We start from the raw sequence: 57671 nt of genomic DNA, 5'->3' as shown, positions 1-57671 counted from the left end.
GGTCGTCCTCGACGCGCACCCCGATCCCGCGCAGCTCGGGCGGCAGCGTCTCGTCGTCGGGCTGGAGGTAGAGCCCGGGCTCCACGGTGAGCACCTGCCCCTCCTCCAGGACGCCGTCGAGATAGGCGTCCGCCCGGGCCTGCGCGCAGTCGTGGACGTCCAGGCCGAGCATGTGCCCGCTGCTGCACAGGGTGTAGCGGCGGTGGAAGTCGCCCTCGGCGCCCGGCAGTACGCCCCACTCCGCGAGGCCCTCCGCGATGACCCGCATGCCGGCCCGGTGGAAGTCGCGGAAGCTCGCACCGGGCTTGAGGGCGGCGATGCCCGCCTCCTGGGCGGCGAGGACCAGCTCGTACACCTGGCGCTGGACGGGCGAGAAGCGGCCGGAGAGCGGCAGGGTGCGGGTGATGTCGGCGGTGTAGAGGGTGTCGGTCTCCACGCCCGCGTCCAGCAGGAGCAGTTCGCGGGGGTCCAGGGGGCCGTCGTTGCGTATCCAGTGCAGGACGCAGGCGTGTGCGCCGGAGGCGGCGATCGTCTCGTACCCGGTGCCGTTGCCCTCGGCCCGGGCGCGCAGCCCGAAGACCCCCTCGATCCACCGCTCGCCGCGCGGGTGGGCCAGTGCGCGCGGCAGCGCCCGTACGACGTCCTCGAACCCGGCCGCGGTGTGGTCCACGGCCAGCTGGAGCTGCTCGACCTCCCAGGCGTCCTTGACCAGGCGCAACTCGCTGAGGGCGGAGGCGAGTTCGGGGTCGGTGGCCGCGTTGCGGCCCGGCGGCAGCCGGTCGGGGGCGCCGAGGGAGGTGCAGCGGATGCCGGTTGTGCGCTCGGCCTCGGCCAGGTCGGGGCGGCGGCCTACCCAGAACTCGCCGTAGCGGCGGTCCCGGTAGAACTCCTGGCCCGTGCGCGGCGAGCGGGGGCGCACATGGAGGACCGCCTCGTGGCCGTGCGGGCCGTCCGGCTCCATGACGAGCACATGGCCGACCTGCTCCTCGCCCGTCAGGCCGGTGAGCCAGACGTAGGCGCTGTGCGGGCGGAAGCGGTGGTCGCAGTCGTTGGAGCGGACCTTCAGCTCCCCCGCGGGGACGATCAGCCGCTCGCCGGGGAAGCGCGCGGACAGCCGCGCCCGGCGGGCGGCGGCGAGGTCCGCCACGGGCAGCCGGAGGTCGCCGGGCAGCGGGGTGGCCGCCCAGTCCCCCGCCATGAAGCGCTCGAACTCCGCCGATACGGGCAGGTCGTGACTTACCGTCCGCGGCACGGTGGATGCCGGTTCGTTCATGGGACTCCTCCTCGGACACAGGTGGGTAACGGAGCAGCTGGCACCTTGTCAGTGCAATTTCACATTACTATGTTACGGGTCACATTTCAGCCAGCGTTCGGCTGTTCGACTGTTCACGGAGTGACCACTGATGAACAAGCGCACCCGCACGGCTCTCGCCGCCTCCCTGGCGGCCGCCCTCGCCCTCGGAGCGGCCGGCTGTTCCGGCGGAAAGCAGGCAAGAGGAGGCGGCAGGGACGGCGCCGCGAATCCCGCCGCCGCCAACGCAGGCACCGTCGTCGGCGGAACCCCGCAGAAGGGCGGCACCCTCACCGTCCTGTCCAACCAGGACTTCACCCACCTCGACCCCGCCCGTAACTGGGTGATGAGCGAGATGGACTTCGGGACCCGGCTGCTCTACCGCACCCTGGTGACGTACAAGGCCGCGCCCGGCGACCAGGGAAGCCAGCTGGTCCCCGACCTCGCCACCGACCTCGGCACCCCTTCCAATGGCGCCAGGACGTGGACGTTCCACCTCAGGCAAGGAGTGAGATACGAGGACGGCTCACCCGTCACCGCACAGGACGTCAAGTACAACGTGGAGCGGTCCTTCTCGCCCGACCTGCCCGGCGGCTCCGACTACGCGGCCCGCTATCTCGCCGGTGCCGAGGGATACCAGGGCCCCGCCCAGGGCAAGCACCTCGACTCGGTGAAGACCCCCGACGACCACACCATCGTCTTCGAACTGCGCAAGCCCTTCGCCGAATTCCCCAACGCCACGGTCATGCCCACCTTCGCACCCGTGCCGCAGGCCCGGGACAAGGGCCCGCAGTACGACAACCGGCCGTTCTCCTCCGGGCCCTACAAGATCGACACATACGACCGGGGCAAGAAGCTGGTCCTGGTCCGCAACGACAAGTGGGACCCGGCGACGGACGAGGTCCGCAAGGCCTACCCGGACAAGCTGGTCGTCGTCATGGGGCTCAAGGCCAACCAGGTCGACGACCGGCTGATCGCGAGCCAGGGCCCGGACGCCTCCGCCGTCCCCTGGTACGCCCTGCGGCCCGAGAGCGCCGCCAAGGTGCTGCCCAGCGCCGAGGTCCGCAAGCGGCTGATCGCCGAGTCCCAGAACTGCACCGACATGGTCCAGATGCACACCGGCCGGGCCCCCTTCGACGACGTCAGGGTGCGCCGGGCCGTGCAGTACGCCCTCGACCGGGACGCGGTCCTGACCGCCTCCGGCGGCCCCGCCTTCAACGACCCGTCGACCGCCTACATGCCGGCGACGCTCTTCGGCGGCAAGCAGCCCGACACCCTGAGGATCCCCGCCAGCGGAGACGTCGAGAAGGCCAGGCAGCTGCTGAAGGAGGCCGGCAAACCGGACGGATTCTCCACCAGGCTCACGGTCTCGTCCGGCGACAAGGGCAGGGCCGAGGCGATACAGCAGTCCCTCGGCAAGGCCGGCATCAAGGTCACCATCGAGACCGTGGACCCGTCCGCGTTCTACGCCACCATCGGCGACACCAAGAACCGCACCGACATGGTGTACACCGGCTGGTGCCCCGACTACCCGTCCGGCTCGACCTTCCTGCCCTTCGTCTTCGACGGCCGCTACATCAAGGAGAAGGGCAACTCCGGCAACCACTCGCTCTTCCGCGACGAGGTCACCATGAAGCGGATGGACGAGATCGCCGCCATGACCGACACCCAGCAGGCCAACCGGGCCTGGCAGCAGCTGGACGGCAACATCCTCGCCAAGGCCCCGGCCGTCCCCGTGCTGGTCCGCCGCTGGCCGCTGGTCCTCGGCACCAACATCGCGGGCGCCTACGGGCAGACCTCCTTCGGCGGCCAGCTCGACTACGCGACCGTCGGCCTCAAGGACCCGTCCAAGGCCCGGGACTGAGGGCCCGCACACCATGACCACCACCACGACCCCCGCCCCGGCCGCCCCGCCCGCGGGCAGCGGCCCCTGGCGGCTCGCCCGCGCGGAGCTGCGCCGCCGCACCTCCGTGAAGATCTCCCTCGGCGTCGTCGCGCTCTTCCTCCTCATGGCGGCGGGCGCCCCGCTGCTGAGCGCGCTGTGCGGCTTCTCGCCCGAGGAGTTCGACAAGACCGCCGTCGACCCCTACCTGGGCGGCCGGCCCATCGGCCCGCTCGGCGGCATCTCCGCCGACCACTGGCTCGGCGTCGAGCCCGTCACCGGCCGCGACCTCTTCGCCCGCGTCGTCCACGGCGCCCAGGTCTCGCTGCTCATCGCCCTCACCGCCACCGCGATCGTCGTCGTCGCCGGGACGGCGGTCGGCATCGCGGCGGGCTACTTCGGCGGCCGCACCGACGCCGTGCTCTCCCGCCTGATGGACCTCACCATGTCCTTCCCCTCCCTCATCTTCATGATCGCCATGCTGTCGGTGGCAAAGGACGTCAACCGCATCGTGCTGATGACCGCGGTCATCGGGCTGTTCGGCTGGCCCGGCGTCGCCCGGGTCGTGCGCGGCCAGACCCTCTCACTCAAGCGCCGCGAGTACGTCGACGCGGCCCGCGTCAGCGGCGCCGGGCCCTGGCGGATCCTCACCCGCGCCATCCTGCCCGGCGTCTCGGGACCCGTCATCGCCTGCACCACCCTGATCATCCCCGGCATGATCGCCACCGAGGCGGCGCTGAGCTACCTGGGCGTCGGGGTCCGCCCGCCCACGCCCTCCTGGGGGCAGATGATCGCCGAGAGCGTCGCCTTCTACGACACCGACCCCATGTACTTCGTCATCCCGAGCACCTGCCTGTTCCTGACCGTGCTCGCCTTCACCCTGCTCGGCGACGCGCTGCGCGACGTCCTCGACCCCAGGAGCGCCCGCGCATGATCCTCTACATCGGGCGCCGCCTCCTCGGCGTCATCGGGGTGCTCGTCGCCATCGCCGCGGTCACCTTCACCATCTTCTACGTCCTGCCCTCCGACCCGGCGGCCGCCGCCTGCGGCAAATCGTGCAGCGTGGAACGGCTGGCGGCGATCCGCGCCCACATGGGTCTCGACCAGCCGCTGTGGCGGCAGTTCGCGGACTTCGTCACCGGCATCTTCACCGGCCGCACCCTGGGCACCGGCCAGTACGCCCTGCACTGCACGTTCCCCTGCCTCGGCTACTCCTACGAGAACTCCGAGGCCGTCTGGGACCTGCTGATGGACCGCCTGCCCGTCTCCGCCTCGCTCGCGCTGGGCGCCGCCGTGCTCTGGCTGCTCCTCGGCCTGACCGCCGGGGTCACCGCGGCCCTGCGCAAGGACACCCTCACCGACCGCGTCCTGATGGTCGGGGCCGTCGCCGCCGCCTCGCTGCCGGTCTACTTCACCTCGATGATGCTGATCTACGGGCTGATCCGGACGGCGGACCTGCTGCCGTACCCGCAGTACGTCCCCTTCGGCCAGGACCCCGCCCACTGGGCGTCGAACCTGCTCCTGCCGTGGCTGGCGCTGGCCGTCCTGTACGCCGCCATGTACGCCCGCCAGAGCCGAAGTTCGATGATCGAGGCGATGGCGGAGCCGTACATCCGCACCGCCCGCGCCAAGGGCCTCCCGCGCCGCACCGTCGTCGTCAAGCACGGGCTGCGGGCGGGCATGACCCCGATCCTCACCCTCTTCGGCATGGACCTGGGCGGGCTGCTCGCGGGCGCGGTCATCACCGAGTCCATCTTCGGGCTGCCGGGGATCGGCCGGCTCTTCTACGGCGCGCTGTCCACCGGCGACCAGCCGGTCGTCCTCGGCGTCACGCTGCTGGCCGCCGCCTTCATCGTCGTCGCCAACCTGGCCGTCGACCTGCTCTACGCCGTCGTCGACCCGCGAGTGAGGTACTGATGGCCGACGCCGCCGACACCACGGAGAAACAGCCCCTGCTGTCCGTCACGGACCTGACCGTCACCTTCCCCACCGCAAACGGCCCCGTACGGGCCGTGGACTCCCTCGGCTTCTCGGTGCACCGCGGCCGCACCCTCGGCATCGTCGGCGAGTCCGGCTCCGGCAAGTCCGTCACGTCCCTGGCGGTGCTGGGCCTGCACTCCGCCGCCGAGGTCACCGGCTCCGTCGTCCTCGACGGGCGCGAGCTGGTCGGCCTGCCCGAGCGCGAGCTGAACCGGCTGCGCGGGCGGCGCATGGCGATGGTCTTCCAGGACCCGCTCTCCAGCCTCCACCCCTACTACACCGTCGGCGAGCAGATAGCCGAGCACCACCGCGTCCACTTCGGCTCCGGCCGCGCCGCGGCCCGCCGACGGGCCGTCGAGATGCTCGGCGAGGTCGGCATCCCGGAGCCCGCGCGCCGGGCGCGCGAGTATCCGCACCAGTTCTCCGGCGGGATGCGCCAGCGCGCGATGATCGCGATGGCGCTGGCCTGCGAGCCCGACCTGCTCATCGCCGACGAGCCGACGACCGCGCTGGACGTCACCGTCCAGGCCCAGATCCTGGAGCTGATCGCCCGGCTCCAGCAGGAGCGCGGGCTCGCGGTGGTCCTGATCACCCACGACCTGGGCGTCGTCGCCCGCATCGCCCAGGACGTGCTGGTGATGTACGGGGGCCGGGTGGCCGAACAGGCTCCGGTGGACGCCCTGTTCGCCGCCCCGGCCCATCCGTACACCCGTGGCCTGCTCGACTCCCTCCCCCGCCTCGACGACACCGACGACGCACCCCTGCGGGCGATCCCGGGCAGCCCGCCCTCGCTGCTCGCCCCGCCCCCGGGCTGCCCCTTCGCGCCGCGCTGCCCCGTCGCGGCGGCCGCGACGGGCGCCGAGCGGCGCCGGTGCGAGGAGACCAGGCCCGAGCCGGCGCTGTCCGACGGGCGGCTGGTCGCCTGCCATCTCCCGCTGCGCTCAGGCGCCGACGCCCACGGAGGTGCCCGATGACCGCGCCCGCCCGTCCCCTGCTCTCCGTCCGGGACCTGACGATGACCTTCCCCGGCAGGCGGGGCCGCTCGGCGCCCGTACGGGCCGTCGACGGCGTCTCCTTCGACGTGTCGGCCGGCGAGACCCTGGGCCTGGTCGGGGAGTCCGGCTGCGGCAAGTCCACCACCGGCCGCATGATCGTACGGCTCCTGGAGCCGACCTCCGGGTCGATCGCCTACGACGGCCGGGACATCACCCGCCTGCGGCAGCGCGAGCTGAAGCCGCTGCGCAAGGAGCTGCAGATGGTCTTCCAGGACCCGCACTCCTCTCTCAACCCACGCCAGACGGTCGCCCGGATCATCGCCGACCCGCTGCTGGTGCAGGGCAGTTCGGCGGCGGACGCCCGCAGGCGGGCCGTGGAGCTGATGGAGCTGGTGGGGCTCATCCCCGAGCACATCGACCGCTATCCGCACGAGTTCTCCGGGGGCCAGGCCCAGCGCATCGGCATCGCCCGGGCACTCGCCACCGGCCCCCGGATGATCGTCGCCGACGAGCCGGTCTCGGCCCTCGACGTCTCCGTGCAGGCCCAGATCGTCAACCTCATGGAAGAGCTGCGGCGCGAACTCGGCATCGCCTGCCTCTTCATCGCCCACGACCTGTCCGTGGTGAAGCGGGTGTGCGACCGGGTCGCCGTCATGTACCTGGGGCGGATCGTGGAAGCAGGCGACAAGGAGACGGTGTACGCGGCCCCCGCGCACCCCTACACCCAGGCCCTGCTCTCGGCGGTCCCCCTGCCCGACCCGGCCGCGGAACGGGCCCGCGAGCGGATCGTGCTGCTGGGCGATCCTCCGAGCCCGGCGGCTCCCCCGCCCGGCTGCACGTTCCACCCCCGCTGCCCCAGGGCGCAGGACATCTGCCGGAGCGAGGCCCCGCTGCCGAGGGTGGTGGTGCCGGGCGAGGCGCGGGAGGTGGCCTGCCACTTCCCGGCGGTGGAGACGGTCTGAACGCGGCCCGCACGGGACACGGTTGTGCGTGCGCTCACGTCCTGGTGACGCGCACCGTGTCCCCGCGGGAGCCGGAGGCGAGCACGTCGATGCGCACGCCCGCGGCGGGGTCGGTGAAGGACTGACCCGCCCGGTAGGGGGCGTCGTCCAGCGGACGGCAGCCGCTCGGCGGGGTGGCGCCGGGCCGGGCGTCCATCACGCGGAGGGGTCCCTTGCCGGTCTGCACGGACGAGTCGACCTTGTACACCAGCGCACCGGTCGCGCAGGCGCGCGCGTCCGTCCCGGCCGCCCGCCTCGACTCGACGACGTACGCGGTCGTGGGGCCGGTGCGGACGACGGCCATCTTGGTGCCGCCGCGGTACTCGACGGCGGTCAGGCGGACGGTGTCACTGCCTCTGGACGCCCGGCAGACGACCTGGTCGTCCCGGGTCCAGCCGAGCTTCCAGGACTGCCAGGCGAAGTACTGCGGCGCGGCCCCGCCGATGAGGCCCATCACGTCCCAGCCACCGACGAAGCGGTGGGCGTCGCCGCCCGTGTCGAAGGCGTAGAGGTCGGGCAGGCCGAAGGTGTGGGCCGTCTCGTGGCCCACGATCCTGGGGCCCCAGTGCCAGATGTCCTGGCCGAAGGTCACCGCCCACTTGATCCGGTGGCCGTCGGCCACGACGCCGGGCGTACCGGGCTCGTAGATGTAGGTGGGCGAAAAGGAGATGGCGGAGGCGTTCCGGGTCGGGACGACGTAGACCATGTCGTACCGCGAGAAGTCCACGTGCGGGTCGGCCGCGGTCACGGCGTCCCTGACGTATGCCTCGTGGACCTCGTGGCTGAGGCCGCGGGCGAAGCCGTAGTCCGCGGCGGCGCGGGGCATGCGCACCCAGCGGCGGTACTGGGTGATGGCCGGCCACGCCTTGCCGTAGGAGGCCTTCCGCATCCAGTCCACGCCGGGCGTGATCCCGGCGGCGACGTCGGCCGGGGACCCGGTGGCGGGCGCGTCGGGGAAGTCGACGAAGACCATGGCGACCCGGACGGGCCCGGAGGGGCGTTGGAAGACGGAGTAGTCGGTGTCGTGTCCTTCGTCGGTCCAGCCCGTGGTGCCGGGCAGGGCACAGGCCGTGGGCCTGTCGTGTGCCGCCGTGCCCGCCGAGGCGGGCGGGGTGCACAGGAGGAGCAGGGCGGCCGACGCCGCCGCCGGCAGGAGTGCGGACCGCGCCGGTCCGGTGGCAGGGATTCTTCTCATGGATCGCGAACTCCCCTCGTACGCACGTGTGATGTTCGGCATAAGGGTGCGGGCGGCACAGGTCTGTCGGGAAGCTCACGGCGGTTCATAACATCCGCGGCATGGATCTTGAGTTACGGCACCTGCGGGTGGTGTGCGCGATCGAGGAGGCGGGCAGCCTCACGCGTGCCGCGGCGTCGCTGTGCACGACCCAGCCCGCGCTGAGCGCCCAACTCCGGCGCATCGAGGCCATGCTGGGCGGGGTGCTCTTCGACCGCGGGCGCCGGGGTGTCGTGGCCACTCCGTTCGGGGAGCTGGTCCTGGCCCGGGCCCGGGCGGTCCTGCCGGGCGTCGACGGCCTGCTGGCCGACACGGCCCGGGCCGCGCGCCGCCGGGCGGCTCCGGACCGGGTGCGCGTCGGGTCGGTGGGCGCGCCGCTGCTGGGTCATCTGATCCTCGCGATACGGGCGCTGCTGCCCGGGGCCGAGGTGACGGCACGCTGTCAGTACGCTCCGGCGCCGCTGCTCGGCGACCTGGCCGCCGAGCGCCTGGAGGCGGCCGTCCTCGGCGACAGCCCGGGCCAGGAGCTGTCGCCGCCGGGGGACGTGGAGCTGCGCCCGCTGGTCACCGAGCCCGTCTTCGCGCTGCTGCCCGCCGCTCATCCCCTGGCCGCCCGGGAGGAGGTGTGCCTGGGCCGGCTCGTCGAGGAGGAGTGGGCGGTGCCCCGTCCCGACAGCGACCGGACCCGTGAGTACTGGTCGACCGCACTCTCCCTGACGGGTCGTCAGCCGCGCGCGCCCTATGAGGCGGAGGGGCGGCAGCTGATCGAGATCGTGCGGTCGGGGCTCGCCGTCAGCCTGTGCCAGGCCACCTTCCTGGAGGTGCCGGGCGTGGTGGTGCGCCCGCTGGCCGGCGATCCGCTGTGGTACCGGCATGTGCTGGGCTGGCGTCGGGACGGTCCGCTGGCCGGCTGTGGCGGGGAGATCGTGCGCAGGGTCGGCGAGGGCTATCTGTCGGCCTGTGCGGACAGTCCCGTGTATGCGCGGTGGCGTGAACAGCACCCTCGTTCTGCGCAGTTGACGGACCGATAACGGATTTCGCGTGTGAGGCTCCCGACACATCCGCAGTCGCCAAGGGGCTTGTCAGTGCCATTTCACATTACTACGTTACGCATCACATGACGTCTCGTCAGTCCCCCACGTACCGCCCTTCACAGGTCGGTTGATGCCCGGTGCGACCTGCGCGCCGCCCTGCGTCGCGCGCCGCCGCTCCACCTCCCACACCTCCCACACAGGAGTCATCGGTGTTCCACTCCACAACCGTGCGCAGATCCCTGCTCACCACCGCCATAGCAGTGACCCTCTGCGCCACGGCCGTCCAGGCCGGCCACGCGGACTCCCCCGCCCCCGTGCGGCAGGGCGCCGCCCCCACCGCGGCCGTACGGTCCGATGCCCTCACGCCCAACCCCTTCGACGAGGTCACCCGCCTCGCCAAGGCCCCGAAGCAGGACGTCCAGTCGTCCACCGCGCCGGGCGGCCTCACCGACGGGCGTGTGCCCGGGCCGCAGAAGGGCAAGGACGGCAAGGCCGCCGCCAAGGGCTCGGCGAAGTCCGTCGCCCCGCGCGTCACCGTCGGCGGGACCAGCGTCCCATGCACGCTCGACGGCGTCTCGCGGCTCGGTCCCGAGCAGTTCGCCGACTTCCTCATGGACCCGGCCGTCACCGCCGACGGCTGCCTGCGCGACGTCCTGTGGACCTGGGACCAGCGGCTGGTCCCGGTCTTCTCGCGGGAGAACGTGCGGGCCGTCGCCCTGCGCGCCGAGCGCTACGGCTACTGGCACGACGGGAAGAACACCTCCCACCTGCTGGAGATGTTCACCTACCTCCACGCGGCGGCCTACCACGACTTCTCCCACGACGAGATCGACCTCGCCGACGCGCAGACCGTGGAGGCCGTGCGCCGCGCCGTCTACTACTACGGCATCGGCTCCCACACCTTCGACGCCACGCACACCAACGGCGAGACCCTGCGCGAGGCCCTCTACGCCGCCAGCACGCCGCAGCTCCGCCAGTACCAGCTGCCGCTGATGAAGCGGGTGCTGGCCATGATGGACGGCTCCCACCCCGACACCGCGAAGGACCCGGGCTGGGGCGGTGCCGCACTCGGCGCGCTGTCCGTGAGCTACCTGGGCGTGTACAACAACGATCCGGCCTTCGACGCGGCCGTCGCCGCCGACCCCGCCTACCGCTCCGCCCTCAAGGCCTTCGCCGGGTACACCCACCTGAAGGGCACCGACAACGCCTGGGTCGTGCGCGACGCGCTCAACGAGTACGGCCGGCTCAGCCAGGTCGACGCGGTGAAGAGCGAGATCACCTCCTCCCTGGGCGGGCTGCTGGACACCGTCGTCCGCAACTTCGGCCAGGGCAGCGAGCCGTGGGGCAAGGTGGCCGGCTGGCTCAATACGTTGGGCATGTGCAAGCAGTACGGGGTCTGCAAGGAGGACATCGAGCGCCGCCTCTTCCCGTACACCTACACGTACGACAACGGTGGCATCAAGGTGCGCACCGCCCTGGACCGGGCCACCGTCGACCGGCTCTACTACGCGAGCAAGCAGGTCAAGGCGCAGTTCCACCGGGTGCTGGGCACCGAGGAGCCGCTGGCGGGCGACACCAACTCCACGCTGAACATCGTGCTGTACGCCTCCCGCTCCGACTACGAGATCTACCACCCGATGCTCACGGGCATGGGCACCAACAACGGCGGCATCTACATCGAGAACGGCGCCACCTTCTACACCTACGAGCGCCGCGTCCCGCAGGACTCCACGCTCACGCTGGAGGAGCTGTTCCGCCACGAGTACACCCACTACCTCAACGGCCGCTGGGCGGTGCCCGGCAGCTTCGGCGAGGGCCCGTGGTATCAGAACGACCGCACCACGGCGATGGACGAGGGCACGGCCGAGTTCTTCGACGGCTCGACCCGCAACGACGGCATCCGGGTGCGCAAGTCGCTGGTGCAGGGCATCATCAACGACACCGCGGGCGGCAAGTCGCGCATGACCGTCGACCAGCTGCTGCACGCCGAGTACGAGCGGGACGGCTTCCGCTTCTACAACTATGCCGGCACCTTCTTCGAGTACCTGTGGGCCGAACGGCCGTCGCTGCTGCGGGAGATGTACGGCTACCTGCGGGCCAACGACGTGGCCGGCTTCGATGCCTGGCGCAGCCGCATGGGCGGCGACTGGTCCGTGCAGCGCGACTACAACGCATTCCTGGACAAGCAGATCGCCAAGGTGAACGACCTCTACGTACCGTCCACCGCGTTCACGCCGGTCAACCGGCTGCAGGACGCCTCGGCCTCCGCGGTCCGCTCGTCCTTCGCCGCCGCGACGGGCCAGGCGCCCGGTGACTGCCGGGCCGCCGGTTCCCCCGACCGCCCCCGGTTCGTGTGCACCGGCAGGGTCACCGCGAACCTCAGCGACCCTGGCAACGCCGACCTGGTCTTCAAGGACATGTCCGAGACCGTCGACTACTTCATCCTCGACCGCACCAAGGCAGGTGCCAACAACTTCGCCGACATGAACTGCACCTTCGGCAAGGTCGACATCTGGTCCGACCGCCCCGCGGGAACGGCGGACTACAGCTGCGAGGGCCCGCTGCGGCACTGACCCCCACCGGGCCCCGGGCCTTCCCCTTCGGGGCGGCCCGGGGCCCCATCGCACCGGGTGGGGCGGCGCGCGCGGAAGTTCACTCCTGCTCACCGTGGCGGTGCCGAATGTTCCGGTTCTGCGCGGAAATGCTTGGCCCAATCCCACGGCGACTTCGCCGGCGCCCCGACTCGGATGCGCATGAACGGGGGTCAGCAAGGTGCAGCAGAAGGACAACGACCACCGCCTCTCCCGTGACCCGGTCGCGATCGTCGGACTGGCCGGGATGTTCCCCAAGGCCCGCAGCGTGCGGGAGTTCTGGGACAACATCGTGGCCGGGCGCGATTGCCTCGAGGACGTCCCCGCCGCCTGGTGGGACCTGGACGACTACTACGATCCCGACCCCTTCGCCCCGGACAAGACCTACGGCCGCCGGGGCGGCTTCCTCACCCCCGTGACCTTCGACCCGCTCGAATTCGGCATGCCGCCCAAGACGCTGGACTCCACCGGGCTCGTCCAGCTGCTGAGCCTGACGGTGGCCCGTGACGTGCTGCGCGACGCCGCCCGGGGCCGCGTGGACTGGCACGACCCCGCGCGCACGGGAGTGGTCCTCGGAGTGTGCGGGACGAACACCACGCTGGTGCCGCTCGCCGCCCGGCTGCTGGCGCCGCCCGTGCTCAAGGCCATGCTCGACCGGGGCGTCCCCGAGGCCGAGGCCAGGCGGTTCACCCGCGCGTACCTGGCGGGCCTCCCCCAGTGGACGGAGGACTCCTTTCCCGGCATCCTCGGCAACGTTGTCGCGGGCCGCATCGCCAACCGGCTCGACCTGCGGGCCGCCAACCACACCGTGGACGCCGCGTGCGCCAGCTCGCTCGCGGCCGTGCGGGCCGCGGTCGACGAGCTGACCTGCCGCCGCGCCGACATCATGATCAGTGGTGGCTGCGACGCCGACAACTCGATCGTGTCCTTCATGTGCTTCAGCAAGACCCCCGCCCTCTCCTTCACCGGCCGGGTCCGCCCCTTCGACGCCGAGGCCGACGGCACCCTGATCGGCGAGGGCATCGGGATGCTGGCCCTCAAGCGGCTGGCCGACGCCGAACGGGACGGGGACCGCGTCTACGCCGTCCTGCGCGGGCTCGGCAGCTCGAGCGACGGCATCGGCAAGAGCATCTACGCGCCCTGCGGCCAGGGGCAGCTGACCGCCCTGCGCCGCGCCTACCACGACGCGGGCTGCCCGCCGGAGTCCGTCGAACTCGTCGAGGCCCACGGCACGGGGACCCCGGCCGGCGACGACGTGGAGCTGACCGCCCTCAACGAGCTGCTGGCCGGTTCGGGAGACCATCGGCACGTCGCGGTGGGCAGCATCAAGTCCCAGATCGGGCACACCAAGGCGGCGGCCGGGGCAGCCGGACTGATCAAGGCGGCGCTGGCCCTCCACCACAAGGTCCTCCCGCCCACCATCAACGTCGGCGAGCCCAGCGCCGCGGCCACGCCGGAGGGCGCCGTGTACGTCAACACGGCCGCCCGCCCGTGGGTGCGCGACCCCGGCCGTCCGGCCCGGCGCGCCGGGGTGTCGTCCTTCGGCTTCGGCGGGGTGAACTACCACGCCGTCCTGGAGGAGCACGCCGCGCATCCCGAGGACGGGGAGCGGGCCCTGCACGCGGTGCCGCGGGCCTGTCTGTGGCACGCCCCCGACCCGGAGGCGCTGCTCGCCCGACTGAGGGACGGTGCCGCGCCCGACGAGGGTCCCGTGCCGACCGGGCACGCACGCGTGGGCTTCGTGGCGGCGGACGCGGACCACCGTGCGAGGCTGCTCGCCGCCGCCGTCGAGAAGCTGCGCGACGCCCCCGGCGACTCCGCATGGCGGCTGCCCCCGGGCGTCCACTACCGCCGTGCGGCCCTTCCGCCCGGTGCCGGGGCCGGCGCGCTGTTCACGGGACAGGGCAACCAGTACCCGGACATGGGGCTGCGGGCCCTGCTGGCCGTGCCCCCGGTGCGGGCCGCCTTCGACGCCGCCAACGCCCTCTGGCCGCCCGGGGAGACCCTGGCCCGCGCGGTCTTCCCGCCGCCCCACGGCAAGGCGGACGAAGCCGACGCCGGGCGCCTGGACCGGACCGGCTACGCCCAGCCGGCGATCGGGGCGCTCTCCGCCGGGCAGTACCGCTTCCTGCGTGAGCTGGGCTTCGCTCCGCACGGCGTGCTCGGGCACAGCTTCGGGGAGCTGACGGCCCTGTGGGCGGCCGGAGGCATCGGCGACGAGGCGTTCCTCGCGCTCGCCCGAGCGCGCGGGCAGGCGATGGAGGTGCGGCCGGAGAGCGGTGCCGACCCGGGAGCGATGGCGGCCGTACGGGCGGCGCAGTCGCGCCTGGGGCAACTGCTCGGGGGTTTCCCCGGGCTGGTGGTGTGCAACCGCAACGCCCCCGACGAGCAGGTGGTGGGCGGGCCCACCGGGGAGGTGGAGCGGTTCGTCCGGCACTGCGCCGAGCAGTCGGTGCCGGCCAGGAGGCTGAACGTCGCGGCCGCGTTCCACACGCCGTTCGTGGCACACGCCGTCGAGCCGTTCGCCGCGGCCTGTGCAGGCGTCGACTTCACGGCTCCGGCCGTGCGCGTCCGCGCCGGGGCCCCGGGAGCGGTGTACGGAGCCGATCCGGAGGCCAACCGCCGTACGCTCACCGAGCAGTTGCGGAACCCGGTGGACTTCGCCGCCCGGCTGGCGGAGATGCACGCCGCGGGCATCCGGGTCTTCGTCGAGTTCGGGCCCAGGGACACGCTGTCCCGCCTGGTGGAACGCACCCTCGGAGGAGAGGACGTCGAGGCGATCCCCTGCGACCGCGGCGGCGGGACGGACGGCGCCGCGGCCCTCAAGGAAGCCGCCCTCCGGCTGGCCGTTCTGGGCTTCCCGCTGACGGGCATCAACCGCTATGACGCCCCGCCGCCGCCCGAGCCCCCCGCCCCGTCCACCATGGCCCGTCTGCTGGTGGGACCGAGCTTCGCGGCGCGCGCCCGGCAGGCCGCCGCGGAGCGGGAGGCCGCGGAACAGGGCCTCGCGCTACCGCGACTCGCCGGCGCGGCACCCGCCGTCACGGGCCCGGCTCCCTCGGGCAGCGACCCGCTGTCCCTGGCCGCCGCCGAGCACCTGACCACCCATGTGCGCTATCTGGACGGGCAGTTGAGCACCGCGCGGGAGCTGACCGCGCTGCTGCGGTCGCGTGCGGCGGACGGGCAGGTGGACGACGCCCTTGCCGCCGCCGTGACGGCCATCAGCGAGCACGGCATGGCCATGGGAGAGGCCCACATCCGCGCGAGCGAGGTGGTCGCGCAACTGCTGCACGGCGACGGCCCGGCACAGCCGCGGGACACCCTTCCGGCCGCGCCGGACCGGGACGCCGACGCGGGCTCGGCCGTCGCCGTGGCGCCGGTCGCCGCCGGCCCGCAGCCCGTCACCGCCCCGGCCCCGGCGGTGTTCCCGGCCGTCGAGGAGACGGAGGAGGAGATGCGGCCCGCCCTGGCCGAGCTGTTCGCGAACGACGGACGGCCCCCCGAGGGCGGTGTGCTGGACATCACGCAGGTGGACGCCGCGGAGGCGGAGCGGGTGTGCCGCCGCATCGTGGCCGAGAAGACCGGTTACGACGTCGACGCCATCCAGCCGGACATGTACATCCAGGAGGACCTCGGCATCGACTCCCTCAAGCAGGTGGAGATCGCCGCGGAGGTGTGGCGCCACTACCCCGTGATCAAGCGTGAGGAGCTGTTCCGGTTCAGCGAGGCCCGCACCGTCGGGGATCTGGGCAGGATGCTCCGGGAGGTCTTCAGCGGCCCGCAGTCGGAACTGCGGCACGAGGGCAGCGCGCCCTCCGGCGAGGCCCATGTCACGCTGCGCGTCCTGCCTCCCGTCGACGCCTGCACGGACGCCTTCCGGGACGGTCCGCGCGCCCTCCTGCTGGACGACGGCGGCGGCCTGTGCGCAGCGCTCGCCGAGGGCCTGCGGGCCCGGGGGTGGCGCGTGCACCGTCTGCTGCTCCCGGGCGTCGCGGGCGAGGGGGCCGACTGCCGGTCCCTGGAGGACTGGACGGAGGCGACGCTCTCCGCACGGCTGTCCGAGAGCCTGGCGGACCTGTCCGGGACGGATCTGTGCGTCGTGCCGGTGAGCCGGGAGACGCTCACGGACGCCGACCGGGCCGTCGAACGGCTGGCCCACGCGGTCCTGTTCGCCAAGCACGTCTGCCCGGCGCTGCGGGAGACCGCGGCCGGGGGGTCGCGCGCCGCCTTCACCACGGTGACCCGCATGGACGGCGCCCTGGGCTATGCCGGGGCCGGCCGGGAGCCCGTGGCCTCCCTCGCCGGGGGACTGGGCGGGCTGGCCAAGACCGTCGCCCTCGAGGCGTCCTCGCTCTTCTGCCGGGCGCTGGACTTCGCCCCGGGCCTGGACGGACCGGCCGTGGCCGAGGCATTCCTCCACGAGATCGCGGACATGGCCACCGACGTCGTCGAGGTCGCCCACGACGGGCAGCGGCGCCACACCACGACGCTGTCCGCCGAGCGGCCCGATCCGCTCCTGCCCTGCCCGCCGGACACCGCCGAACTGTCCGACGACGACGTCCTCCTGGTCACCGGAGGCGCGTCGGGGATCACGGCCTGGTGCCTCGCGGCGCTGGCCGAGGACCATCGCTGCGGCTATGTGCTCGTCGGCCGGACCCCGCTGACCGCTCCGGACGACGAGCCGTCGTGGGCGCGGCAGTTGCGGACCGGCGAGGAGCTGAAGCAGGCACTGGCCGAGGCTGCCGGAGACGGCGGTGACCTGCCCGAGGGCGTACCGGCCGGCTCGGACCCGGACCGGTGGGTGGCCGGTCTGCTCCATCAGCGTGAGATCCGGGCCTTCCTGGACGAACTGGGCTCGCGCGGAGTGCGGGCCGAGTACGTGGCCGTGGACGTGTGCGACGCGCGGGCCGTCGCCCGGGCCCTGGCGCCCTTCGCCCCACGGGTCACCGGAGTCGTGCACGCCGCGGGGGTGCTGGGCGACCGGCCGCTGTCGGAGATGACCGCCGACTCGGTCGGCCCGGTGATCGGCACGAAACTCGCCGGGCTGCACCACGTGCTCGAAGCCCTCGGCCCCGGCCGGATCCGCCATCTGACCGTGTTCTCCTCCGTCGTGGGCCTGTGGGGCAATGTGCGGCAGGCCGACTACGCCCTGGCCAACGAGGCGTTGATCCGCTACGCCTGCGCCGTGAAGGCGGCACACCCTTCCTGGCGGGTGGCCCCTCTCGTCTGGGGCCCGTGGGAAGGGGGCATGGCGCGCGCCGTCCACCGGCTGTTCCGTGCCGCCGGAGTCCCCGTGCTGTCCCGCGACACCGGGACTGCCTTCTTCCGCGACCGGATGCGCCGTGAGCGCACGCCGGACGAAGTCACCCTGGTCGGCCCGACGGAACCCTGGCTCCGCCAGGTCACCAGGCTTCCGGCCGGCGGGCTGACCGCCGTACGCGCGCTCGACGGGTTCGAGCGTGAGCCCGTGCTGGCCGATCACCGCGTGGAGGGGCATCCGCTGGTGCCCATGACCGCCCTGCTGGGGGCCGCCCTCCACACCGTCGAGCGCAGCCGCGGCGGGAACCGACCGGTCGTCCGGTGCAGCGACGTCCGCATCGTCCGGGGGCTGTACCTCAACGGCTCCCATCCGAAGGAGATCCACCTGCGTCTGGCACCGGCCGGGCAGCCGGACGCCGCACGGGTCAGCATGCACCATGGCGAAGGGACGGAGACCCAGCCGGTGTTCGAGGGCACGTGCGCGTGGGGCGAGCCCCTCGAAGCCCCCTCCCTGGAGCCTCCGGCACAGGGCCTGTCGCCGGAGCTGCACAGCTGCTACGCGGACGGGCTGCTGTTCCACGGCCCTTCACTGGCCGGACTGCGGACTCCCGTGGAGGAGGACGGCAGGCGGCTGGTCGTCCCCGCGAGGCTCGCCGATCCGGCCTTCGCCCGCGGTGCGTACGCGGGCCTGCTGTACAGCCCCTGCCTGGCCGATCTGCTCCTGCAGTCGGCCGCCCTGATCACCCACCGGCACTACGGCAGCCACTGCGCACCGGTGAGCGTCGACAGCGTGGAGCTGTTCGCACCGCTGCCCGACGACACGACCTTCCTGATCGTCTGTGAGCTGGTGTCCGCGAGTGCGCTCGATGGGCACTGCACCATCACCGCCTGCGACACCGGCGGGCGGGTCCTGCAGAGGTGGACCCGGCTGCGGATGCTCAACATGAGCGAGAAGCAGATGACGCGCACCCTCGCCAACTTCTACTCCTCCGGCCGGGGATCCGGCCCCCGCCACGGGCAGGCCGCGGGGGGTGTGGGCCATGGATGACATGAATGACGTGGATGAACTCGTCTTCGAGGGCACACCGCTGGTCCAGGTCACCGAGCCCGCCGCACCGGCACCGGCACCGGCCGGCCTCCCGGACCTGCCGGCCGAGCCGTCGGCGCTGGCCCGGCGGATGGCCCGGCAAGTGCAGCGCGCACACGCCGGGGTGGTCGACGTCCACCGGGCCATCGCCGCCTGGCAGGTCCGGTGTGCGGCGCGGGCCCGTATGGAGCAGGGCCGTGCGGAGGCGGTCGCCGACGCCGTGCCGAGGGCCGGACTCCCGGCGCTCCCGGCCGCCCCGGCGGTACGGCCGGAACCGGCTGCCGGCCTCCCGGACCGCCGCGACGTCCTGCCCGCGCTGGCCGGCTTGAAGGCGGAGTGGTCGGCCTACGCCGCGGGCTCCCCCAAGGCGGCGCCCGGGCGGCGGCCGGCCGAGTCGACGATCACGCCCTCACCGCGGCAATGGGCGGACACCGGCGGCCCAGTTGTCGTCCTCGGGGCGGCGGCCGCGGCCCTGTCCGGACCGGCCGGACCGCGGAGCTACGAGCTGACCTGGCCGGGCCTGGTACCGGCCGAACCCGTCACGCTCCGTACCCGCGTCTCCTCCGGCGCGGGCGGCCGCCCCGCCTGTCACGTCCACGCCGGGGACCGGCTGGTCCTCGTGCTCGGCGAAGCGGACCCCGACGAGCGGGGCGAGCAGCAGGCCGGCCGGGACCGCCCACCCCGCTTCCCGCCGGAGTTCCGCCCCCTGGCCCGTACATCGGTCGGCAGGCTGTCCGCCGCCGACCTCGACGCGCTGGCCCGGGGAGACATCGCGGGCGTCCTCGGCGACGCCTTCGCCCAAGGCCACCTCCCGCCCGATCGGCTGCCGCAGCCCTGGCCGGACCGGGTTCTGGCGGTAATCGGCCGCATCGAGCCGCGCGGCGGCGCCCACGGGCAGGGGCTGCTCACCGCCACCACCCGCCCGGCAGGCCCGGACGACTCCCCCGCGTGGCCGTCGGCGGTCACCGCCGTGACCGAGGTGCTGCGCGCCTACGCCTTCCACCGCGGCATGCATCTGTGCCTGCCCGGGGCGCATGTCGTCCCCCTGCCCGGATCGACGGCCCGGATCGACATCGTCCGCCCCTGGGAGCTGCGCGCGGGGCCGCTGCGCCTGACCGTCGAGGTGCGTGCCCTGGGCATGATGCCGCGCCCGTTCGTGACCGCCGACTGCGAGGTCGCCGGGCCGTCCGGAGAGATCGCAGGCCGCGTGCTCGGCATCGGCGTCGCCGTGTACGGGGTGCCGGAGGAGGATCCCCTGCTCCACCTGGAGCAACCCAACTGCCGCACGGTGTCGACGGGAGGCCCGGCTCTCTTCAACGAGCTGCACATGGCCCACGCCGCCGAGGGCGACATGAGGGCCGTCACGGTCGATGTGGGAGGTCCCCTGCCCCGGCACGAGGTACGGCCCCGGCTGCCGCGCGGCGACTTCCTCATGATCGACCGCGGTGTCCACGTCGAGAACAGCCCGCGTGAGGACCGGGTCGGCTCGTGGGGCGTCACGGAGTACGACATGCCCGAGGACCCCTGGTACGCCCGCGAGAACGGGTCCGGTGCCGTGCCCCACCTGGCCCTCATGGAGATCGCCCTGCAACCCGCCGGGCTGCTGAGCGGAATCGTCCTCGGCGTGACGCTCCGGTATCCCGACCAGGGTTTCGTGTGCCGCAATCTGGAGGGCCGCGCGCGGCTGCTGCGGGACGTCGACCCGCGCGGGAGGACCGTCGCGCAGCGCATCACGCTGCTGTCGGCGGCGGATCTGCCCGGAGCGGCCATGCACGGCTACGCGTTCGAACTGAGCATCGGGGGCGAGCCGTTCTACGCGGGAGAGGCGGTGCACGGCTACTTCACCCAGGAGGTGCTGGACCTCCAGCAGGGCATGGACAACGGCCGCGCCGTACCGCCGTGGCTCGAACGCCGGGCGAAAGTGCCGGCCGGGGCACGGACGCTGGACGCGCGCGGGGACGCCCGTCTCGGCAGCGGCAGGCTGGCCCTGCTGGAGGAGACGACCCTCGTCCCGGGCGGCGGCGAGCACGGTGCGGGCTACGTCCTGTGCAGCAAACCGGTGCGCCCGGACGACTGGTACTTCGACCACCATTTCTTCAAGGACCCGGTGATGCCCGGATCGGCCGGCGTGCAGATGCTGTTGCAGGCCGTCCAGGCGTTCGCCCTGTACACCGGCCTGACCGACGGCCTGCCGTGCGCGGACCTCCACCTCGTGACCGGCGAGGAGCTGCACTGGTCGTACCGCGCCCAGATCCTGCGCGAGCACCGGCAGGTGCGCGGCGAGGTGCACATCCGGAAGGTCCGCCGCGACCGCGACCGGCTGCTGGTGCGCGCCCACGGCAGCGTGTGGCGCGACGAGTTGCGGATCTACCACGTGGAGAACATCGTCCTCGGCACCCGGCCCCCGGCGCCGGGCGGGGCAGGGTCCTGATGGCGGTCCCGGAGCCGGTGCGCCACGACCCGGACGGCGTCTACGCGGTGCTCTCGGCGCTCGAGCGCCCCTGCTACGTCGTCGGCGCCGGAAGCCGGGTGGGGGTCTCGCACGCCTCCCCCGCACCGCGTGACGGTGTACTCCTCGCCGCGGTGGGCGCGATGCCCCCGGAGCGGCTCGGCTCCCCCGGCTTCCTGCGCCGTCACGGTGTGCGCCGCCCGTACATGGCGGGGGCGATGGCGGGCGGCATCGCCGGGACGCGCCTGGTCACCGCCCTCTCCCGGGCCGGCTGCCTGGCCGCGTTCGGGGCCGCGGGGGTTCCGGCGGCGCGACTCGACGAGGCGCTGGAGACCCTCGGGCGCGAGCTGGGCGACGCCCCGTACGCGTGCAACCTCATCCACACCCCGATGGCCCCGCAGCTCGAGCGCATCTGCGTGGACCTGTGCCTGCGGCACCAGGTGTCGTGCATCGAGGCCTCGGCGTTCGTCCAGCTCACCCCCGATCTGGTGCGGTACCGGCTGACCGGGCTGCGCCGCGACCCCCGCACCGGGGTCGCGGCCGACCACCGGGTCGTCGCCAAGGTCTCCCGTGCGGAGACCGCGGAGATGTTCCTCCGTCCCGCGCCCGAGCCGATGGTGGCCGCCCTGGCGGCCGAGGGGCGCATCTCGGCCGAACAGGCAGCGCTCGCACGCTCGGTGCCCATGGCCGATGCCGTCACCGTCGAGGCGGACTCCGGAGGGCACACCGACCGCCGGCCGCTCGCGGTGCTGGTGCCCGCGATGACGCGGCTGCGCGATCGTGTCATGAGCGAGGGGAACGGCTGCCTGCCCGTCCATGTGGGGGCGGCCGGAGGCCTGGGCTCCCCGCACGCCGTGGCGGCGGCCTTCGCGCTCGGCGCCGACTACGTCGTCACCGGCTCGGTGAACCAGGCCACCGTGGAAGCCGACACCTCACTGCCCGTCAAGCGCCTGCTCGCCCGGGCCGGGATCGCCGACTGCACCATGGCTCCGGCCGCCGACATGTTCGAGCAGGGCATCCAGGTGCAGGTACTGGGCCGGGGAACCATGTTCCCCGCGCATGCCGCCCTGCTGTACCGCCTCTATCGCGATCACGGCGGTCTTGAGGAGCTGTCGGCCGCCGACCGGAAGCGCGTGGAGGAGCGGGTGCTGCGCCGGCCGATTGCGGACGCCTGGCAGGAGACCGCCGCCTACCTGCGGGCACACCATCCGGGGCAGCTCTCCCGTGCCGTACGGGATCCCAAGCACCGGATGGCCATGGTCTTCCGCTGGTACCTCGCCATGGCCTCCCGCTGGGCGACCGCGGGCGACGCGGAGCGCGCCTCGGACTGGCAGGTCTGGTGCGGCCCCGCGATGGGGGCCTTCAACCTCTGGGCGGCCGGCAGCGCACTGGAGGCGCCGGAACACCGCTTTGCGGACCGCGTGGCCGACCACTTGCTGCGGGGTGCGGCGTATGTGACGAGGGTCGGTCATCTGCGGGCGCTGGGGGTGCGCGTTCCCGGCAGTTGTGCCGACTACCGCTTGCCTCACGCCTGATGCACGGATTTCCCGTCCTCGGTTCCGCGCCGCGAAGTTCGTAGATCTGCTTGTCGGATCCGATGAGCCGGCCGGGTGCACTTGCCCGGTGCGGGCGCGGTGACCGGCCGCCGGCTCCGGAGGGGTTCCGGTGTGCGCGGCATACAGTGAAGCGCTCTCGTCCGGTCCGGGCCTGCCTGTCCGCGGGAAGAGGAGACTTCATGGCTGATCGTTCCGTCGCGCCGCCCCTGCCCCCGGACGCCGTCGCCGTCGTGGGTGCCGCCTGCCGCCTGCCCGGCGGCATCCGGGACTTGAGCGGGCTGTGGGAGGCGCTGGCCGAGGGGCGGGACCTCGTCTCCGCTGCTCCGCCGGACGGGCGGTTCGACCCGGCGCGCTTCTTCGATCCGGATCCGGCGCGGCCGGGAAGGAGCTACACCTTCGCCGGCGGCTATCTCGACAACGTGACGGATTTCGACGCGGAGTACTTCGGGATCTCGCCGCGCGAGGCGGAGCGGATGGACCCGCAGCAACGGCTGCTGCTGGAGATGACGGCCGAGGCGTTCGACGACGCCGGCATCGACCCCGCCCGGCTGGCCGGCTCCGACACCGCCGTCTGCATCGGGGTGTCCGACACCTCGTACGCGGTGCTGCAGATGACGGCGTACGAGGACATCGACCCGCACACCATGACCGGCGGGGCGGCGTCGATCGCCGCGAACCGGCTGTCGCACACCTTCGACCTGCGCGGGCCCAGCATGGCCGTCGACACGGCCTGCTCCTCGTCCCTGGTCGCCCTGCACCAGGCGTGCGAGGCCCTGCGCAGCGGCCGCAGCCGGGTTGCGGTGGCGGGCGGGATCAGTCTCCTGCTCGGTCCGCATCCCTACATCGGCTTCTCCCGCGCCGCCATGCTCTCGCCGCGCGGCCGCTGTGCGGCGTTCTCGGCGGAGGCGGACGGGTACGTGCGTTCCGAGGGCGGCGGTGTGGTGCTGCTGAAGCGGCTGGCCGATGCGCTGGCCGACGGGGACCGGGTGCACGCCGTCGTCGCGGCGAGCGGCACGAACACGGCCGGGCGCACCGTGCACCTGGCCGTGCCGAGCGCCGACGTGCAGCGGCAGTTGCTGCACGACGTGCACGCGCGGGCCGGCATCGGCCCCGACGACCTGGTGTATTTCGAGGCGCACGGAACGGGGACCCCGGTCGGGGATCCGCTGGAGTGCCTGGCCGTCGGGCAGGCCGTGGCCGCACGGCGCAGCGGCGGCGCGCTGCCGATCGGGTCGGTGAAGTCCAACCTCGGGCACTCCGAGCCGGCTTCCGGAATGGCCGGTCTGTTCAAGGCCCTGCTGGTCCTGCGGCACGGCCGCATTCCGCCCACCCTGCACTGCCTGCCCGCCAACCCCGCGATCGACTTCCGGGGGCTGAACCTGGAACCGGTCACCGCCGTGCGCCCGGTGGCCCGCCGCGGCGGCTTCGCAGGCGTGAACAGCTTCGGGTTCGGCGGTGCCAACGCGCACGTGGTCCTGGCCGGTGCCCCGCCGCGGACCGTGACGGCGGACGGGTGCCGGGGCCCGCTGCCGGTGGTGATCAGTGCCCGCAGCCGCCCGGCACTCGCGCAGGCGGCCCGTGACATGGCGCAGCGGCTGGACGCCGCCTCCGGCGACGATTTCTACGACCTGTGCTGGACGGCGGGCGGGCGACGGGCCCGGCACCCGTACCGGGCCGCCGTCCTGGCCGACGGCCCGCGGGAAGCGGCCCGGCAGCTGTCGGAACTGGCGCGGGACGAAGGGGAACTGCGCGCGGTCGAAACGGGCGCGGCCCACGAGGGGCGTGTGGCCTTCGTGTTCTCCGGCAACGGCAGCCAGTGGCAGGGCATGGGCGCCGACCTGATGGCCGGGGAGCCCGCGTTCCGGACGGCCGTCGAGGAGGCGGACGGCCATCTGGCGCCGCGGCTGGGCTGGTCGGTGGCCGGGCTGCTGGCGACCGGCGGGCCGCCCGGGGCCATGGCCGATACGCGGTACGCCCAGCCCGCGCTGTTCGCCGTTCAGGTGGGGCTGGTGGCCCTGCTGGCCCGTTACGGGGTGCGTCCGCAGGCGGTGGTGGGGCACAGCGTCGGGGAGGTCGCCGCCGCGTACGCGTGCGGGGCGCTGGACCTGCCGGCCGCCGCGCGGGTCGTCGCCGAGCGCAGCCTCGCCCAGGCGTCCACCGCCGGGAAGGGCGCCATGGCCGTGGTCGCCCTCACGCCATGGGAGGCGGAGCAGGAGATCGCCCCGTACGGGGGTCTGCTGGAGATCGGCGCCGTCAACAGCGGCCGGGACGTGACGATCTCCGGCGAACGGCAGGCGCTCCGGAAGCTTCGGGACGTGCTCGCCGCCCGCCGGGTCCCGTGCCGCGAGCTGGACCTGGACCATGCCTTCCACAGCCCTGCCATGGACGGCATCGAGGAGCCGCTGCGCCACGCCCTCGCGGGGCTGGCCCCGGCCGCGCCCGGCTTGCCGATGTACTCCACCGTCACCGGGGAGCGGGTGCGGGCGGGGCAGCTCGACGCCGGCTACTGGTGGGACAACGTGCGCCGTCCCGTGCTGTTCGACCGGGCCGTGCGCCGTCTGGCCGAGGACGACGGCGGCCTCGGCACGGTCGTCGAGATCGGCCCGCAGCCGAGCCTGCACGGGCCGCTGACCCGGATCGCCGCCGAGTCCGCGGGCAGGGCCTTCACGGTGGTGCCCGCGCTCGGCCGGGGGCCCGGGGGCGTCGCGGCGGTCCGCCGGGCCGCGGCCCGGCTCGCCGCGGCCGGTGCGGGGGCGGGTGAGGAAGGCTGGTTCCCGCGCCGGGGGCGTGTCGTCGACCTGCCGGCCTACCCCTGGCAGCGCGAGCGGCACTGGTACGGCACTCCGGAGCACTGGATCCGTACCAGCGGCGACGGAGTCCTGGTGCACCCGCTCCTGGGCGAGCGCGCGCCGGTCCTCGAACCCGCCTGGCACGCGAGGGCCGAGCACACCCTCTGCCCCTGGCTGGCCGATCACCGTGTCGGCGGCACCGTGGTGATGCCGGCGGCCGCCTACGCGGAGATGGCGCTCGCCGCCGGCCGCGAGGTCTTCGGCACGGCCGTCGAACTCGACTGCATGGAAATGCCGTTGATGCTGCCCCTGCCCGGGGACGCGACGACCGTCCGGCTGCAGACCTCGTTGTCGGACGAGGACGGCATCTTCCGCGTGGCCAGCCGCTCGTCGGACACCGCCGGCTGGCGCCTGCACGCACGCGGCCGGGCCCGCCGCCTGGCCGGCGAGGCCCCGCCGCCCCTGGACGTGGCGCGGGTGCGCGAGCGCACGCCGCGCCCGGTCGGCGGGCCGGAGCACTACGCGGCGGCGGAGATGCGGTGGCTGGTGTACGGACCTGCCTTCCGGGTGCTGCGTGAACTGCGCGTCGGCGACGGCGAGGTGCTCGCGTCCTACCGCCATGAGGCGACGGACGGCGGGCAGGACACCTACGTCGTCCACCCTGCCCTGCTCGACGGTGCCTTCCAGGCCGGGATCCCGCTCCTGCCCGGCGTCACGGACACGTACCTGCCCGCGGCGATCGGCCGCCTGCGCGTGTGGCGCACGCCGTCTCCCACCGGTCTGGTCCACGTCCGTGAGCGCTCACGGACGCCTCGGGAGATCGTCTGCGACATCGCCGTCACCGACGACGCGGGCCGGGTCGGCATCGAGCTGAGCGGATGCCGCATGCACCGCTCCACGCTGCACGACGATCCTCCGCAGGAGTACGCCACCGTGCTGCGGGCGGCGACCCTGCCGAGGCGGCGGCCCCGGTCCGTCCCGATGCCGTCCCCCTCGGCAGTGCTGGCCGCGGCCCAGCCGGAGATCGACACGGTCCTGGAGGGCTGGGACGGGCAACGGCACGCGCAGTGCGCGGCCGCGCTCGCCCGGGCCGCGGCGTATGCCGCCGCCGAGGCGTTCGCCGAAATCCTGCCGGACCGGGCGTCGTTCACCGTCGACGAGCTGCCGGCGGCCGGGGTCCTGCCGGAGTACCGCCCCTACGCGGACATGCTGGCGCGTATGGCGCAGCGGCACGGGTTGCTGGAGGTGGTCGACGAACAGCGCTGGTTCCGGCGGGGGTCGGGAGACTTCGGCAAGGCCATCAGGGAGGTGCTGCGGGAGCACCCTGACCATCCGGCCACGGCTGCCCTCCACGGCCTGGGCGGGCTGTGCCTCGCCGATGTCCTGAGGGGCCGCCGCGATCCGGCGGGTCTGCTGTTCCCGGACAGCGGGCCACCGCTGATGCAGCAGCTGTACGACACCGAGCCGGTCTGTGCCCTGCAGAACCGGATCGCCGCGGCTGTGGTACGTGCCTTCGTCCGGGCGGTACCCGCGGACCGGCCGCTTCGGGTGCTGGAAGCGGGAGCGGGGAGCGGCGGGCTCACCGCTCGTCTGCTGCCGCTGTTGCCGCCGGAACGCACCGAGTACGTCTTCTCCGACGTCTCCGCGGCGCGCTTCCCCGCGGCACAGGATCGTTTCGCCGCCTATGACTTCGTCGAGTACCGCACGTTCGACCTCGACCGCGACCCTGCCGGACGGGAACTCACCCCGGGGAGCTTCGACCTGGTCGTGGCCGGGCACTCCCTGCACACCGCCCGGGACGTGGCGGCCGGCATCCGACGGCTGGCGCGGCTCCTGGCTCCCGGCGGGCAGCTGTGCGCCGTGGAGGCCCACGATCCCGAGTCCTTCGCCCTCAGTGCCGCGCTGCTGCAGAGCTTCTGGCATGCCGAGGACCGCGAGCTGCGGACCGGCTCGGTACTGCTGCCCCGTGACCGGTGGCCGGACGTGCTCCGCAAGAGCGGCTTCGGTGCCGTGGTGCAGGCCGGTACGGCGGAAGGGCCTCTCTCCGACCAGTTCTCGGTCTTTCTGGCCCGCCGCGACAAGGGCGAAGAGGCACCGGACGAGCCCCGCGACGAAACGGCAAGGACGGAAGGAGCGTCCGCCGCATGGGTCGTGGTCGTCGAGGACGGCTCGGAAGCAGACCTGATCGCTTCACTGACGGCAAGGCTCGGCGAGGGAGCCGCCCCCGTCCGCACCGTGACCGCGGAGCAGGCACGCACGGACCGGCGGTGTCTCTTTGACGGCTCGTCCTCGGCGGTCGACGCCGTGTTCGTGCTGAGCGAGGACGAGGACCGGGCCGTGTCCGAGGCCCCCGGGGAAGCGGTCGACCTCGCTGTGCGCCGAGTCGCCACCCTGCGGGAACTCGCCCGCGCCGTCGGGGGTGTCGAGGGCAGCGCGCTGCGGTCGCTGTCCCTCGTCACGCACCCCACCGGGGCCCTTCCCGCGCCCGAGCGCACGGCTTGTCCCGGTCAGGCGGCTCCTTGGGGTGCCGCGCGGACCCTCGCCAACGAGGCGACACGGCTGCCCGTCAGGCGGATCTCCCTGGAGCGCTCCGCGCGGCCGCAGGAGGACGGCCGCCGACTGGCCGACGAGCTGCTCGGGGCGGAATCGGGTGAGGACGAGGTCGTCCTCACCCGTGGCGGCCGGTTCGTGCCCCGCGTGGTGCGGGCCGCCGACCCCGTCGTCCCTTCTTCCGGACGCGAAGGCCCGTCCTGCTCGCTGTCGGTGGACGGCATCGGGCTCGGCTACCGGCTGCGCTGGGACGAGCAGCCCGTGCCCCGGCCACGGGCGGGCGACGTGGTCGTCGAGGTACGGGCCGCCGCCCTGAACTACCGGGACGTCATGATCGTGACGGGCCTGCTCCCCACGGCCGCCGAGGACGGCGTCGCTTCCGAGGAGTTCCTCGGCCTGGAGTTCGCGGGGACCGTCACGGCCGTGGGCCCGGGCGTGACGGGCCTGGCGGCCGGGGACAGGGTCCTGGGCCTGGCGCCGGGGGCGTTCACCACGCACGTCCGCGCCCGCGCCGCGCTGGTGCGCAGGATCCCCGACCGCCTGTCCTTCACGGAGGCGGCCACCCTGCCGACGGTCTTCCTCACGGTCCAGCACGGCCTGGAGGGGCCGGCCCGGCTGCGCGCGGGCGAGACGCTGCTCGTGCACGGCGGGGCGGGAGGGGTGGGCCTGGCGGCGCTCCAGTACGCCCGGCGGGCGGGTGCGCAGGTCGTCGCCACGGCGGGTTCGCCCGCCAAGCGCGACCTGCTGCGGCTGCTGGGGGCCGAGCACGTGCTGGACTCTCGCGGCCTCCGCTTCGCGGACCGGGTCCGGGACCTCACGGACGGGCGCGGGGTGGACGTCGTCCTCAACTCCCTCAGCGGGGAGGCCATGGCCCGCAGCATGGAAGTCCTCGCGCCGGGCGGCCGGTTCGTCGAACTCGGCAAGCAGGACGTGTATGCCAACCGCCGTGCCCTGCTGCGCCCGCTGGCCGCCAATGCGGCGCTGTTCGTCGTGGACGTCGCCCGGCTGACGGCCTCGGACACCGGGCAGGCCGCGGCCGTCCTCGACGCCGTGGTGCACCGGGTGCGGCAGGGCGAGTACCGCCCGCTGCTGCACCAGGTCTTCCCGGCGCCCCGTATCGGGGAGGCGTTCCGGCTGATGCAGCACTCACGGCACATCGGAAAGATCGTCGTTTCCTTCGACGAGCCGGTCCCGGTGCGGCCGGCCGCCGTGCCGCCCCGCGTGGACGCCGAGGGGACGTACCTCGTCACCGGGGGTCTCAGTGGTCTGGGAGCCGCCACCGCGCTGTGGCTCGCCGAGCGCGGGGCCCGTCACCTGGCCCTGGTCGGGCGCCGCGGCAGCAGCACGCCGGACGCCCCGGCGCTGCTCGCCCGGCTTGCCGCCCAGGGGGTCGCCGCGGAAGCGTACGCGGTCGACGTCACGGACGCCGACGCCGTGCGCAGGCTCGTCGAGGCCGTCGATGCCGGTGGGCATCCGCTCCGCGGCGTGGTCCATGCGGCCATGCACCTGGAGGACGACGAGCTGGCGGACCTCGACGACGAGCGCATCCGCGCCGTGCTGGCGCCGAAGCTGGGCGGTGCCCTCGTCCTCGACGGTCTCACCCGCGGCCGGGACGCCGGTCTCCTGGTGTACTCGTCCCTGAACGGCTGGGTCGGCAACCTCAAGCAGAGCAGCTACGCGGCGGGGAACCTCTTCCTGGAGGCATTGACCCGCGACCGGATCCGGGCCGGCGAACCGGCCCGCTCGGTGGCGTGGGGAGCCATTGCCGGGACGGGCTACGCTGCGCGCCATCGGCTCAATGCCGCCTTGGCCAAGGGCGGCTTGCAGTCGGTCACACCCGGCGAGGTGTGCACGGCTCTCGACCGGTTCCACGCCCGGGGCACGGGCGTAGCGGGCTTCGGCCGCTGTGACTGGAGCCGCATGGCGATGCTCATGCCCACGCTGACCGCCCCTCGCTTCACGCAGGTCATGCCGCGGACGGGCACGGACCCGGAGCGGGGCCCGGACGACCTGCTGGTGCGGCTCGCCTCCTCGCGGCCCGAGGAAGCGACGGATCTTCTGGAGCAGGCCGTCGCCGTCACGACCGCCGGGGTCCTGCGCATGCCGGTGGAGAACCTCGACCGCGCCAAACCCCTGCAGGCCTACGGACTCGACTCGCTCATGAACATGGAGCTGCTGGCCGAGCTGCGCCGCCGGTTCCACTGCGAGCTGCCGGTGATGGACGTGCTGCACAGCGACGGTTCCGTGCGGGGCCTCTGCGCGCTGCTGCTGCCTCGGCTGACGGCGGATCCCGCGGACCGCTCCCCGCACGTGCCCCGCCCGCGCAGCTGACGGCCCGTCGGATCGACGGGATCACCAGGTGGGCGGCCCGGGCCACAGCCCTTCCGCGAAGCCGGGGTGAACGGATCCGGCCGACGGCACCGGGTCCGGCTCCTCGTCCTCCTCCGCGTCCGGGTGGGACGCGTCGTGGGGAAGGCTGCACAGGGGGATGCGGATTGCGGAGGGCCGGTCCGGGTCGTGGAAGACCTCCTGCTCGGCAGGGCGCATGAAGCCGCTGAGGTCGAGCAGGTCCGCGCTCCCGGTGTGCCGTGCGACGCGCGGATGGCCACCGCTGCAGATCTGGACGCGCACCCGGTGCCCGGCCCGGAAGCGGTGCCCGGCGGGCCAGAGTTCGACGGACACCCGGTGCACCCCGTCGGCGTCGCAGGGGCCGCGGTTGTCCGGGGTGACGCGGCGGATTCCCTCGCACACGTTCATCGAGGCGCCGTCGGGGTGCACGTCGCAGATCCGCACCCCGCAGTCGGTGTGCGTCCGGGAGGAGCGCAGGTGGATCTCGGCCGTGACCGGTCCGATCATCTCCAGGGGGGCGGCCAGCGGGGCGCTGGTGTAGGTGAGGACGTCGGCGCGCTTCTCCACGTCCCGGCAGTCCTCGGGCCGGGAGTCGCCGAAGATCGCCGGGCCGCGGGGGACGGGCGTGGGATCGGCCGGGTCGTACCGGTAGCGGCGGGGCTCCCCGCGGCCGGGCGGCACCGGGCCCAGGCTCCCGTCGGAGTGCAGGTACCACGGCTGCGGCACCGTCCCCGGCGGTGGCCAGTCCGGGTACTCGCGCCACTCCTTCGCCCCGGTGACGTACAGCCGTACGGGCGAGCCGCGCAGGGCGCGGGCGCCCGTCACGTGGGACCGGAAGAACTCCGCGGCCTCGCGCAGGGCCACCGGGAGAAGGCGCCGGTCGCAGTGGTACCAGGGGCCGATGGTCAGGTACGGCCGGTGGCCCGCGGCGCGCAGGGCGCGGTAGTCGCGGAGCTGGCCGGGCAGGAAGACGTCGTACCAGCCCGCCAGGAAGTGGACGGGCACGGTGGTGCGGCCGACGAGGTGCCCGGCGTCGAGCCGGGCGCGCAGGGGGCCGTCGGGACCACCGTTGGCCAGCAGCTCCTGGAAGAGGGGCATGGGCATGCCGCAGGCCACGGTGTCGAGTTCGTGGACGGGCCGTCCGGAGGCCAGGGCGCGCCGCACGCGGTGGGGAAGCGTGGCGATGCGCGAGTGGTCGCGGCTGGCGCACCAGTAGAGGCTGGATTCGAGGGCGAAGGCGCCGCCGGGGTAGACGGCGTCGACGAGGGAGGACGCCGCGATCTGCACCGACATCGCCCTGCACTCGGGAACGTCGTGGGCCAGCGGCCACTGCACATAGCCGGTGGCGCTCGGCCCGTACATGACCAAGGTGCCGTCGAACCACGGCTGTGCGCGCAGCCAGGCCATCGTGGCCAGGCCGTCCTCCCGTTCGCTCCCGGGGTCCTGGAGGGAGCCGAGGCCGTGGGAGACGTCCCGGGTCTCCTGGACCACGACGTGGAAGCCGTGCCGGGAGAAGTACTGCCCGTAGATCAGTCCCATCGGAACGCGCCCGACGGGGGAACGGACGAGCACGGTGGGGCCGCCGCCCCCGGACGGGGCGTAGTGGTCGGTCGGCAGTACCGTGCCGTCCGCCATGGGGACGGGGATGCCGCGGCGGCTGCGCGTGTCGCGGTCCCGGCCCCGGATGTCGAGGGCACGGCGGTGTTTCCCGGGCGACATGGGTTCCTCTCCGGCGGGAAGGGCTGGGGGAAGGGCGGGGGTTCACTTCAGCGAGTGGAGGCACCTGCGGGCGAGGTCGCCGATCGACGTGCTGTTGACGATCTCCAGCATGGGCAGGGTGCAGCCGAGCCGTCGCTGGAGGGCGCCCATGAGTTCGGCGCCCATGAGGGAGTCCACGCCCAGATCCGTCAGGGAGCGGTCGGGCGGCAGCCGGTCGGGGGTCGTCTGGAGGATGTCGGCGAGGGTGCGGGTGAGGGCGTCGGTGATCAGGGCGAGGGCGGACTCGGGTGTGGCGTCGGCGAGTTGGGCGGCGAGGGTGTCGTCGGACTGCTGCCCGCCGTGGTCCTGGGGCAGGACGGTGGCGAAGCGGGCGGCGGCCGGGGCCTGCTGCGAGGCCCGCCGCCAGTCGACGGCGGCCAGTGCGGCCACGTCGTCGCCCTCGGCCAGGAGGGCGCCCAGGGGCCGCAGGAGTTCGGCGGCGGGGAGGGGCGGCAGGCCGACGGACCCGAGGTAGGCGGTCATGTCGTTGCGGGCGGCGTGGCCGACGTCGGCGACCGCGCCCCAGCCGACGGCCAGCGCGGGCCGGCCGTCGCGGCGGCGGTTCCGGGCCAGGGCCTCCAGGAAGAGGTTGGCGGCCGCGTAGTTGCTCTGGTGGAGGTTGCCGGTCAGCGCGGCGACCGAGGAGGCGAGCAGGAACAGGGTGAGGTCGCGGTCGCGGGTCAGCTCGTCCAGCACGGCCGCGCCCGCCGCCTTGGGGGCCAGGACGTTCCGGAAGCTCTCGTCGGTGAGGTCCATCAGGGGTCCGTCGTCGAACGCGGCAGCCGCGTGGACGATGCCGCGCAGGGGGTGGTCCGGGGTGTCGACGGCGTCCAGGACGGCGCGCATGGCGCGGGCGTCGCCCGCGTCGGCGGCGTGGGCGGTCACGTGCACGCCCTGCCGGTGCAGCTCGTCGAGGACGGCGGGGGCTTCGGGGGTGTCGGCGCCGCGCCTGCCGACCAGCGCCAGGTGGCGCGCGCCCTGCCGGGCCAGCCACTGGGCCGTTGCGCCGCCGAAGCCGCTGAGGCCCCCGGTGACGAGGTAGGTCGCCTCGGGGTCCAGGCCGGCCGCCGGAGTCTGCCGCTCCACCGGGGGCGGGGATTCCAGGGAGATGACGACCTTGCCGATGTGGCGTGAGTGCTGCAATGCCTCGAAGGCGTCCGCGATCCGGCCGGCGGGGTAGGTGTGGTGCAGGATGGGTCCGTAGACGCCGTCGTGCACGCGCGCGGCGATCTCGGGGCCCTCGACGCTCGCGATGTCGGGGTGGTGGGTGAGGAGTTCGTGGATGTCCCCCACCGCCGACAGCGTGAGGTTGTTGAGGAAGGGGCGCAGCAGCAGCGGGGTGTTGCCGTAGAGGTCGCGCTTGCCCAGTTCGATGAAGCGGCCGCCGCTGCGGAGCGACTCCAGTCCGCGGCTGATGGCCTCGCCCGCGAGGGAGTTGAGGACGACGTCGACGCCCTGGCCGCCGGTGATCTCCTTGACCTGGTGGGCGAAGTCCAGGGAGCGCGAGTCCAGTACGTGCCGGACGCCGAGCAGGCGCAGCAGATCGCGTTTGGCGGGGGTGCCCGCGGTGGCGATGACATGGGCGCCGACGTGCGCGGCGTACTGGAGCGTGGCCAGCCCCACGCCGCCCGCCGCGCCGTGCACCAGGACGGTCTCGCCGGGGGCGAGCCGGGCCAGCCGGTGCAGGCCCTGGTGGACGGTGAGGTAGACACCGGGCAGGGTGGCCGCCCGGCAGAAGTCCATGCCGCCGGGGATGTGGCCGGTGAGGTTCTCCTGGACCGTGGCGTGCGAGGCCAGCATGTCGGAGCCGAAGCCGAAGACCCGGTCCCCCACCGCGAAGCGGGTCACGCGGGAGCCGACGGCGGTGACCACACCGGCGCACTCGAGGCCGAGGCCGCGCTCCTTGCCGGGTGCGTCGCCGCTCCGCGGCGTGCCGAGCGGGATGAGGTCCAGGGCCTGCAGGACGTCACGGTAGTTGAGTGCGGCGGCCCGTACGGAGACGAGCACCTCGTCCGGCCCCGGCCGGGGGGCCTCGGCGGGTGCCCACGCCACCCGGTAGGCGCGTCCGGGGGTGTGCAGCCGCAGGGCGAAGGGGGTGCCGGGCGGTGCGGGGGCGGTGGTGGTGAGCGCGGGTCGTGCGTGGATCCTGGGCACGAAGCGTCCGGAGGGGGTGAGGACGATCTCGTCCTCCGCGGTGGGGTCGGCGAGTTCCGCGGCCAGGCGGGCGGCGTCGGCCTCCGGGCTGTCGCCGCGCTCCAGGGAGACGCGGCGCACGGCGAGCCGGGGGTGCTCGATGCCGATGCAGCGGGCCGCTCCCCAGAGCGTCGCGGCCTCCGGTGCGCAGGGGCTCTCGGGGGCGGGCAGCGCTCCGGTCGGGGGTGTGGTGAGCCAGAGGGCGACGTCGTTGCGCCGCGCGGCGGAGGCGACCACGGCGCGCAGCGCCGCCAGGCGGCGCACGGCACGGTCGGTGTCGAGGGGGGCGGTGGGCTGCTCGTCCTCGGCGAACAGCAGGAGTACGCCGAGGTCGCCGGGGTGCTCGTCGAGCAGGGCCGGCCAGTCGTCCTGTCCGGTGCCCAGCGTGGTCCGGGACGCCCCGAGGCTGCGGACGAGCACGTCGGCGAGCGGGTCGGCCGGGTCCTCCGCGGCGACGATCCAGCCGCCCGGCCGTGCGGCGGGAGCGGCTGCGGGAGCGGGGTGGGTACGGCGCGGCCGCTGCGCGAGGAGGAGGGAGGCGGTGCCCCGTCCCAGGGCCACGGGGTCGTGGAATCCGGCCTCCGCCAGGGTCCTTGTCCATGCGTCGGCGGACAGCAGCGGTCCGGTGGGGCGCAGTGCAGTGTCGTCCTGCTCCCAGAAGCCGGGCAGGAGGCCGGACAGCAGGGCCTGCGCGGCCGGGTCGTGGGCCTCCGTGGCGAGGAGGTGGCCGTCGTCGGCGAGGAGCGTGCGGATGTGGGCGAGCGCGCTCCGCAGGTCGCGGGCGGTGTGCAGGGCGTGCCCGGCGATCACGATGTCGAACCCGGCCTCGGGCAGGCCCTGTTCCACGGGGTCCCGGTCGAGGTCCAGGGTGCGGTGCTCGACGAAGTCGTGGTCCCGGAACTTGTTCCGGAGGCGGGGGACGTGGCCGTCGGAGACGTCGGTGCAGAGGTAGCGGGTGCGTTCGGGCGGCAGGACGGGCAGTGCGAACGCGGTGGTGCCGCCGCTGCCCGCGCCGACTTCGAGGACGCGCAGCGGCCGGTCGGCGGGCCAGTCGGCGACGGCGGCCGCCAGGGCCGCGCGGACGGCCCGGCCGTCGGACCGCGCCGGGCCGCCCCCGGCGTGGTACTCCTCCAGCAGGGGCCGGTTGGTGGCCGTGAGGAGGACGTCGGCCGGGTCGAGGCGGCCGCGCAGCACCTCGAGGAGCCGTGAGCCGCAGGTGCCGAGCAGGGCGAGGGCCACGGCGAGGTCGGGGTGGCGCCGGGTGAGTTCGCGGAACCGTTCCTGCGGTGCCGGTGGCCGTACGACGCGCCACCGCGCCCCGTCCGGTACGACCAGTCCGTGGGAGTGTGCCGCCTCCAGCAGCACGCCGAGGAGCTTCGCGCAGTGCGCCGCCGCTCCCGCGTCGATCAGGTCGGCCACGTCGAAGGCGGCGGTCCCCGGGCCGGGCAGGAGGTCCGTGACGGCGGCGGTCCCGAAGTGCGCCGCCAGCTCCCGGGCCGCGGTGGAGGCGTGGTCGTGCTCCTCCGGGTCGCGCACCACGTGCCGGCAGGCTTGCGCGAGGGCGGCGGGGGCGGGCAGCGGGCTGGGGCCGGGGTCCTGGCCGGGGCGGCAGGCGGCCCGCAGCACGGTGGAGTGGCGCACGGCGCCGGGGGCACCGGGCCGGTGGAAGCGGCGCAGCCGGACGCCCTCCAGCGAGAGGCACACCTCGCCGTCCGGGTCGAGGACGGTGAGGTCGAGCAGCGACTCGCGGGCGGAGCGGGCGCGCAGCCGGGCGTGGAAGTGGCCCGCGGCGGGCAGCGGCCGCCAGGCGCGCACCCGGTCGATGGAGGCGGGCAGGCAGGGCTCGCGGTGGACGGCCAGTTCCTCGAGCAGGACGAGGCCGGTCTGGACCGCGCCGTCGAGCAGGGCGGGGTGCGCCTCGTAGCCGGACAGGTCGGCTCCGGTGGTGTAGCGGGTGAGCGACTCTCCCTCACCGATGTGGATGTCCTCGGTCAGCACCAGGAAGTCGGGCCCGTACTGGACGCCGACGCTCTCGATCAGCTCGTAGAACTCCCCGGCCGTCCAGCGGTCCGGCAGTGCGGCGGCGAGCCGGTCGACGTTGATGCGCCCGGGCCGGGGTTCGAGGAGCCTGCGGATCCGTCCCCGGGCGTGTTCCTGCCAGGCGTCGCCGTCCTCGCCGCGGCTGGCGATCCGGACGAGCCCGTCGTCCGTCGACAGCATCGTCTGGGTCTGGAGTTGCCGGTCGCTCTCGAAGGGCAGGACCAGCGCCCGGGGAATGGCGAGGTCGGTGATCTCCACGGCGGTGTCCCAGGTCCGCCGGCCCGCGGCCAGTGCCATTTCCGTGAAGCCGGTGGCGGGCATGAGCACCGCGTCGGCGATCCGGTGGCCCTCGAGCCAGGGGGCGCGGGCGGGGTCGAAGGGGCCGTGCCAGGAGGGCTCGGCCAGGCCGGCGCGTTCGCCGAGCAGGGGGTGGTCGACCGTCCCGTCGCCGCAGCGGCGCGCCCACACCTTGCAGGAGCCGTTCCAGTGGCGTTCGCGCTGCCAGGGGTAGGCGGGCAGGTCGACCACCCGGCCGGGCCGGGGGAAGAAGGGCGCTCCCGCGTCGCCGGCCGCCGCCAGGTGGCCGAGGGCGGTGCGCACCGCGGTCAGCCCGGGGACGTTCCGGCTGAGGGTGGGCACGACGGTGGTCGTGCGGCCGGGTACCGGCCGCCGCAGGTAGCCGCTGAGCACGGGGTGCGGGCCGACCTCGACGAAGATGTCGCAGCCCCGGTCCCGGAGTTCGGCGACGGCCGGGGCGAACAGCACCGGGTCGCGCAGGTTGCGCCACCAGTAGGCGGCTCCCATCTCGCGGCCGGTCAGCACGGTGCCCGTGGTGGCCGAGGCGTACGGGGTGTGGGCGCGGTGCGGCTTGAGGTCGGTCAGGGCCTGCAGGATGCGGTCCTGGAGGCCGTCCATGGCGTGGCTGTGGAAGGCGTACGCCAGGCCCAGGTCCTGGCAGAAGATGCCGCGTTGCCGCAGGTCGTCGGCCAGTTCGGCGAGGGCGGCCCGGTCCCCGCCGACGGTCACGTCGCGCGCGGTGTTGACCCCGGCGACCTCCAGCCGGCCGGCGTACGGGCGCAGCAGCCGGCGGGCCTGTCCCTCGTCCGTGCCGATCGCCGCCATGCCCCAGTCGCCGGCCGTGGACTCCTGGGCCCGGGAGCGCTCCACCACGACGTGTGCGGCCGCGCCGAGTTCGAGGACCCCGGCCGCCCATGCGGCCGCCATCTCGCCGGAGCTGTGCCCGACCACCCCGGCAGGCCGGACCCCGTGTGCCCGGAGCAGTTCGACCAGTCCCACCTGCACGGCGAACAGCAGGGGCTGGGCGACGTCGGTGCCGTCCCCGCGCCGGCACTCGGTGAGTTCGTCCAGCACGGACCAGCCGAGCAGGGGGCGCAGCGCGTCGTCCGCCTCGGCGACCGCCGCGCGGAAGACGGGCTCGGCGGCCAGCAGGTCCGCGCCCATGCCGGCCCATTGGGAGCCGTTGCCGGAGAACGCCAGGGCCACGCTGCCGCGCTCGGCGGCGGTCGCCGCGGCGCCCGCGGTGTGCTTCTCGCCGCCGGCCAGCCGCCGCAGTGCAGCGGCCGCCTCGGCGGGGGTGTCGGCCACCACGGCCGCCCGGTGCGGGTGGTGTCCGCGTCTCCGGCTGGCGGTGTACGCGAGGTCGTAGAACTCCTCCTCCGCGCAGCCGTCGAGCCGCTCGGCCATGTGCGTGGCCGCGGTGAGGGCCGCTTCGGGCGTGCGGGCCGACACGACGACGGGCAGGGGGCCCGTGGGCCGTGCCGTCCCGGGCCGCTCGGGTCCGGTGGTGAGCGCGATGTGGGCGTTGGCCCCGCCGAATCCGAAGGAGTTCACTCCGGCCACGGCCCGGCCGCCGGGCACCCGCTCCAGCTCGCGGGGCTCGGTGGCGGGTGCGAGGCGCAGGCCGTCGAAGTCGATGGCGGGGTTCAGCGGGAGGGCGTGCAGGTTGGCCGGTACCCGGCCGTGCCGCAGGACCAGCATGGCCTTGAACATGCCTGCCATGCCCGAGGCCGGCTCCAGGTGTCCGAGGTGGCTCTTGACCGATCCCACGGGCAGTGCCCGGCCGGAGGCCCGCCGGGTGGCGAGGGCCCGCCCGACGGCGCGGCACTCCGTGGGGTCGCCGATGGGGGTGCCGGTGCCGTGCAGCTCCAGGTAGGCGAGTTCGTCGGCGTCGACGCCCGCCGTTTCGTACACCTCGCGCAGCAGTGCCTCCTGGGCCTCCGCGCTCGGCTGGGCCAGGCCCGGGGTGCGCCCGTCCGTGTTGACGGCACTGCCGAGGACGACCGCGTGCACCCGGTCGCCGTCCGCCAGGGCGCGGGACAGCGGTTTGAGGAGGACCAGGCCGCCGCCCTCTCCCCGGGCGTAGCCGTCGGCCGCGGCGGAGAACGTGCGGCAGCGGCCGGTGGGCGAGAGCATCGACGCCTTGGCGAAGCCGACGAACTCGAAGGGGCTGAGGAGCAGGTGCACGCCGCCTGCCAGCGCCGCCCCGCAGCGGCCGGTGCGCAGGGCCTCGCAGGCGTGGTGCAGGGCGACCAGGGCGGAGGAGCAGGCCGTGTCCACGGCGAGGCTGGGGCCGCGCAGGTCCAGGAAGTGCGAGACGCGGTTGGCGACGTTCGAGGTGGCGCCGCCCGTCATGGTGTAGGCGTCGGTGGACCGCTCGTTGAGGCCCTGGAGGACGGCGAAGGAGGGGCTGGAGACGCCCGCGTAGACCGCGGTGTCGGAGCCTGCGAGGGCGGCCGCGGCGATGCCGGCGTCGTCGAGGGCCTCGACGGCCATCTCCAGGAAGAGCCGCTGCTGGGGGTCCATGCGGCCCGCCTCGCGGGGCGAGATGCCGAAGTAGCCGGCGTCGAATCCGTGGACGTCGTCGAGGAATCCGCCCGCGAGGGTGTAGGTCTTCCCGGGGCGCCAGGGCACGGGGTCGGACCACCGGTCCGGGTCGAACCGGCCGGCGGGGAGTTCGCCGACGAGGTCCCGCCCCTCGGTGAGCGCGGACCACAGCCCGTCGAGGCTGGTGATCCCGCCCGGCAGCCGGCAGGCGGCACCCACGACGGCAATGGCGCCGGAAGTGTCGGGGCACGTCATGGGGAACTCCTTCTTACCGGGGAAGAGAGGGCGGCGAGGAATGGGGGACTTCACTCGCGGAGTGGTCAACGAGCCGGGGGCCCGGGCGTTTCGCATTTCCGGTGGTTCCATTCGGCTGAACGGCTCGCGCGGAATTACTCATTGGCGGCCCTCCGTGATTCTCCGTGCCATTCTGTGTCGCGAATCAGGAGGCCGGTCCGACGAGCACGGTCCGGCTGCCGCGCACCTGTGAGGAGAGCGGATTTCCCGTGCTGCCCGACGCCCGCGTGCCGAATCCGGAGCAGAATTCCCCTGCCGCAGATGCGGAATTCAGCCGGACGGGCCGGATCGGTACGGCGGCGGCCCGGCACTGGCGCCTGGTGGTGGCGGTGTGGGCCGGGCTCGTTGCGGTCGCCGCCGTTCTGCTGCCCGTTCAATTGGGCAGGCTGAGCATTCCCTCGACGGACATGGGGGACTCTCCCGGTGCGCGGGCGGCCGCGATCGTCTCCCGGGGATTTCCCCGGTTGGGCGCCGAGCAGATGATGCTGGCCTTCGACTCTCCGGAGATGCGGGCGTCCGATCCGGTCTATCAGAAAGCGGTTTCGGCGACGGCCCGGGCCCTGGTCGACCGGACCGGTGTGGGTACGGTGCTGCCGGTGCCCGGGATTGCCGGGCAGAATCCCCGTCATGCGTATGTGTCCATCGGCGTCATGGGCGACGAGGCGACGCGTCAGCGGCAGCTGCCCGAGATGCAGGCGGTGGCCCGGCAGACCGCGCGCGAGGCGTCCGGCGGGCGGGTCTCCGTGGCCGTGGTGGGCCTGACGCCCGTTCTGGCCGAGCTGATCCACGCCGATGTGAGCGACCTGCGGCTCGTCGAGATCGTCACCGTGCCCACGGCCGTCGCGCTGCTGGCCTTCGGCCTGGGATCGGTGGGGGCCGCCGTGGCGCCCTTGGTGGTGGCCGGCTCGGCGATCCTGGTGAGCACCGGGGCGCTGATGGCCATGAGCCTGGTGACGCGGGTCGACACCACGGTGCTGACCCTGGCCACGAGCGTCGGGCTGGGCCTCGGGCTGGACTACGCGCTGCTGATCCTCCTGCGCTACCGGCAGGCCCGCTCCCGGGGCCGGAGCCCGCTGGAGGCCACCGCACAGGCCACGGCGACGGCGGGCGGCACGGTGTGCTGGTGCGCGCTGGTGGTCGTGACGACCAGCGCGGCGCTGATGGTCGTTCCGGCGCGGAACGTCCGGATGCTGGCGCTGGGGGCCGCGACCACCACCGGTGTCACGCTCTGCGCGGCGCTGACCCTGCTGCCCGCCCTGCTGCCGCGCCTGGACCGCCGACTGGACCGCGGCACGCTGCGCCGGCGGCGCGCCCGGCCGGCGGGTTCCGCGGAGGGCGGGTGGTGGTCCCGGTGGGCGCTGCACCTGATGCGCCGGCCCTGGCCCTGGTTCCTCGCGGCCCTCGGGGTGCTGGTGCTGGCCTTCGTCCCGGTCCTGGGCATCCGCCTGGGGCTGCACTACGACCGTTCGGCCATCGCGCACACCGAGACGGGCCGGGGGCTGCTCCGCATGGAGGACGACCGGCTGGCCAGCGTGACCGTCCTCGCGCTGCCCCACCGGCCCGGCGGCCCGCCCGTGGAGACCGCGGCCCTGGTCACGGCGCTGCGCTCCGATCCCCGCGTGGCCCTGGCCGCCGCGCTGGACAACGGCGACGACCTGACCGTGCTGGCCGTGGGCGAGCGCGAGGCCCCGGACAGTGCGGCTTCCGCCGCCCTCCTCGCGCACATCCGGGACCTCGCGCCGCGCCTGCTCCCCGCGGGTCAGCGCGTGCTCGTCGCGGGGCCCTCGGCCGCTCTCGCGGACATGCGGAGCACGGCTCTCACCGGTTTGTGGCAGGTCATGGCGATCGTCCTGACCGGCTCGTTCATGCTGCTGCTGGTGATCTTCCGCAGTGTGCTGATCCCCCTCAAGGCGATCGTGATGAACGTCCTGACGGTCGGCGCCGCGTTCGGCGTGCTCGCCCTGGTCTCCCGGGGGACGTCGTGGGCGGGTCAGGTCAACGTCCTGATCCCGCTGCTCGCCTTCGCCCTGGTCTTCGGCCTGTCCATGGACTACGAGGTGTTCCTGGTCCACCGCGTCGCCGAGCACTACGGACGCTGCGGCGACAACACCGCGGCCGTCGCCCACGGGTTGCAGCACACTGCCCGCACCATCACGCTCGCCGCGGCCGTCATGGTCGTCACCTTCGCGGGCCTGCTCCTCACCCACCGCCAGGACTTCCAGCAGATCGGGCTGACCGTCGCCGCGGCCATCGCGATCGACGTCACCGTCGTCCGCGTCGTCCTGGTGCCCTCGCTGATGCGGCTCCTGGGCCACCGCAACTGGTGGCTGCCGCACGCCCTGGCACGTCTGCTGCCCCCGCCCCGGCAGGCTCCGGCGCACGTGCTTCCGGCGCCCGGCGCCGGGCATCTCACCGCGCGTCAGGCGGTCCGCGCACCGGAGACGACAGCACCCACAGGAGAGCAAGGATGACCCTTCCGACCCCGTTCCGCCCCACGTGGGCGTCCCGGTGCGCCGTGGCCGCCGCCGCGGCCGCGGCCCTCGCCCTGCCGGCCGCCCGGCCCGCGGGCGGTGCGGCCTCCGCGGCGCACCTTCCGCCGCACCGGCCCCGGAGCACCGCCCTGACCTGTGCGGTCAGCACCCTTCGCGACCGCCCGCTGGCCTTCGCCCCGCCACTCGGCCGGTTCCCGCAGACGATCACCATGCACGGCGTGCTGGCGTTCACCGACTGCACCGGGCGCGACAGGGCGTACGCGCGGATCGGCTCCGGCTCACTCGTCTTCCGGGGGAGCAGCGAGGCCAGTTGCACCAGTGCCCGGGCCATCCGCGGCCAGGGGACCGTCACCTGGCGCGATGCGGGCGGGCGCACCCTCGGCTCCTCGGTCGTGCTGCCGGGCCTGCGCCAGGTCGAGACCTACAACCCCGGCGACGCCCTGCTGGGCGGCACCGTCGTGCGCGGCATCCTCACCGGTGCGCGCGTCTCGGGCAGCGCCACTCCCACCAGTGACGTCAGCGGCTGTGTGCTGGGCGGGCTGCGCGCCCTCCAGGGCAGGGGGACGGTGGCCTTCCTGCGCTGACCACCCCTCATCATTGCTATATTGCGCAAGTATGCAAATATGGCTCGGTGCCGCGGGGTCCCGCGTGAGGCCACCGTCATTCCTGGGGGGATTCCCTGTGCTCACTGCTTTCCGGCAGCCGGGGGCGGCCGCGCCGGCGCCCGGCGCGCAGCGCCGCCGGAACACCGAGCTGTTCCTGGTCATCCTCGCGGTGCTGGTGGCTGCCTTCGCCGATGCCGACGCCGAACTCGCCCTGCACGGCACGCTTTCGGGCGGGTTCGTCCTCCAGGTGCTCGCGCTGGGCGCGGTGGCGGGGCTGGCCCATCTGGCGGTGCGGCGGTTCGCCCGGTACGCCGACCCGCTGATCCTGCCGGTGGCGGTGCTGCTCAGCGGGCTGGGGCTGGTGCTCCTCCACCGGCTCGACGTGTCGTACGCGCTCAAGTACAAGTCCTCGGCCGCCGCCCCCGGCCAGGTGATGTGGCTGTGCATAGCGGTCGGCGCCTTCATCGCCGTGACCGTCGCGGTCAAGCACCACCGCATGCTCCAGCGCTACACCTACGTGCTCATGACGGGCGCCCTGGTCCTCCTGATGGCCCCGGCGTTCTTCCCCGGCGACACCTACGGGGCGAAGCGGTGGATCCGGCTGGGCGGGCTGTCCTTCGAGCCGGACGAGTTCACCAAGCTGGCGATCACGATCTTCTTCGCCGGGTATCTGACGGTCCACCGCGACGCCCTCGCCCTCGCCAGCCGCCGGGTCATGGGCCTGTACCTGCCGCGCGGCCGCAACCTCGGCCCCGTGGTGGCCATCTGGGCCGCCAGCCTCCTGGTCCTGGTCTTCGAGCGCGACCTGGGCACGTCACTGATCTTCTTCGGGATCTTCGTGGTGATGCTCTACGTGGCCACCGAGCGCACCGGCTGGGTGCTGATCGGCCTGGCGCTGGCGGTCGTCGGCGCCGCGGTGGTCGGCTCGCTCGAACCCCACGTCCACGGCCGGGTGGTCGCCTGGCTGCACCCGATGGACATCTACCTCCCCCACCCGCCGTCCGGCCTGGTCTCGGACCAGGGCGCGCAGGCCCTCTTCAGCTTCGGCAGCGGCGGCATCCTGGGCACGGGCCTGGGGCAGGGGCACCCCTGGCTGATCGGCTTCGCGGGGCGCAGCGACTTCATCCTCACGACCGTCGGCGAGGAGCTGGGCTCGGCCGGCGTGTTCGCCGTGCTGCTGCTGTACGCGCTGCTCGCCGAGCGCGGGCTGCGCAGCGCCGTGGTGCTGACCGATCCGTTCGGCAAGCTCCTCTCGGCCGGCCTGGCGGTGGCGCTGATGCTCCAGGTGTTCGTCGTGGCCGGCGGTGTCACCGGGCTCATCCCGCTGACGGGCAAGGCCCTGCCGTTCCTGGCCCAGGGCGGCTCGTCCACCGTCGCCAACTGGCTGCTGGTCGCCCTGCTGCTGAAGGTCAGCGACGCGGCGGGCCGGACGCAGCTGGAACCGGCGCCGGAGGGGACGGTCACCCTGTCCGCCGAGGAGATCGCCCGGGCCGGCCGCCTCCGGCAGCGGGATGGCGCCTTCGGGTAGCCCGGGCGGGGTCCTCCTGTCTCCGTGGGTCAGTCAGTCCAGTTCCTGCGGCGGCTTGTCCTTGCCGGGGACCTCGTCGGGCGCCAGGATCCGGGAGTCGCCCGGGTAGGGGCGGCGCCAGCCGGTGGCCTCGTACCAGTCGACCCGGTTGAGCTGCGCGGGGTTGACCTCGTCGAGTTCCGGGTGGGAACCGCCGGTCGACTGCCGGGCGCTCCACAGCTCCCACTGCCGCGCGAGCCGCTCCATGCCCGGCGGCACGCGCAGCTCGCCGGACGGGCCGGCGCCCTGCTTCTTCAGCCCGTAGTCCAGCGGCACCTGGTTGGGCAGGGCGGTGAAGGGCTCCGGGTCGGGGTGGTCGGCGAAGGCGTCGAACATCGGCTCGGCGGCCCGGTCGAGCTGGTTCATGGGCGGGATGCCGAGGATCTGCTCGATGGTGCGGACCACGTTGAGCTGGGTGTAGTAGGTGCCGACGACCGCCCCGCGCCCGGCGTAGGGGCTGGCGAGCCACAGCGGGCCGCGGTGGCCGTCGACGTGGTCGACGCCGTCCTGGGTGTCGTCCTCCACGACGAAGACCGCCGAGGAGTTCCAGAACCTGCTGTGCGAGAGCGCGTCGACGAGCCGTCCGACCGCCAGGTCGTTGTCGGCCACCATGGCCGTCGGATAGGGGTCCTTCCCGCTCGTGCCGGCCGTGTGGTCCTGCGGCAGCGTCATGAGCGTGAGGTCGGGCAGCTTGCCCGTCCGCTCCGCCTCGCGGAAGTGCCGGAGCCAGATGTCGATGCGGTACTGGTCCGGGATGTCGGTGTCGAAGGTGGGGAACTCCGGTTTGCTGACGGCGTTGAGGGACGGGATGTCGGAGGTGCTCGGGTAGGCGCCGGTGGGCACCGGCGGCTGCCCGGTCTCCTTGCCCTCCAGGATCCGCGCGGACCTGTACCAGTCGGACCAGCTCGGCTCGCCGCTCGGCGGCAGCTGGAGGTTGACGTACTCGCCGTAGTTCTCGACGCTGCGCCCCGCCCGCCGGGCGGCGTCCCACAGGAAGCCGTTGCGCTGGTACGCGAGCGCATCGGCGCCCTGGGAGGGGTAACTGCGGTAGAAGGTGCCGAACTCCTTCTCGATGTAGTCGTTGGAGTCGGCCTGGGTCAGCCAGTTGTGCCCGTCGGCGGACAGCGTGCCCTCGTCGTAGAAGTTGTCGAACAGCCCGAACCGCTCGGCGAGGGCGTGCTGGTTGGGGGTGACCCGCCTGCCGAACTGGGCCAGCTGCGGGTCGCTGTCGCCCTTGCCCATGTCGCCGTGCACCTGGTCGTAGGTCCGGTTCTCCTTGACCACCAGGAAGACGTGCCGGATGACGGAGGGCTCGCCGAGGTGCACGGGCACCGGGACCGGCCGGGCCATGGGGTCCGCCCGGTTGCCGCTCCCCAGCAGCCGCTCCCAGCCGTTGTCGACGAACACCTGGTGGGTGAGCCTGCCCAGCCTGGCCCTGGAGGGCGGGGCGAAGACGGTGAGGGTGCCGGTGTCGTCGTAGGTGTTGTGCCCGGTGACGGGCGGGGTGTCGGGGCCGCCGGGGAAGGCGGAGGCGGGGCCGCGGGAGCCGACGCCCTTGGCGTTGGTGACGACGACCTTGTGCAGCGGCGCGTCGTACAGGACGCCCACCGGGTACCAGTCGGTGGGGATCAGCCCTTCGTAGCGCACGGGCGCGAAGGGGCCGTCCCAGCGGTACTGGGCCAGGGCGTTGTCGCGGCCGAGGGACACCAGGACGTGGTGGTCGTCGGACATGGTGATGCCGTTGGGGGCGCTGCCGACCTTGGAGCCGGGCAGCGGGTTGACGTTGAAGGTCTGGCTGACCCGCAGGCTGCGGGTGTCGACGACCGACACGGAGTCGTCGTTGCTGTTGGCCACCAGGAGGGAACTTCCCCGGCGATAGAGGGCGGTGGGCTGCAGGCCCACCTTCACGGTGGCCGTCTCCCGCTCGGTGGCGAGGTCGACGACGGAGAGGGTGCCGCTGCTCGCGGCGCCGGTCGTGCGGTCGGCGACCAGGGGCGTGCCGTCGGACAGGTTGGTGAAGTCCTGTGCCGTGGCCGGGCGGCCGCCCTCGTTGGAGACGAAGGCGCGGCCGTCGGCGACGACCACCTGGCGGGGCGCGTTGCCGACGGGGATCTCCTTGAGGAGCCTGTCGGTGCGGGTGTCGACGACGGCGAGGGTGTTGCTGCCGTTGAGGGCTGCGTACAGCTTCGTCCCGTCGGGCGAGAGGGCCGCTCCGGCGGGGAGGGCGCTGCCGTGGGGGCCGGTCAGTGCGATGACCTTCGGCTCGGAGACGGTGCCGTCGGCGCCGACCTTGAACCGCACCAGGTCGCCGGCCTGCGGGAACCACAGCGTCCTGCCGTCCGGGGAGTAGAGGGGGCCGTCCGTCCCGACGCTCCCGTCGCCGATGCTCCTGTCCTTGCCGACGCCGGTGCCGATCTGCTGGAGGACCTTGCCGGAGCGCGCGTCGAAGACGGTGAGGAATCCGGTGAAGCTCTTCCAGGTCAGTGCGGCGACGCGGGAGCCGTCCGGGCTGAGGGTGCCGGCGAGGAAGCGTCCGTTGTCGATGCGGTGCCGGGTGCCGAAGGGGGTGATGCGCTGGTTGGTGGGGAGCCGGATGCCCTGGGCCGTCTCGGCTCCGACGGCTTCGGCCCGGCCAGGGGCGCCGCCCGTTCCCGCACTGGCGGCGGCCGTGGAGATGAGGGCAGCGGTGGCGGTGAGCGCCGCGACGGTGATTCTGCGTCTGCGCAACCTTCTCATGCCGCGACGGTACGACTGGCATGGGCATGGCGATAGAGGATGCGCACACCCCACTCTCCTCCCCCGTCGTCAACCGCCCCACCGCCACCGGAGGTTTTCGGCTGCCCTGTCGAAAAACGTGCCGGGACGCAAGACTTGGGGGCCGGGATCACCACGGGGAGGGGCACGGCATGCAGACTGCACCGGCAGGTTTGCGGGAGGAGCACCGCTCGGAGGTCGAGGGCCTGTTGGGACGGGCCGTGGCGGAGGAGGTGAAGCGCTCGGGCGGGCGCGCGGACGGCGACGTACTGCTCCGGCGGGCGCGCACCGAGACGGACGCCCTGGCCTCCGCCGCCGCGGAGGAGTACACGGCGTACGTACGCGCCCTGGACGAAGAAGCGGCGTCGGTGCGGCCGCTGACGACCCGGCTGTCGTGGTCCTCGCTCGGCACCCCGGCGCTGGTGACGGCGGTGGCGGCCCTCGCCGCGTGCGCAGCGGACCTGGGGTTCGGCACGTCGTCGGGCACGGCCCTGGGGGCGGCGGCCGCGGTGGCCCTGGCGGGGTCGGTGACCACGGTCGGAAAGCTGACCGCCGGGCACTGGCCGGACGCGCACCGCCGCGCGGGCAGGCGGGGGCAGCCCGGCGGGACCGAACAGCTGCGGCTGCAGTGGCTGACGGCGCTCGAGGTGCGCGGCATCCGGCCCTTCCTCGACCACCAGCGGATGGTGTCGGGCAGCACGCGCGGCCGCGCCGCGAGTGCCGACGCGGGCGAGCGCGGCACCGGCCGCGGGCCCGTGCTGCGCGGCGCGGACCGCAGCGCGGCGGGCCGGCGGCGCAATGCCCTGACGCGGTCGTTCGGCCATCTGCCGGAGGCCACCGGCCCGTTCGCCGGGCGCGGCGAGGAGCTGTCCCGGATCGTCCAGTGGGTGCAGCAGGCCCGGGCCCGTACGGAGACCAGGCCCACGGTCGTGGTGCTGCACGGGCCTCCCGGGTCCGGCCGGTCCACGCTCGCGCTGCGGGCCACGCACCACCTGCGCGACCAGTTCCGCGGCGCCGCGCTGGTGGACCTCCGCGGCGAGAGCCCCGACGAGCGGCCCCTGCCGGCCAGGGACGCGCTGATGCAGCTGCTCAACCAGCTCGGCGCGCCGCGCGAGCAGCTGCTCTTCAGGGAGCGGTCCTCGCCGGAGGAGCACCTGCGCCGGCTGTCCGACCTGTACGAGCGGCACCTCGCCGGGCCGGCGGCGATCGTCGTGCTGAACGACGCCACCGACGCCGAGCAGGTCCGCGCGCTGATCCCGCGCAACTCCGAGAGCCTGGTCCTGGTCACCGCGCGGGCCCCGCTGGCGCTGCCGCCGGACCCGGCGGCGTGGACGTACGAGCTGCCGCTCGGCCCGCTGGACGGGCCCGGTGCGGAGGAACTGCTGCGGGCCGTGGCCGAGGAGCCCGGGCCGGTCCCGTACGAGGCGGGCGCCCTGACGCGGGTGCGGGAGCTGTGCGGCGGGTCGCCGCTGGCGCTGCGGGTGGCGGGCTCGGCCCTCGGGCCGCGCACGCTGCGCGCGCTCGGGGCCGAGCTGGCGGCCTCCGGGCAGCACGACCCGGTGGAGCGGGCCCTGTGGCTGCGCTATCTCGACCAGAGCGACGGCTCCCGCAGGCTGCTGCGCCGGCTGGCGCTGGCGGGCCGGGCCTCGCTGGGTCCGGCCGCCGCGGCGGCGCTGCTGGGCGAGGGCGAGCAGGAGGCCGCGCACGGGCTGGCCGCGCTGGCGCGGGCCGGGCTGATCGAGCCCGTGCGCGCCCAGCGCTACCGGATGCACGACCTGGTCCGCTCCTTCGCGCAGGCGCGGCTGCACGAGGAGGACGCCCCGGGCGAGCGCGGCGCGGCGCAGGAGCGGCTGTTCCGCAGCTATGCGGAGCTGGCCGACTCGGTCATCCGCATGGTGGACGGCAAGACCTCGACCCGGGCCGACATGTTCGCCAAGGGTCCGGGCGGGGTCCACGGCTTCGCCTCGCTCGACGCGGCGCTCCGCTGGCTGGACGACGAGTCAGGCTTCATCACCGCGGCGCTGCGGCACGCGGAGGGCGTGGACCAGGCCGTGGTGCTGCACCTGCTGGGTGCGCTGTGCGACTACTGCCTGCTGCGCGGGGACCTGCACCGGCTCGGCGAGCTGAACGAGCTGACGCAGGCCACCGACCGCGGACTGCTGGTGCGCTCGGTCCAGTGGCGCACCGGCGTCGCGGCGCGGCAGCTGGGCGAGCTGGACAAGTCCCGGGCGACCCTCACCTCGGTGGTCGGCCTGTACTTCGACGCGCACAACGAGGCGGGCGCCGCCAGGGCCCTGCGCGATCTGGGCATCACCCTCCAGCACCAGGGCCAACTGCCGGAGGCCGCCGAGAAGTTGCGCGAGGCGCTGGCCCTCCAGGCTCCGGACGGGCTGAGCGGCGACCGGGCCTGGACGCTGCACGCGCTGGCCGCGGTCGAGCGCGACCGCGGACGGCTCGCCGAGGCGCTCGCCCTGCTGGAGGAGTCCCTGGAGCTGCACCGCGAGAGCGAGAGCCTGCACGGCCAGGCGTGGGCGCACTTCCAGCTGGGGCAGGTGCGGCTCTGCCTGGGGCAGACGGAGGCCGCGGGCGGGGAACTCCACCGGGCCCTGGAGCTGTACCGGCGCACCCAGGACGCGCGCGGCGAGGCCTGGGCGCTCACCCAGCTGGCCCGGACCGTCCTGTTGAGCGGCGACGCGGCCGCGGCGGCGGAGCGGCTGCGCCAGGCGGCCGCGCTGCACCACGGGCACGAGGACGTGCGCGGCGAGGCGTGGACGCTGTACCACCTCGGCCAGGCGCTGGAGGAACTCGGCGATCTCGCGGCGGCGGTGCGCGAGCTGGAGCGGGCGCGCGTGATGTTCAACCGCATGCGGGACGGGTACGGGCTGGCCTGCGCCCGGCACCATTCGGGCCGGGTGACCCGGGACCAGCGGGCCGCACAGACGGGCTCGCTGCGCAACAGCGGCTTCGCCCGGCAGCTGCTGCAGGAGGGCCGGGCGGACTTCCACCGCTCGGGCGTCCCGCACGGCGAGGCGTGGTCGTGCCTGGAGCTGGCCGTCGTCGATGCAGGCAACGACCGTCCCGGGCCGGCGCTGGAGCTGGCGGAGCAGGCGCTGCTGCTGTTCACCGGCTACGGTGACCGGCGGGGCGCGACCTGGGCCCGCTTCCTGCGCTGCACCCTGCTGCCGCTGGCCTCGCCGGGCGGCTCGGTGGTCGGCTCGGCGGTGGCCGAGGAGGAACTGGCCCGGCTCCGGCAGGAGTTGCTCGAGGCCGACTGGCCGGTCGACCCCGCGCTGGAGGAGACGGCGGCGGGGTACGCCCTGGTGCTGCGGCAGGGGGCCGAGCCGGAGGCGGGCTGGCAGGCGTGGCGGCTCGGCATGGTGCCGGGCCGGCGGGCGCGCGACGTCATGGCCGTACTGCCCGCGGCGAAGTCCTAGGGACCGTCCGGCTCAGGGGCTGACCGCGAGCACGACGTAGGCCGCCAGGAGGGAGAGGTGCACCCCGCCCTGGAGCGGGGTGGCCCGTCCCGGGATCACCGTCAGGGTGCCGACGGCGACCGTGAGGGCGAACAGCACCATGTGGGTCGCGCCGAGGCCGAGGACCAGCGGGCCCGGCAGCCAGACCGAGGACAGCGCGACTGCGGGGATGGTCAGGCCGATGCTGGCCATGGCCGAGCCGAGGCCGAGGTTGAGGCTGGTCTGCACGCGGTCGCGGCGGGCCGCGCGCAGGGCCGCGATGCTCTCGGGGAGGAGGACGAGCAGTGCGATGACCACGCCGACGACCGAGGCGGGCAGTCCGGCGGCGGCCACCGCGGACTCGATGGCCGGGGAGACCGCCTTGGCCAGGCCGACCACGGCGACCAGGGCGACGAGGAGCAGGCCCAGGCCGGCCAGGGCGGCGCGGGCCGAGGGCGGGTCGGCGTGGTCGTCCGCGTCGATGACCGCGCCCTCGGCGGTCACCGGCAGGAAGTAGTCGCGGTGCCGCACGGTCTGGGTGGTGACGAACAGGCCGTAGAGGACCAGTGCGGCGAGCGCGGCGAAGACGAGCTGGGGCGGGGAGAACTGCGGGCCCGGCGTGGTGGTGGTGAACGTCGGCAGGACCAGGCTCAGCCCTGCCAGCGTCGCCACCGTGCCGAAGGCGGCGCCGGTGCCCTCGGCGTTGAACACCGCCACCCGGCGTCTGAGGGCACCGAGCAGCAGGGACAGGCCGACGATGCCATTGCATGTGATCATGACGGCGGCGAAGACGGTGTCGCGGGCGAGCGAACGGCTCTTGTCGCCGCCGTCGATCATCAACGTGACGATGAGGGCCACTTCGATGACGGTGACCGCGACGGCCAGGACCAGCGAGCCGAAGGGCTCGCCCACTCGGTGCGCGATCACCTCCGCGTGGTGCACGGCGGAGAGCACCGCGCCGGCCAGACAGCAGCTCATCAGGGCCACGGTCCCGGCCGACAGGGACCGTCCCCAGGTGAGGGCCAGGACGAGGGCGGCCAGGACCGGCACATGGACGGGCCAGTGCGCGGCGAGCGGGCGGAGCCGAGGGGTCATGCGACAACCTTCGCAGATTACGCAGAAAATCCCGTTTCATCAGCCTTGTGGCATTGGTGGCTGCTTGCCGCCGATGCCGCTTCAGCCGAGCGCGGCGTGCCTGCGGCCGGTGGCCGGCAGCCGGTGGTGCCCGCTGTCGAAGGCGTACGTGGGCAGGGCGACCTTCCTCCGGCGGCCGGAGCGGTGGAAGGCGGGCCAGGAGAAGGGCAGGCCCGCCTCGTACAGGCGGGCCACCGCCTCCAGCAGGGTCCGGTCGTCGGCCTCGGACGGCTGAAGGCTGGTCAGCCAGGTGTGGTCCGCGGCCGGGAGGCAGCGCTTCGCCAGCGCCGTCAGGGTGCCGGCCGGGCCGATCTCGATGAACACCTGCGGCCCCCGGCGCCCGGCGGCGCGCAGGCCCGCCATGAAGTCCACCGGCTCCGTCAGGTGCCGCACCCAGTGCTCGGGGCGGGAGATCTGCCGCCAGCGGGCCGGCTCCCCGGTGAGGTTGGAGACGAAGGCCAGTTCGGGCTCGCGGAACCGCACGGTCTCGAGCACCGCACGGAATTCCCCGGCGATCCCGGCCATCAGCGGGGAGTGGAACCCTTGCGACACGGGCAGCGGCCTGACTTTGATGCCCTGCCGCCGCAGGTGCCCGACCAGTTCGTCCAGAGCCCGGCGGCCGCCCGAGACCACCACCTGGGAAGGGGAGTTGACGGCGGCGATCGCCAGGTCCGGGTACCGGGCCACCAGGGGCGCGACCGTCTCCGCGGCCGCCCTGACGGCGGCCATGCCGCCCGGCTCGGCCACCGAGTCCATCAGCCGGGCCCGCGCCGCCACCAGCCCGACCGCATCCGGGAGGTCGAAGAGGCCGGCGACCGCGGCGGCCGTGATCTCGCCCAGGCTGTGCCCGGTCATCACCCCGGGCCGCACCCCCCACGACAGCCACAGCTTCGCCAGCGCGTATTCGAGGACGAACAGCGCGGGCTGGGCGTACCGCGTCCGGTGGATCTCCCCGGCGTCCTCCGCCCGGCCGAGCATCAGGGCCTTCACCGACCGGCCGAGGTGCGGGGCGAACAGCGCGTCGCACTCGTCGACGACGCGGCGGAACTCCGCGTGGCGCCGGTAGACCCCGGCGCCCATGCCGGCGTGCTGGTGGCCCTGTCCGCTGAACAGGAAGGCCACTTCGCGGCTGCCCGGGCGGTCCCCCGTGGGCGCGGCCCCGCCGTCCGGCAGGGCGAGCCGGTCCGCGAGCAGGCGGCTCAGGTCGTCGCGGTCGCGGACGACGCCGGAGACACGGTGCGCGAAGTGCGCACGGCCGACGTTCGCCGTGTAGCAGATGTCCTCGACGTCGAGTCCGGGGCGCCGGGACAGCAGGTCCTGGTAGCGCTCCAGCTGGCGGCCGAGTGCCCTGGTGCTCTTGGCGGACAGGGTGAAGACGGCGTTCGTGGTGTCGTCCGAGGCCCGTTCCGTCCCGGCCGGGACGGGTGGCGTGCCAATGGCGTCCTGCGGCGCCTCCTCCAGCACCGCGGAGGCGATCGTTCTGGCGAAGCCGGAGGAATACACGAGCACCCGGCACGGGCCTGCGGCCTCCCGGGGGCGCAGCGCTGTGGGCGCGGTGCCCGGGGACGCCGCCCGCGGGCTGCGCGCGGCGGGCCGCCGGAAGGCCGGGTGGGGGAAGAAGAAGCCGTCCCGTATCCGGGCCACCGCCGTGACGACGTCCTCGATGCCCGCGATCGGTTCCGCGTGTCCGATGCCGCTCTCGGGGGAGCCTGCCGCGGCCGGGGCGTACCGGTCCGTGCTCTCGCCGCCCTGCCCCACCGCGGTCCCGCGCACGACCGCGCGCACGGTGTCGCCGTCCCGCCGGGCGTCCTGCATCCGCTTGAGGACCAGTACCCCGCATCCCTCGGTGCGTGCGGGGGACTTCGGGCCGGACGGGAGCGGGGTGCTGCGCGAGCGGCGGACGGCGTTCACCCCGCCGCACAGCGCGATGTCGCACTCGCCGCGGCGCAGTCCGTCCACCGCGTAGTGCAGCGCGACGAGCGAGGCGGAGCAGGCGGTGTCGACACTGATGCTCGGGCCGTACCAGCCGAGGAAGTGCGACAGGCGGCCGCACACCCCGGCACGGGAGCCACCGGGGGCGGCGCCGCTGCCCGGCTCCTCGTGCCCGAGCCCGGCCGGCTCCGGGGCGCAGCCGGTGCCGTCGGCGCCCATGTACACGCCGCCGTTGCCGTTGCGCAGCGTGTGGGGGTCGATGTTGGCGTTCTCCAGTGCCTCCCACGCCGTTTCGAGGACGAGGCGCTGCCGGGGGTCGATCCAGTGCGCGGCCCTGGGCGGGATGTTGAAGAACCCGGCGTCGAACGGGTCCGTCCGGTCGAGGAGGCCGCCGGGCAGCCGCAGCCCGAGGCCCACCACCGCGATCGGCTCGTCCTCCCCGGGCAGCGGGCTCCGTACCCCGTTCATCTGCGCTGCAGCGACACCGTTCACCGCTCCCCCGATCGTTGCTCTTCTCCGCCGTCCGGCCGGCCGAACCGTCCGGTCAGTATCGGCACGGGCTCCTGCCGGGGGCATCTGACACACAACCTGCATACGGCAGGGAACGCGGGCCGTTGATCACCCGTCTTGATCAAGTGAAGGCAGTCATAGGACTTGCACGAGGCTTCTGTCATCCGTCACATGACCGGGCCACGACGAAGGGAGCACCCATCCCATGATCCTGGGGCGGGAGCAGGAACAAGACCGGCTGGCCGACCTGATCCACGGTGCACAGCAGGGGCGCAGCGGCGCCCTCGTCCTGCGGGGCCCGGCCGGCATCGGCAAGAGCACGTTGCTCGACGACCTGGAGCGATCCCTGGGGCCGGGCGTCCGGGTCCTGCGTGCGGTGGGTGTGGAGAGCGAGGTCGAGCTGCCCTTCGCGGGGCTGCACCAGGTGCTGCGGCCGCTCCTGTCGGGGCTGGACCGTCTCCCGGCACCACAGGCCGGTGCGCTGCGCGCGGCGTTCGGGATCGACTCGGCCCCCGTCAACCAGTTCTTCGTGGCCATGGCCGGGCTGACGCTCCTGTCGGACGCCTGCGAGGAGGCCCCGGTGGTGGTGCTCGTGGACGACGCGCACTGGCTGGATCCGGCCTCCGGCGACGCGCTGGCCTTCATGGCCCGGCGGCTGGAGGCCGAGGGGCTAGCCATGGTCTTCGCCGCCCGCACGGGCCTGGGGCGCTTCGACGCTCCGGGCGTGCCGGAGCTGGTCCTCGGGCCGCTGCCCGCCGAGGCGGCCGAGCAACTGCTGGCCCGTACGGCGCAGCAGGCGGTCCGTACCGTGCGGCAGCGGCTGCTGCACGAGGCCGAGGGCAACCCCCTCGCGCTGTGCGAACTGCCCTCCGCGCTCGCCCCGGAGCAGCTCAGCGGCCGCGCTCCGCTGCCCGAGCGCCTCCCCCTCAACGTCCGCCTCCAGCAGATCTACTTATGCCGGACCAGCCGGCTCTCGCGCAGACATCTCAATGTGCTGCTGCTGGCCGCGATCGAGAACGACGGGGAGCTGTCCACCATCCTGGGTGCCACCGACGACCGGGAGGCGGCGACCGCCGACCTGTACGCCGCGGCCGCGGCGAACCTCGTCGACCTGGACGGGCACCGTGTGCGCTTCCGCCACCCGCTGGTCCGCTCCGCCGTCTACCAGGCGGCCTCCCTGCCCGAGCGCCATGCCGCGCACCGGGCGCTGGCCGGGGCCATGGACGAGCAGGACGAACGGCGGATCTGGCACCTGGCGGCCGCCACCATGGGCACGGACGACACGGTGGCCGGTCTGCTGGCGGCCCTCGCGGACCGCACCCGGCGGGCGGGCGGTGTGGTCACGGCCGCCCGGGCCCTGCGCCGTGCCGCCGCGCTCGCCTCCTCCCCCGAGGCCCGGGCGCGCCGGCTCATCGACGCGGCGGCGTGCACATGGGAGGCCTCCGACCCGGCCCAGGCCATGGCCCTGCTGGACGAGGCGGCGCCCCTGACCTCCGATCCCGCGCTGCGGGCCCGTTCGGCCCGGGTGCGCGGCGCCGTCATGCAGGCCAGCGGCAACCCGGCCGTCGCCTGCCGCACGCTCCTGGAGGGCGTGCGCACCGCGCTGGACGCCGACCCCTCCCTCGCCGACGAGATGCTCGTGATGGCCGCACGGTCCGCGCTGATGGCCAATCAGCCGGACCAGCTGGGGGAGATCGCAGCGCTGCTCGAGCGGACCGGCCCGGCGGGCAGCGGGGTGCCGGAGCACTTCCGGGAGCTGCTGAGGTTCCTGGGCAGCCTCTCGTCGGAGGAGAGCGGTGCCGCGCGGGCGGGCGGCCCGCGCGTCGCGGCCGATTCCGTCCCGGCCTGGTTCGCCGCGTCCGGTCACAAGCCGTGGGTGTGGCCGCCGGGGTTCTGGCTCCTGTCGCATCTGGTGGGCGATGCGGAGACGACGCTGAACGCCTTCCAGCGGGCGATCGACGACATGCGCAGGAACGGTGCGGCGGGCGCCTTTCCGGTCTCGGTCCTCCCGCTCGTCTCCCACCAGCTCATCACCGGCCAGTGGACCAGTGCCACGGCGTACGCCACCGAGGCGCTGCTGCACGCCGACGAGACCGGGCAGATCGCCGCCTCCGCCTACCTGCGGGCCATGCTCGCCTGGATGTCCGCCGCGCGCGGCGAGGGCGAGCGGTGCCGCGAACTGGCCGGAGAGGCGCTCGAAGCGGCCGTACCACGGCACATCGCCTCCACGGTGGCCCTCACGCACTGGGCGCTGGGCCTCAACGCCCTGGCCGAGGGCGAGCCGCAGAAGGCCGCCCGGCTGCTGCGCGACATCACCGTGCCCGACTCCCCCACCGGGCACTTCGTGATGAGCTGGTTCGTCCTGCCCGACCTGGTCGAGGCCTCCTTGCGGGCGGGGCAGCAGGAGCAGGCCCGCGCGGCGCTGGAGCAGTTCGAGCGCCGCGCGTCGCCGGGCAACCTGCCCGCCCTGTACGCCGCGTGGAGCCGCTGCCGGGCCGTCCTCGCCCCCGACGACGAGGCCGACGCCCTGTTCGTCACGGCCCTGGAGGTCCCCTCGATCTCGGCCTTCGACACCGGGCGGACCCATCTGCTCTACGGGGAGTGGCTCCGGCGCGTCCGCCGCATCAAGCCCGCCCGGGAACACCTCCACCAGGCCCTGCGCTCCTTCCGGATGGCCGGAGCCGAGCCGTGGGCGGACATGGCACGCCGCGAACTGCGCGCGGCGGGCGAGCAGGTGGAGGAGGAGCCCGCCCGCTCGCCCGGCCGGACGTGGCAGCAGCTCACCCCCCGGGAGCTGCAGATCGTCCGCCTCGCCGCCCGCGGGCTGAGCAACAGCGACATCGCCGCGCGGCTCTTCCTCAGCCCCCGGACCGTGGGCTACCACCTCTACAAGGCGTTCCCGAAGCTCGACATCACCTCTCGGCATCAGTTGCACAGGCTGGCGCTGCCGGAGGGCTCCGAGCCGAGCCTGCGCTGACGACGGCCGGGGGAGGCGCTATGCGGCGGGTTCCGCCTTGTCGCCGTCGAGGAGCAGCTGCGGCACCTGGCTGAACGTCCAGCCCTTGCCGTCGCGGGTGAACACCCACACGAGGTCGAACCGGCCGCCGGGCCACTCCCCCGGCGGCTTCGGCCGCACCGGGCCGAGGTGTTTCACGATCTCGGAGATCCTGCGGTGCTCCCAGCACACCAGGGTGGCGCCGTGCCGGGCGGCGACCTCCTCGGCCAGCGCGGCCTCGTCGTCCGTGCGGTGGGACGTGTTGACGCTCGTGCCGAGCTTCGCGGCCAGCGGCGTGACCGTCTCACTGGGCCGCAGGCTGCCACCGCCCGAGTGAGGACCGGCGGCATAGACGGCGTCGGGGCGTCGCAGCCCCTGGCGCAGAGGCAGGCCGCCGCCGGGGGCGAACAGGCCGACGAGCGCGCCCGCCCGCTGCCAGCCGCGCGCCAGCAGGGCGTGGGCGTTCTGCTCGCCGTCCTCGGTGATGCCGAAGGGGGCCTTCTTCCCGCTCTCGTCCGGCTTCTCCGCATGCCGGATGATCATCACGGTATCGGCTCCGGCCGGACCGGACGCGGGCGCACCGGAGGCCGTCGGGCTCGCGGTGGTCCCGCCCGCCGACTTGCTGCAGGCAGTCGTCACCGCTCCCGAGGCGCCGACCGCTCCCAGCGCGGCGAGCAACCCCAGCAGGCCACGGCGCGACGGGACTCGGCGGTTGGCTGTCATCGCACTCTTATAACGGAAAACACCACGTCAGAGCCAGACCTTGCCCGGGACCGGAGGAGCCGGGGGCGCTCCGCGGACGCCGCGCGAGCGCGTCCCGGACCGCCGCCCCGAGCCCAACACCCCCCGGTTTACCTCCGCTTCGCATATCGGAGTCAACTGCACGCTCATCGGTCAACTCCCAGCCAACTCTTGGTCGTGAACCTGCCAAGTCGATCTGTTCGGTGGCACTCTCGCCACGGCTCGCCCCCACGCCACACAACGCGTCTCCCGACGCTCCGGTCCGGCGGCGGCGAGCCACTTGCCCCACCGAACGCACGACAGACGGCCGACG

24 protein-coding genes (1 of these 24 cut by a window edge) are annotated in these 57671 nt (G+C 74.0%); 16 read left to right on the top strand and 8 right to left on the bottom strand.

All coding sequences use genetic code 11. From position 1 onward, the window contains the following. Positions 1-1273, bottom strand: partial view of an aminopeptidase P family protein gene (locus AC1Z4A_RS31705; RefSeq protein WP_483683330.1) — the 5' portion only. It extends 98 nt beyond the left edge of the window; only the first 1273 of its 1371 coding nucleotides appear in the window; the start codon lies at positions 1271-1273; its stop codon lies beyond the left edge, outside the window. 130 nt (positions 1274-1403) lie between these two features. Between AC1Z4A_RS31705 and AC1Z4A_RS31700 the strand changes: the two genes are divergently transcribed. The 5 genes from AC1Z4A_RS31700 to AC1Z4A_RS31680 are packed head-to-tail and all read left to right on the top strand — an operon-like array spanning position 1404 to position 7110. Then, positions 1404-3155, top strand: coding sequence for an ABC transporter substrate-binding protein (locus tag AC1Z4A_RS31700; RefSeq protein WP_483683329.1), 1752 nt, complete (start codon positions 1404-1406; stop codon positions 3153-3155). Positions 3156-3168: 13 nt separating this feature from the next. Continuing rightward, positions 3169-4107 (top strand): ABC transporter permease, encoded by a 939-nt coding sequence (locus tag AC1Z4A_RS31695; RefSeq protein WP_483683328.1) that lies wholly within the window; start codon positions 3169-3171, stop codon positions 4105-4107. Next, positions 4104-5090, top strand: a complete 987-nt coding sequence (locus tag AC1Z4A_RS31690) for an ABC transporter permease (RefSeq protein WP_483683327.1) — start codon at positions 4104-4106, stop codon at positions 5088-5090. Before AC1Z4A_RS31695 ends, AC1Z4A_RS31690 begins: the two co-directional genes overlap by 4 nt. Next, positions 5090-6127, top strand: a complete 1038-nt coding sequence (locus AC1Z4A_RS31685; protein WP_483683326.1) for an ABC transporter ATP-binding protein — start codon at positions 5090-5092, stop codon at positions 6125-6127. Before AC1Z4A_RS31690 ends, AC1Z4A_RS31685 begins: the two co-directional genes overlap by 1 nt. Beyond that, positions 6124-7110 (top strand): ABC transporter ATP-binding protein, encoded by a 987-nt coding sequence (locus AC1Z4A_RS31680; protein ID WP_483683325.1) that lies wholly within the window; start codon positions 6124-6126, stop codon positions 7108-7110. Before AC1Z4A_RS31685 ends, AC1Z4A_RS31680 begins: the two co-directional genes overlap by 4 nt. Before the next feature lie 34 nt (positions 7111-7144). Here AC1Z4A_RS31680 and AC1Z4A_RS31675 read toward each other — a convergent pair whose 3' ends face one another. Further along, complete coding sequence (locus AC1Z4A_RS31675) at positions 7145-8344, bottom strand: M6 family metalloprotease domain-containing protein (RefSeq protein ID WP_483683324.1); 1200 nt, start codon at positions 8342-8344, stop codon at positions 7145-7147. 101 nt (positions 8345-8445) lie between these two features. Between AC1Z4A_RS31675 and AC1Z4A_RS31670 the strand changes: the two genes are divergently transcribed. The 6 genes from AC1Z4A_RS31670 to AC1Z4A_RS31645 all read left to right on the top strand — a co-directional run bounded on the left by AC1Z4A_RS31670 (position 8446) and on the right by AC1Z4A_RS31645 (position 30029). After that, on the top strand, positions 8446-9414 hold the full coding sequence (locus AC1Z4A_RS31670) for a LysR family transcriptional regulator (protein WP_483683323.1): 969 nt from the start codon (positions 8446-8448) through the stop codon (positions 9412-9414). 212 nt (positions 9415-9626) lie between these two features. Further along, positions 9627-11990 carry a collagenase gene (locus AC1Z4A_RS31665; protein ID WP_483683322.1) on the top strand — a complete coding sequence of 788 codons (2364 nt, stop codon included), beginning with the start codon at positions 9627-9629 and terminating at the stop codon, positions 11988-11990. Between the two features lie 199 nt (positions 11991-12189). Continuing rightward, positions 12190-18315 carry a beta-ketoacyl synthase N-terminal-like domain-containing protein gene (locus tag AC1Z4A_RS31660; RefSeq protein WP_483683321.1) on the top strand — a complete coding sequence of 2042 codons (6126 nt, stop codon included), beginning with the start codon at positions 12190-12192 and terminating at the stop codon, positions 18313-18315. Next, positions 18308-20785 (top strand): 3-hydroxyacyl-ACP dehydratase, encoded by a 2478-nt coding sequence (locus AC1Z4A_RS31655; RefSeq protein ID WP_483683320.1) that lies wholly within the window; start codon positions 18308-18310, stop codon positions 20783-20785. Before AC1Z4A_RS31660 ends, AC1Z4A_RS31655 begins: the two co-directional genes overlap by 8 nt. Beyond that, entirely contained in the window at positions 20785-22338 is a 1554-nt protein-coding gene (locus AC1Z4A_RS31650) for a PfaD family polyunsaturated fatty acid/polyketide biosynthesis protein (RefSeq protein ID WP_483683319.1), read from the top strand. The genes AC1Z4A_RS31655 and AC1Z4A_RS31650 overlap by 1 nt, the downstream gene beginning before the upstream one ends. 200 nt (positions 22339-22538) lie before the next feature. After that, the gene (locus AC1Z4A_RS31645; protein ID WP_483683318.1) at positions 22539-30029 is read left to right on the top strand and encodes an SDR family NAD(P)-dependent oxidoreductase; all 7491 of its coding nucleotides are present in this window, start codon (positions 22539-22541) and stop codon (positions 30027-30029) included. 21 nt (positions 30030-30050) lie between these two features. Here the strand turns inward: AC1Z4A_RS31645 and AC1Z4A_RS31640 are convergent, their stop codons facing one another. Together AC1Z4A_RS31640 and AC1Z4A_RS31635 are read right to left on the bottom strand one after the other, a co-directional pair. Continuing rightward, positions 30051-31766: a CocE/NonD family hydrolase gene (locus tag AC1Z4A_RS31640; protein WP_483683317.1), complete on the bottom strand. Its 1716-nt coding sequence runs from the start codon at positions 31764-31766 to the stop codon at positions 30051-30053. A gap of 42 nt (positions 31767-31808) precedes the next feature. Further along, on the bottom strand, positions 31809-39137 hold the full coding sequence (locus AC1Z4A_RS31635) for an SDR family NAD(P)-dependent oxidoreductase (protein ID WP_483683316.1): 7329 nt from the start codon (positions 39135-39137) through the stop codon (positions 31809-31811). Positions 39138-39385: 248 nt separating this feature from the next. Between AC1Z4A_RS31635 and AC1Z4A_RS31630 the strand changes: the two genes are divergently transcribed. From AC1Z4A_RS31630 to AC1Z4A_RS31620, 3 genes are all read left to right on the top strand, one after another. After that, entirely contained in the window at positions 39386-41647 is a 2262-nt protein-coding gene (locus AC1Z4A_RS31630; RefSeq protein ID WP_483683315.1) for an MMPL family transporter, read from the top strand. Then, entirely contained in the window at positions 41644-42252 is a 609-nt protein-coding gene (locus AC1Z4A_RS31625; protein WP_483683314.1) for a hypothetical protein, read from the top strand. The genes AC1Z4A_RS31630 and AC1Z4A_RS31625 overlap by 4 nt, the downstream gene beginning before the upstream one ends. 97 nt (positions 42253-42349) lie before the next feature. Further along, on the top strand, positions 42350-43801 hold the full coding sequence (locus AC1Z4A_RS31620) for an FtsW/RodA/SpoVE family cell cycle protein (RefSeq protein ID WP_483683313.1): 1452 nt from the start codon (positions 42350-42352) through the stop codon (positions 43799-43801). A 33-nt stretch (positions 43802-43834) separates the two neighbouring features. Here the strand turns inward: AC1Z4A_RS31620 and AC1Z4A_RS31615 are convergent, their stop codons facing one another. Continuing rightward, positions 43835-46576 carry a bifunctional YncE family protein/alkaline phosphatase family protein gene (locus tag AC1Z4A_RS31615; RefSeq protein ID WP_483683312.1) on the bottom strand — a complete coding sequence of 914 codons (2742 nt, stop codon included), beginning with the start codon at positions 46574-46576 and terminating at the stop codon, positions 43835-43837. 170 nt (positions 46577-46746) lie between these two features. Between AC1Z4A_RS31615 and AC1Z4A_RS31610 the strand changes: the two genes are divergently transcribed. Continuing rightward, complete coding sequence (locus AC1Z4A_RS31610; protein ID WP_483683311.1) at positions 46747-50028, top strand: tetratricopeptide repeat protein; 3282 nt, start codon at positions 46747-46749, stop codon at positions 50026-50028. Positions 50029-50040: 12 nt separating this feature from the next. On the opposite strand, the gene AC1Z4A_RS31605 is transcribed toward AC1Z4A_RS31610, so the two are convergent. After that, a complete protein-coding gene (locus AC1Z4A_RS31605; protein WP_483683310.1) occupies positions 50041-51141 on the bottom strand; it encodes a calcium:cation antiporter in 1101 nt (366 codons plus the stop codon). Positions 51142-51222: 81 nt separating this feature from the next. After that, positions 51223-53604 carry a type I polyketide synthase gene (locus AC1Z4A_RS31600; RefSeq protein WP_483683309.1) on the bottom strand — a complete coding sequence of 794 codons (2382 nt, stop codon included), beginning with the start codon at positions 53602-53604 and terminating at the stop codon, positions 51223-51225. A gap of 223 nt (positions 53605-53827) precedes the next feature. Here AC1Z4A_RS31600 and AC1Z4A_RS31595 point away from each other — a divergent pair, with 223 nt between their 5' ends. Next, positions 53828-56599 carry an ATP-binding protein gene (locus AC1Z4A_RS31595; RefSeq protein WP_483683308.1) on the top strand — a complete coding sequence of 924 codons (2772 nt, stop codon included), beginning with the start codon at positions 53828-53830 and terminating at the stop codon, positions 56597-56599. Positions 56600-56617: 18 nt separating this feature from the next. On the opposite strand, the gene AC1Z4A_RS31590 is transcribed toward AC1Z4A_RS31595, so the two are convergent. After that, positions 56618-57340: a hypothetical protein gene (locus AC1Z4A_RS31590; RefSeq protein WP_483683307.1), complete on the bottom strand. Its 723-nt coding sequence runs from the start codon at positions 57338-57340 to the stop codon at positions 56618-56620. Between the last annotated feature and the right edge of the window lie 331 nt (positions 57341-57671).

It is taken from the genome of Streptomyces sp. 17_S59 (assembly GCF_056930295.1).
This window is presented reverse-complemented; position numbering and strand designations above follow the sequence as displayed.

Coding starts and splice junctions, on each gene's coding strand:
- AC1Z4A_RS31635 (WP_483683316.1), bottom strand. CDS start 39,137: ATGACGTGCCCCGACACTTCCGGCGCCATTGCCGTCGTGGGTGCCGCC.
- AC1Z4A_RS31615 (WP_483683312.1), bottom strand. CDS start 46,576: ATGAGAAGGTTGCGCAGACGCAGAATCACCGTCGCGGCGCTCACCGCC.
- AC1Z4A_RS31685 (WP_483683326.1), top strand. CDS start 5,090: ATGGCCGACGCCGCCGACACCACGGAGAAACAGCCCCTGCTGTCCGTC.
- AC1Z4A_RS31675 (WP_483683324.1), bottom strand. CDS start 8,344: ATGAGAAGAATCCCTGCCACCGGACCGGCGCGGTCCGCACTCCTGCCG.
- AC1Z4A_RS31680 (WP_483683325.1), top strand. CDS start 6,124: ATGACCGCGCCCGCCCGTCCCCTGCTCTCCGTCCGGGACCTGACGATG.
- AC1Z4A_RS31625 (WP_483683314.1), top strand. CDS start 41,644: ATGACCCTTCCGACCCCGTTCCGCCCCACGTGGGCGTCCCGGTGCGCC.
- AC1Z4A_RS31610 (WP_483683311.1), top strand. CDS start 46,747: ATGCAGACTGCACCGGCAGGTTTGCGGGAGGAGCACCGCTCGGAGGTC.
- AC1Z4A_RS31700 (WP_483683329.1), top strand. CDS start 1,404: ATGAACAAGCGCACCCGCACGGCTCTCGCCGCCTCCCTGGCGGCCGCC.
- AC1Z4A_RS31640 (WP_483683317.1), bottom strand. CDS start 31,766: ATGTCGCCCGGGAAACACCGCCGTGCCCTCGACATCCGGGGCCGGGAC.
- AC1Z4A_RS31655 (WP_483683320.1), top strand. CDS start 18,308: ATGGATGACATGAATGACGTGGATGAACTCGTCTTCGAGGGCACACCG.
- AC1Z4A_RS31595 (WP_483683308.1), top strand. CDS start 53,828: ATGATCCTGGGGCGGGAGCAGGAACAAGACCGGCTGGCCGACCTGATC.
- AC1Z4A_RS31645 (WP_483683318.1), top strand. CDS start 22,539: ATGGCTGATCGTTCCGTCGCGCCGCCCCTGCCCCCGGACGCCGTCGCC.
- AC1Z4A_RS31695 (WP_483683328.1), top strand. CDS start 3,169: ATGACCACCACCACGACCCCCGCCCCGGCCGCCCCGCCCGCGGGCAGC.
- AC1Z4A_RS31670 (WP_483683323.1), top strand. CDS start 8,446: ATGGATCTTGAGTTACGGCACCTGCGGGTGGTGTGCGCGATCGAGGAG.
- AC1Z4A_RS31650 (WP_483683319.1), top strand. CDS start 20,785: ATGGCGGTCCCGGAGCCGGTGCGCCACGACCCGGACGGCGTCTACGCG.
- AC1Z4A_RS31590 (WP_483683307.1), bottom strand. CDS start 57,340: ATGACAGCCAACCGCCGAGTCCCGTCGCGCCGTGGCCTGCTGGGGTTG.
- AC1Z4A_RS31690 (WP_483683327.1), top strand. CDS start 4,104: ATGATCCTCTACATCGGGCGCCGCCTCCTCGGCGTCATCGGGGTGCTC.
- AC1Z4A_RS31605 (WP_483683310.1), bottom strand. CDS start 51,141: ATGACCCCTCGGCTCCGCCCGCTCGCCGCGCACTGGCCCGTCCATGTG.